Genomic DNA, 55,759 nt, shown 5'->3' with positions numbered 1-55,759 from the left:
CTGGTCGCCTTCTTCCAGGGCAATGGCCTGGGCTTGCGGGGTCAGCAGGAAAGCGGCGAGCTTTTGCGCCAGTTCCGGTTGGGTGTTTTGCGCGATGGTGCATTCGGCGACGTTGAGGACCACGGCGCCTTCCTTCGGCTGGGCATATTCGACGGGCATGCCCTTGAGTTTCAGCGCGGTCACCTGGGTCGGTGTCAACGGGAACAGCGCGGCTTCGTCGGTCTGTAGCATTTCGGATATTTTTGCCGAACTCGGGATGTACTCCAGCACGTTGCGCCCCACCGTGTTCGGCCACGCCTTGAAACCTGGCTCGACGTCGGTTTCGCTGCCGCCCTGGATCCGGTTGAACATCAAAAAGCCGTGCAGGCCGAAGGTGGACGAGGCCATCGACTGGAACACCACTTTGTCCTTGAAGCGCGGATCGGCCAAGTCCATCCATGAAGTGGGCGTGTTCCAGCCTTTTTCCTTGAACAGCCGGGTGTTGTAGGCCAGCCCCGTCACCCCGAGGCTGACGGCCACGGCCTGATCCTTGATACGCCCCTTGGCCGGGATCTGCGCCAGGGTCGGGCTGTCCTCGAGCTTGTCGCACAACCCCATGGCGATGGCGCGGTACATGATGCCGTCATCGAGGAACATCACGTGCATCTGCGGGTTGCCTTTGCTGGCCTGGACTTTCGCCAGGATGTCGGCGGAGGTACCGGGCACGATGACCACCTTGACATTGTTGGCTTTCTCGAACGCCGGCAAGACTTTGTCGGCGTAGAGCCGCTCCATGGTGCCGCCGTTCATGCCCAGGTAAAGCGTCGGCTCGGCCAACGCCTGGGTGACCGGGAGCAGGGCGCCCAGGCAAGCGGAACCCAGCGAGCAGAAACCGAACAGTGCACTGCGTTTGACGTTATTCATTGGCGCGACCTTCCTCTATCAAGCAACGGAGATGGAGTGAAACCGGGTGATGGAAAACGCATCCAACGGCGTGGTCGAAGCCCCGCTGCAGATGATCTCGGTGAGTGCCTGGCCCACCGCCGGGCCGATCTGGAAACCCGCGCCGGCAAAGCCGAACGCGTGCAATAGACCGGGCTGGGTGCTGCTGTGCCCGATCACCGGTTGGCGATCGGGCAGGTAACCTTCGGTGCCGCTCCAGGTACGAATCGCCTGGGCGCCTTCCAAAAACGGGTAGAGCTCGACGGCCTGGCGCAGGATTGCCAGCACGGCGTTCTGGCCGGGCCGGGCGCGAGCGGCATCCAGGGCAAAACCTTGGCCGCCTCCCAGCACGCAATTGCCGCGCGAGACCTGGCGGGCGTAAATACCGCCGCCTTCGACGCCGGTGCTGGCGTCCATGACCAGGGGCAAGGGTTCGGTGACCAGCATCGCCGGGTGCCCGGCGTGCATTGGCACCGCTTCGCCGAATTGCGCGGCGAACTGGCTGGCCCAGGCTCCGGCGCAGTTCAGCAGCCAGGGCGCGTGGAACGTCAGGCCCGTTGCGGTGTGTACGACAAAGCGTTGGCCGTCGTGCGCCACGGTGCTGACGGTGCATTGTTCATGAACTTGCGCACCCTGCCGGCGAGCGGCCTGGGCGAAGGCGGGGGATACCAGGCGTGGATTGGCATGGCCGTCATCTGGGCACAGAGACGCCCCCACCGCGACGGCGCCGACCCACGGAAAACGCGCGCGCAGGGCCGTGCGGTCGAGCAGTTGCAGATCCAGGCCGAAGCCTTGGCTGGCGACGGCGTAGTCGTGCAGCGCTTGCAGGTCTCCAGCGCTGCGGGCCAGCTTCAGATGACCGCTGCGCCGGTACTCGCCGTCGATCCCGATCAACTGGGGCAACTGGCGCCAGATTTCATGGGCCCGTTGCGACAGGGGTAGTTGCGACAGCGGTCGGCCCTGGCGACGCACACCGCCGTAGTTCACGCCGCTGGAATGCGAGCCGCAGAAGTCGCGCTCCAGCAACGCCACCCGGCGTCCGGCCTGGCTCAGGAACAACGCGGCCGAGGCGCCGACGATACCGCCACCAATGATCACTGCATCCACTTCGATCATGGCTCGACCTCCAGGCCGAACGGCACGGGCTTGATCGGTGCCTGGGCCCGCAAGCGGCCGATGCTGGCGACGGCGCGGCCACTTTCGCAGGCAATGATTTCCGCGGCAGCGGCGCCGCACATCCGCCCCTGGCAGCGACCCATGCCGACCCGGCAATGGGCCTTGACCCGGTTGATCTCCCAATGGCCTTCGCCCACCACCCGGCGGATGTCGCCGACGCTGACTTCTTCGCAGCGGCAGATCATCAGGTGATCGGCAGCGTCGGCGGCCCAGTGTTCAGGAAAGGCAAAGGCGCGCTCCAGGCCTTCCCGGAATCGGCCGATGCGCTCGAGGGCTTCCTCCAGTTGCGTGCAACGCTGCGGGTCGGTCGAGTAGCCGAGGTCTTCGAGCAAGGCCAGGGCTGCCCGTTCACCGGCCATTTCCGCCGCGTCGGCGCCCATGATTCCGGCGCCGTCACCGGCCAGGTAAATCCCCGGCACGCTGCTGCGTCCGGCGCGGTCCCGTTGGGGCAGCCAGGTGCGGTTGAGGGCATTCCAGGCAAACGCGCAGCCCAACAGGTCGGCCAGCTGGGTTTCGCTGCGCAAGCCATGGGCGAAGGCCACCGCGTCACAGTCGAGGGTGTGCTCGCCGCTTGCGTTGCGCCATTGCAGCGACTGCACTCGCCGTTCTCCGTCGAGACGCGTCAGGTTTGCGCCTTGATGCACGGCGATGCCACGGGCGGCCAGCCAGGCGCGGTAGTAGAGGCCCTTGGCGAGGGTGGCCGGTTGGGCCAGCAGGCCGGGCAGGGCGCGGACTTGGGCGCTGAAGGGCGAACTGTCGAGCACGGCGACCACATTGGCGCCGGCCTGGGCGTATTGATAGGCCACCAGATACAACAAGGGACCGCTGCCAGCGAACACGACCCGTTCGCCGATGGCGCAGCCCTGGAACTTCAGGGCAATCTGCGCCGCGCCCAGGCTGTAGACCCCGGGCAGGGTCCACCCCGGCACGGGCAGGATCCGGTCGGTGGCGCCGGTTGCGACGATCACGCTGGCGTACTCGAGGCGGTCGGCGCGGCCTTCATGCAGGGTATCGAGCAGGCCGGCCTCGGCGTTCCACACCAAGGTGTCGGGGCGGTAATCGAGTTGTTCGCGCAATGCGTCGAGCGTCTGGTGGATGGCGTTGGCCTTGTGCGCTTCGAAGCCATAGAGCTTGCCAGGCGAGCGCTTGAAATTGGCCGGTTGGCGCCGATAGATCTGTCCGCCACCGCGAGCGGCTTCGTCCAGCAGGACCGGGTACAGGCCATGGGCGACCAGGGTCTGCGCGGCGCGGATACCGGCCGGGCCGGCGCCGATGATGGCGATCGGTTTCATCGCCACCTCACGGGCAGGGCCGGGGGATTTGTGGGGTTGTCGGAGCCGTCATCGCGAGCAAGCTCGCTCCCACAATAGATCGGTTGTGGCGTCTGGTTTTGTGCACGCCACGGTCCCCCTGTGGGAGCGGGCTTGCTCGCGATGACGGCGGCACATCCAACGACGGTTTCGGCAGATAGACCGCTTTCGCGAGCAAGCCCGCTCCCACATTTGATTTGGGGTGATGCTTTATCTTGTGCACGCCGCAAATCCCCTGTGGGAGCGAGCTTGCTCGCGATGAGGCCATGCCTGTCGACAATGTTCATACCTGGCGCCCCGGTTCGCGGTTGATGTGCTGCCCGGCTTCCAGTAGGGTCGAGCAGGCGCGGACGCGGCGGCCGTCGCCCAGGCGCACCCAGCAGTCCTGGCAGGCGCCCATCAGGCAGAAGCCGGCCCGGGGCTCGGCGCTGAAGTCACTGCCGCGCAGGTGTTCGCTGCAGGTCAGCACGGCGGTCAGCAGCGTGTCCCCCAGCAGCCCGGTGGCGCGCTGGCCGTCGAGGATGAAGTCCAGGGCCGGGCGGTCGCCTTCGGCCAGTCGTTTCAGCAGTGCCATGACACCCTCATTGTTTGCCTACCAGGACCCGATCCAGGCCATAGACCCGGTCGAGCAGAATCATGGTCAGCGCGGTGAGCCCGATGACCAGCGCCGACACCGCCGCCATCATCGGATCGATGGATTCGGTGGCGTACACGTACATGCGCACCGGCAAGGTTTGCGTGGCCGGCGAGGTGACGAAGATCGACAGCGTGACTTCATCGAAACTGTTGATGAACGCCAGCAGCCAGCCCCCGGCCACCCCCGGCAGGATCATTGGCAAGGTGATTTGCCGGAACAGCGTGAAGCGCCCGGCCCCCAACGATTGCGCAGCCTGTTCGGCGCTGCGGTCCAGGCCGATGGCCGAGGCCAGCACCAGGCGCAGCACATACGGCGTGATCACCAGCACATGGGCGAAGATCAACCAGGCGAAACTGCCGTTCACGCCCATCAGCGCAAACAGGCGCAGCAAGGCGACCCCCAGCACCAAGTGCGGAATGATGATCGGCGACAGGAACAGGCCGTTGAAGAAATCCCGGCCCGGGAACTCGAGCCGGGTGATCGCCAGGGCCGCCGGCACCGCAATCAACGTCGCCAGGGAGGCCGCGCAGAATGCCAGGACCAGGCTGTTGTAGAACGCGTCGACAAAATCCGCGCGCTCGAACACCGCGCGAAACCAGCGCAGGGAAAACTCGGTGGTCGGCAGGCTCAGGGTGTTTTCCGGGGTGAAGGCGACGAGGCAGACCACCACCAGCGGCGCGAGCATGAAGACCACCACCAAGGCGTGGAACAGCAGCGCGAAAGGACCGTTTCTGGACATGACGAATTATCCCAATGACTTCTTGTAGCGGCCTTCGATCATCCGGTTCCACGACAGCATGATCAGCAGGTTGAGCAGCAGCAGCGCGACGGCGATGGCCGCGCCCATCGGCCAGTTCAGCTCCGACAGGTACTGGTCGTAGATCAACGTGGCGACCATCTTCAAGCGCCGTCCGCCGAGCAGGCCGGGAATCGCGAAGGAGCTGGCGGCGAGGCCGAACACAATGAGGGTGCCGGACAGCACGCCGGGCATGATTTGCGGCAGCACTACTTTGCGGATCACCGTGAACTGGCTCGCCCCCAGGGACAGCGCGGCCTGTTCGGCGGCCGGGTCGAGTTTCTGCAACGAGGTCCAGACTGGAATGATCATGAACGGCAACATCACGTGGACCAGGGCGATAACCACGGCGAACGGTGTATAGAGCAGCTTCACCGGCGCACCGCCGAAGGCTTGCAGGGCCTGGTTGACCAGGCCGTCGGCGCCGAGCAACAGGCTCCAGCCGAAGGCCCGCACCACCACCGAAATCAGCAGCGGCGTGAGAATCAGGATCAGGAAAATCGAGCGCCACGGCGCGCCCATGCGGCTGAGGATGTACGCCTCGGGCACGCCGATCAGCACGCACAAAACAGTGGTCAGGGCGCTGATCCAGAATGTGCGCAAAAAGATCTCGTAGAAGTACGGATCACCCAGCAGGCTGGTGTAGTGCGCGAGGGTGTAGGCGTCGCCGTCGATGCCCGAACTGTAGTCGAAGACATTGAACGACAGGACCACGGTCAAGCCCAAGGGAATCACCAGCAAGCCCAGGTACAAGGCCAGGGCCGGCGCGGACATCAGGTAGCCTTGCCGACCACGGCGCATCGCATCGATCAGCTTCATGCCGGTACCTCGTCCACGCTCAGCACCCGCAGCAGTGCCGGATCCCAGTCCAGGCCCACCGCCGTGCCTTCGGCCAAGGGCGCCGAGCCGTCGTTGCGGCGCACCACGCAGAGTTCACCCAGGCCGGTGGACACGCCGTACAGCCATTGGCTGCCCAGGAAGAAACGGCTGACGAGGGTGCCTTGCAGTCGCCCTGAACCGGCTTCGCACAGGTCGATTTTTTCCGGGCGCAGGCTCAGGGTCAGCTCGCCATCGGCCTGGCCGCAGGCTTGAACGACGCCCGCACTGTCCCGCATGCCGGGCAGCAGGTTGGCTTTGCCGACGAAGCTGGAAATGAACTCGGTGCGCGGGTGCTCGTAAAGGGTGTACGGCGCGTCGATCTGGGTGATGCGCCCGGCCTGCATCACCACGACCCGGTCACTGATCGACAGGGCTTCGGACTGGTCGTGGGTCACCATCAGTGTGGTGATTCCGACTTCGCGCTGGATGCGGCGAATTTCGTATTGCATCTCTTCGCGCAAGTTGGCGTCGAGGTTGGACAGCGGCTCGTCGAGCAACAGCACCGGCGGTTCGATCACCAAAGCCCGGGCCAGTGCCACGCGTTGGCGCTGACCGCCCGAGAGTTCTCGTGGGTAGCGGTCGGCGTGGCGGTCCAGGCGGACCAGTTTCAACACCCGGTCCACCCGTTGTTGCAGTTCGGCGTTGGCCACTTTGCGCATGCGCAGACCGAAGGCGACGTTGTCCCTGACGGTCATGTGGGGGAACAGCGCGTAGCTCTGGAACACCACCCCCAGACCACGGCTGGCGGGCTTGGCGTGGGTAATGTCGCGACCGTCCAGCAGGATGCGCCCGCTGCTGACTTCGACGAAGCCGGCAATCATTTGCAGGGTCGTGGTCTTGCCGCAGCCGGAAGGCCCCAGTAGCGAGACAAACTCGCCTTTTTCCACCGACAGGTTGGTGGCGACCACGGCGTCGATGTCGCCGTAGCGTTTGCCAAGTCCTTCAAGTTGCACAAAAGCCATCGCTGCGCTCCACCTGGGATTGTTATGCGTCGCCGCAAGGGCGCGCTTTTTTATGGGCAGATACGAAAGGGTGCTGCTGGGGTGCGTTGGCGCTCGACTTTGAGTCGGCTGCCGCTGTTGTTCGAATCGCCCCTGTCTGGACGAAGAGTAGGACGAAGAATAGGATGGGCTCAATGGACTATTTCACTGAGATGAACACTATTTTTGGTTTCATTCAGTGAGTAAATTTAATAACGAGAAATTACATGGTTTATTCCACTGATCGGAATACTGACAAGAGCGAAGTGGGTGTCGGAGCGGTCTCCAGGCTGTTTGCCGTGTTGCGCAGCTTGGGTGACACCGCCGAAGGCGGTGAGCGAGTGACGCAATTGGCCCAGCGCATCGGCCTGTCCCAGCCCACCACGCATCGCTTGCTGCGCAGCCTGATGGACGAGGGCATGGTCGAGCAGGATGTCCGCAGCAAACGCTATCGCCTGAGCCTGGAGTTCTTCGCCCTGGCGGCCCGTGCCGGCAATACCGGCAACCTGCGCGACCTGGTGCGCCCGGCCATGCTGCGGTTGTCGGCATCCTTGGGGGACTCGCTGTTTCTGCTCGCCCGCAGTGGTTTCGATGCCATCTGCCTGGACCGCAGCGAGGGGCCGTTTCCGATCCGCACGTTCACCGGTGACATCGGAGGCCGCGTGGCGTTGGGCGTGGGGCAGGGCAGCCTGGCGATCCTGGCGTTCCTGCCGCAAGAGGAGCGCGACACGGTGATTCAATACAACCTGCCACGGCTCAAGGATTTCCATCTGTACGACGAAGTCTTCCTGCGTTCGGAAGTGGAGAACGTGCGCGCGCTGGGCTACGCCGGGCGCAACACCGGCGTATTGCAAGGCATGGCCGGGGTGGCCGTGCCGATCCTGGACCGTGATGGCCGGGCCGTGGCCGCCTTGAGCGTGGCAACCGTGAGCGACCGGTTGGGGCCCGATCGGCTGCCGACGGTGGTGGACATGCTCAAGCGCGAGGCGGCCCTGATCGGGCCGCGGATCAACCCGTTCGACCCGTTGCTGCGCAGGCCTTCGCAGGTGTTTGGGCAGGGGTGAACACTGCCTCAAGACCACCGCTGATCCCCTTGTGGGAGCGAGCTTGCTCGCGATGGCGGTCGTTCAGTTAGCAATGATGTTGACTGACACACCGCTATCGCGAGCAAGCTCGCTCCCACAGGGATCTGCGCGGATCAGAAGTCCAATGTCTGCTTAAGTCTTTGCACCGTCGGCGTGTCACTCGGTATGACCATCGCGTAGTTGTAGCCCGGCCCGGACCAGTACTCGGCTTGCAACTCGCCGTCGCGGCGACTGCCCCGGGGCAGCAGGAAGTTTTTCGGGCCGGGCGGGCGCACGTAGAAACTGATTTTCTGACCGCTGGGGTCCTGATAGACCACCATCGCCGCCGCGCCTTGCTCGGTGCTGAGCAAACGCCCGCTGACCGGTTTGAAGCCGGCGCTGGACAGGTCGGGCAGCCGGTCGGCCTGGGTGAAGTAGCGGTCGAGCCAATCTTGCATGTGCTGCTCGTCGCCGGTCTGGTAATCGGCTGGAAGGATGCCCTGCTGGGCAATCAACCGGTACGCCTGGAGGGCATCGGCCATGGGCGCTGCGGCGCCGAGCAGGGTCATTTGCCGCGCCTGCCAGCCACCGAAGCCACCCACGCTGACCGCCAGCAACAACACCGCCGCGCTGGCCAGGTGGCGATGGGCGCGGTGTTTCAGACGCTGGCGAATCATGGCCGGGTCGAGGTCCGGGTTGGGCGGTTGTTGCAAGGTTCCGCTCAGGGCCGTGCGCAGGTGCTGCGCGTCCTGTTGCCAGGCCTGGACGCGGGCGGCGACGTCGGGCTGGTTGGCCAGGTAGGTCTCGACCAGACGCCGGTCGGCCTCGCTCAGTTGGCGATCGACGTAGGCGTGCAGGTCGCTGTCGCTGGGGGGCATGCTGATCATTTGAGTATCCGCAGGGTGGGGCGGGTGATTTCGCCATCGCTGAGTTGGCGCAGGGCCTGGCGGGCGCGGGACAGGCGGGACATCACCGTGCCGGTCGGCACGCCGAGGATGTCGGCGACTTGCTGGTAACTCAAGCCTTCCACCGACACCCACAACAACAGCGCACGCTGTTCCGTGGTGAGCTGATCGAAGGCCTGCAAAGACGACTGGGCGATCACGCTGCGTTCGGCCGAAGGGTGGGCATCGTCGCGGCCGGTGAAAAACTCCAGCATCCGCGCGTACCGGCGGGAGCGGCGATGGCCGTCGAGAAACTGCCGATACAGGATCGAAAACAGCCAGGCCCGCAGATCGCCGTCCGGGCGCTTGTCGTGCCATTTGGACAACGCCCGTTCCAGGCACATTTGCACCAAGTCGTCGGCGTTGCTCGGGTTGCGCGTCAGCGACACGGCAAAGCGCCGTAGCCTGGGGATGAGTTCGCGCAACTGTTCGTCGAGTGCATTCATGGAAGGTGGTTTCTGTAGGCAGTCACTGCGCCGGGACTGGAAAGACGATCCGCGAACGAGATTATTCCAGTGCAGGAAAAATAAATACGAGGCGTGGGAATAAACCTGCCGGGCTTTCGTCTGACGTGTCCTTTCCAACAAATGGCCTCGAGCCCTGGAGCTTTCTCATGGTTGATCCTTCACCCTCGGCGAGCCGGCCGCCCTTGAGTGGCGCCGCCCTGACACTGCGCCTGAGCGGCATTGCCGTGATTGTTGCGGCGCTGGCCGGGCTGTTTGCCTACGTCAATGGCAGCCTTGACCCACAGCGCCTGACACCGGAAGCGCTGGTCAATGTCTTGGAAAAAAACAACGGCGTTCACCCGGGCTTTCGACGCAACCACTCGAAAGGAGTCTGCGTCGCGGGTTATTTCCAAAGCTCGGGCGAGGCCAGTGCCTATTCCAGCGCCCAGGTGTTCTCGCTGCCGCAAACGCCCGTGGTTGGGCGTTTCGCCTTGCCCAGCGGCAACCCTTATGCACCGGACGGCAGTGTGCCGATTCGCAGCCTGGCGCTGCGTTTTACCCAGGCCAACGGCCAGCAATGGCGCACCGGCATGAACAGCATGCCCGTGTTTCCGGTGGGCACCCCCGAAGCCTTCTACCAACTCCAGCAAGCCCAGTCGCCGGACCCTGCCACAGGGAAACCGAATCCCGCGGCCGTACCGGCGTTCTTTGCCGCGCATCCCGAAGCCGCGCCGTTCCTGCAATGGATCAAGACCGCCAAACCGTCGGCCAGCTATGCCACCGAAACCTACAACGGCATCAACGCCTTCTATCTGGTCAACCCCGCCGGGCAGCGCCAGGCCGTGCGCTGGGGCGTGGTACCGCTGAGCCAGGACGCTGCCGATGCGACGCCACCCCAGGGCGCCGACTTTCTCGAGCAAGACTTGGCGAAGCGTCTCGCCGCCGGGCCGTTGCGCTGGCAACTGAACATCACCTTGGCCAACCCGGGGGACCCGGTGAACGACGCCAGCAAGGCCTGGCCCGCTGACCGCAAGGTACTCAACGCCGGCACGCTGGTGCTGGAGCGCACCCAGGCGCAGGACAACGGCGAATGCCGCGACATCAACTATGACCCGCTGATCCTGCCCCAAGGGATCGAAGGGTCTGACGATCCGCTGTTGGTCGCGCGTTCCGCTGCTTATGCCAGTTCCTATCTGCGCCGTACCAGCGAAGTGAGCCAATTGCCCGCCACCCAGGAGTCCCGCCCATGAGCGCCCCTCGTCACTTCGCACCGCTGGCTCGGCTGCTGCACTGGCTGATGGCATTGATGATCATCGCCATGCTGTTTATCGGCGCCGGCATGGTCGCTTCGGTGTCCGCACGTCATGAATGGCTGCTGCAGTTGCACAAACCATTGGGCATCGCGATTTTGCTGTTGGTGATCGTGCGCCTGGTGGTGCGTTTTACGACCCGCCAACCGCCGCTGCCGGCCGATCTGCCGGGCTGGCAGGTGCTGGCGGCAAACGCCTCCCATGTGCTGTTGTACGCCTTGATGCTGGTCCTGCCGCTGTTGGGCTGGGGCATGATTTCGGCGGCGGGGGATCCGGTGATGCTCGGTAACTGGCTGCAACTGCCCTCGATCCTGCCCGCCCACGCCCAGACATTCGCACTGCTGCGCAAGGCCCATGGGTACCTGGCTTACTTGTTGTTCCTGACGGTGCTGGTGCATCTGGCGGCGGCGCTGTTTCACGCGTGGGTGCGCCGGGATGAGGTGTTGGCCAGTATGTTGCGCGGCAAGGGCTGAAGTGGGTGAACGACTCAAAATACTGTGGGAGCGAGCTTGCTCGCGATGACGGCAGCACAGCCAACATCTCTGCAAGCTGACCCGCCGCTATCGCGAGCGAGCTCGCTCCCACAGGGATTCAGCGGACTTAGATGAGAGTGGGAGCAAAGCTTGCTCCCACCCAGCGTGTTCACTTTGGATAGGGTTGATCAGGTCATTGGATCAGCGCAATTCGTCAACCATGGCTTCGATGGTGCTCAACACATCCTTGCCCAGTTGCATCGAACGTTTGCCGGACCAGCCGGTGATCGGGTTCGGGTGATCGTCGTGGTCCTTGAATGGCATTTCCAGGGTCAGGGACAGGCAGTCATATTTCTGCCCGACCGCATTACAGGCCAGGGTCATGTTGGCCTGGCCCGGTTCGTCGCGGGTGTAGCCGTGAGCGGTCTGGAAGTCTTTGGTCTGGTGCTTGAGATGGCTGCGAAAGCGCTCTTCGAGTTCGGCGATGCGCGGCGTGTAGCCCGGGTTGCCTTCGCAACCGGCGGTGAAGACATGGGGGATCTTCTCATCGCCGTGAGCGTCGAGGAACAGATCGACGCCGTACTTTTCCATTTGCTGCTGTACGAAAAAGACTTCGGGGCTGATTTCCGGACTGGCGTTCTGCCAGGCGCGGTTGAGGTCCTGGCCCATGGCGTTGGTCCGCAGATGACCGTGGAACGCGCCGTCCGGGTTCATGTTCGGCACCAGGTACAGGTCGGCCTTGGCGAGTAACCGGTTCAGTTGCCCATCGTCATGCTGCTGGAGGCGTTCGATCACGCCTTCCATGAACCACTCGGCCATGTGCTCGCCGGGGTGCTGCTGGGCGATGATCCAGATTTTGCGCCGGCCTTCGGCACCGCTGCCCTTGCGCAGCAATTGAATGTCACGGCCTTCCACGCTTTTACCAACGGCCAATAGCTCGGTGCCGGCCTTGTGCTGCGCTTGTTCGATCAACCAGTCATGACGACCACGGCTGTAGGGTTCGAAGTAGGCGAACCAGGCGTGGGGTTGTTCGGCTTCCAGATGAAAGCGCAGGGCGTCGCCTTCAAACTGGGTCGGAATGCGGAACCAATTGACGTGATCGTAGGAGGCGACGGTCTGGTAGCCCGTCCAGGCCTTGTTGTAAGACGATTGACTGGCGTTGAGCAGGCGGAAGGAATGCTCCTGGCCGACGTGCAAGCCGCTGGCCTTGAAGTGGAACCACTGGAAATGGGCGCTGCGGGTATCGGGCCTGATCTTGAGCAACGACTGCAACGGGTTGCTGATGTCGACGACTTCGATGTTGCCGCTGTCGAAATTGGCGCTGATATCAAAGGAAGATTTAGCCACGGTCACGATTCCTGGAAAGGATTTTCATGGCCGTTACTTTACACGCAAGAAAGGGGAAGCCGGGACGATTTACGTCACGTAAACGAGGGGGCGTCCTCCCTGGACGCCGAGTCAGCTTAGAGAGTCTGCAATTGATTCTCAAGTGCTGGTCGTCGATAGTTTTCGCCCGTGTGGCGGGGGGGCGCTTGTAAACGGATATTCATTTGCTATCATCGCCGCCAACGAATTGGCAGCATCCCGAAAGACTTCATTAGCCTGAAGACATAAGCCGAAAAATCGGCAAAAAAAGACCCGGCAAAAAGCCGGGTCAAAAACCGTGATTAGCCTGATGAGGAGATATTCCAGAAGTCCGACCTAAGGTCTTCTGGCCTATCGACTGATCTCGCGACCAGCTGATGCAATAATAATCATTATCATTTGCAAGTCAAATGGTTTTATCGCATCGATTGGAAAAAATTTCTCGTCGTCCGCGTTCGCGACGACATTCCCAAAGGGTTAACGCTAGCGAGTAGGGTAGCCATCCAGGGATCGGTCAAGCATCACCTTGACCAGATCGATCATGTGCACCACCGAAAATGCCAGGTCACGGCTCGAACCATTTAACTGGTTGGCTGACTCATGGGCGGTCGCCGCTGCACAGCGCAGCAGATCGCACGCATGGACAAGGGCTTCTTCCGCGCTGACGCTGTGGCTGACCTCGAAAAAGCGGTGTTCTGCCTGGGCTGGCGAAACACTTGGTTTCAAGTAGTAATCGAGGGCGCGTTTGGCTGCGGGGCAATCCTGCAATGAAGAGAACGTGCCGTCGAAAGGGCTGCTGGGCTGGTCTGTATTGGGTGTGTCCATGGTGATGAAAATCTCCTTGTGAGGGGCTGAAGACCTGAATCCAGAATAGTACTTATCGTAATTGTGACGATAATTTAAATACTACAATTTGTGTTTTGCGGGTCGGAGCCACCCACGTATCGTGCCGCACATGGATAAATGGATAGAGTTGGTCAAGGCCAAGATGAAGGAGCTGCGCATCACGCAAGTGGTGCTCGCAGAGCGGTTGGGAATGTCCCAGGGCGGCGTCGGCCATTGGCTGACCAAGCGCCGGCAGCCCAGTGTCGACGACATGAACCGGGTCCTGCGGGAGCTGGGGCTGGAGTTTCTGGAAGTGGCCATGGTGATCCGCGAGCCGGACACCTCCACCGAAGAAGGCATGGCCCTGGCGCAGAAGTACAACCCGTACTTCCGTTACCCGGTCAGTGAGTGGCACGAGGTTGGCGAGGTTCGCGAAGGCGATCCCGGCGCCTACAGCCAGGCGCGCTACGAACTGACGGACTACCACGCCCGGGGCGATGCATTCTGGCTGGTGGTGGTGGGCGATGCGATGACCGCACCCAATGGGTTGAGCATTCCCGAGGGCATGTCGATCCTGGTGGATCCGGCCATCGAGGCGGTGCCCGGCAAACTGGTGGTCGCCTGCCTGCCCGGTAGCAGTGACGCGACCTTTCGCAAATTGATCGAAGAGAGCGGGCAGCGTTACCTGGTTCCGCTCAATCCGACTTACCCGAAAAACCTGTACACCGAGCAATGCCGCATCATCGGTGTGGTAGTGCAGGCCACCATCAGGTTCTGACTGGATCGGCCCTGGGAGCGGGCCGATTCCTATTCTTCGAACGCCACCAGGGCACTGCCCTCGCTGACCATGTCGCCTTCCTGGCAATACAGCGCCTTGATCATACCGGCCTTGGGCGCACGAATGCTGTGCTCCATTTTCATGGCCTCCAGTACCACCAGTTGAGCCCCGGCTTCCACCGTCTGGCCGACACTCACCAAGACCCGCACGATGCTGCCGTTCATGGGCGCGGCCAGGCCGCCTTGATGGCTGTGACTGGCTTCGGCGGCGGCCAGCGGGTCGTACAGGTCGATCCGATGCAAGTCACCTTCCCACTGCAGATACAGGCTGTCGCCCTGGCGAATGGCCCGATGGCTGCGGCGCACACCGTGATGCTCGATCGTCAGTCGCTCACCCTTGAGTTTTGCGCAATGGGCTGTGACGTCCAGCGTCAGCGCACGATCCTGACCTTCACAGCTCAGGTGCAAGGTGGTTTCCCTCGGCAACCCCAGGCGCATCCCGGTGGTGCTGGCCCATGGTGAACTGGTGTCATCGCCGCGTACGTGCGGTGCCAGGCTCAAGGCGACCCCTTGGGCGGCGGCGAACCAGAACGCGTCATCCAATTCACCGGGCTCTGGCAGTAATTGCGTCTGGTAACGTGGGATAAATCCGGTGTCCAGCTCTGCCGCCGCGAAGGCGGGATGGGCGACGATTCGGCGCAGAAAACCGATATTGGTTTTCAGCCCGCCAATGGCAAATTCATCGAGCATGCTCAATAGCCGCAGGCGCGCCTGCTCGCGGTCTTCACCCCAGGCAATCAGCTTGCCGAGCATCGGGTCGTAGAACGGCGAGATTTCATCGCCTTCTTCGACCCCGCTGTCGACCCGCCGACCCGGCCCCTCGGCCGACTCGCGATACAACGCCAGGCGCCCGGTGGCCGGCAGGAAATCGTTGACCGGGTCTTCGGCATACAGCCGCACTTCGATGGCGTGACCGAGCAACGGCACTTGCGCTTGAGTGATGGGCAATGGCTCGCCTTGAGCGACGCGGATCTGCCAGGCCACCAGATCGAGCCCGGTGATCGCCTCGGTGACCGGATGCTCGACCTGCAACCGAGTGTTCATTTCCATGAAGAAAAACTCGCCCCGGGCATCCAGCAGGAACTCCACCGTACCGGCCCCGACATAACCGATCGCCTGGGCCGCGCGCACGGCGGCTTCCCCCATCGCCCGGCGCAGTTGCGGAGTCAGGCCGGGGGCGGGGGCTTCCTCCACGACTTTCTGGTGGCGGCGTTGGATCGAGCAATCGCGCTCGTTGAGGTACAGGCAGTTGCCGTGTCGATCGGCAAATACCTGGATCTCCACATGGCGGGGCTTGAGCAGGTATTTTTCCACCAGCATCCGCGAATCGCCGAACGAGGACTGTGCTTCGCGCTGAGCCGAGGCCAGGGCTTCGGCCAGTTGGCTGACGTCCTCGACGACTTTCATGCCCTTGCCGCCACCACCGGCAGTGGCCTTGAGCAATACCGGGTAGCCGATGCGCTTGGCGGCGTCGCGAAAGGTCTCCAGGTCCTGGGCTTCGTCGTGATAACCGGGCACCAGGGGCACGCCGGCGGTTTCCATCAGCGTCTTGGCCGCCGATTTGCTGCCCATGGCGTCGATGGCCGAAGCCGGCGGACCGAGGAAGATCAGCCCGGCATTTTCAATCGCCCGGGCGAATCCGGCGTTCTCGGACAGAAAGCCATAACCGGGGTGGATGGCTTGGGCGCCGCTGGCTTTCGCTGCGGCGATCAGTTTGTCGATTTGCAGGTAACTGTCGGCGGCCTTGCTGCCGCCCAGGTCGACGCGAATGTCGGCTTCACGGCTGTGGCGGGCATCACGGTCGGTGGCGCTGTGTACGGCAACGGTGGTCAGGCCCATGGCCTTGGCGGTGCGCATGACGCGGCAGGCGATTTCGCCACGGTTGGCCACCAGCAACGTGGTGAGGGCAGGGGCGCTCATCGACGCGGCTCCTTGTTATTATTCGACTCGGCTTGCCAGTTCGGCGCACGTTTTTGCAGGAAGGCTCGCAGGCCTTCCTGGCCCTCCGGGCTGACGCGGATGCGGGCGATGGCGTTTTCGGTGTAGCGCCGCAGCGCCGGGGTAAGGGCGCCGTTGCCGACTTCACGCAGCAGTTCCTTGCTGGCGCGCATGGCGGCCGGACTGTTGAGCAGCAGGTTGTCGATCCACTGTTCGACCCGCTGGTCCAGGGTCTCGGCCGGGTAACTTTCCGACAGCAAACCGATCTCTTTCGCACGTTGCCCGTTGAAGCGTTCAGCCGTCAGGGCATAACGACGCGCCGCCCGTTCGCCGATGGCTTGCACCACGAACGGGCTGATCACCGCCGGTGCCAGGCCAATGCGCACTTCCGACAGGCAGAACTGTGCTTCATCGGCGCCAATGGCCATGTCGCAAGCACTGATCAGCCCCAGCGCGCCACCGAACGCCGCACCCTGGACGACGGCCAGCGTAGGAATTTTCAGTTTGGCGAGGTTGTACATCAGCTCTGCCAGTTCCCGGGCGTCATCGAGGTTGGTGTGGTAGTCGAGCTCGGCCGATTGCTGCATCCAGGCCAGGTCGGCGCCGGCGCTGAAATGCTTGCCGCGACCGCGGATCAGCAGGAAGCGCAGGTTGGGATCGCTGCTGACGTGGTCCAGGGCGAGGATCAGTTCGCGGATCATTTCGGCGTTGAACGCGTTGTTTTTCGACTCGCGGCTGAGCCACAGGGTGGCAACGCCCCGTGGGTCGCTGTGCAGTTCGAGGGTATTGAAATTATCCATGGGCATTCCTCGTTTACATCCGGAACACGCCGAAGCGGCTCGGTTCGATAGGCGCGTTCAGTGACGCGGACAAGGCCAGGCCCAGTACATCGCGGGTCTGGGCCGGGTCGATGACGCCGTCGTCCCACAGCCGTGCGCTGGAATAGTAGGGGTGCCCCTGTTCTTCGTACTGATCGAGGATCGGTTGCTTGATCTCGGCTTCCTGCTCGGCGCTGAAGGGATGGCCGCTGCGTTCGGCCTGTTCACGCTTGACCTGCACGAGCACGCCGGCCGCCTGCTCCGCACCCATCACGCCAATCCGCGCGTTTGGCCACATCCACAGGAATCGCGGGTCATAGGCGCGACCGCACATGCCGTAGTTGCCCGCGCCAAAGCTGCCGCCGATGATGACGGTGAATTTCGGCACTCGCGCGCAAGCCACGGCGGTGACCAGCTTGGCGCCGTGCTTGGCGATGCCGCCGGCTTCGTATTTCTGCCCGACCATGAAGCCGGTGATGTTCTGCAGGAACAGCAGCGGGATGCCGCGTTGGCAGGCCAGCTCGATGAAATGCGCACCTTTCTGCGCGGCCTCGGCGAAGAGAATGCCATTGTTGGCCAGGATCGCGACCGGGTAGCCATGCAAATGAGCGAAACCACACACCAGGGTCGTGCCGAACAGCGCCTTGAACTCATCGAACACCGAACCGTCCACCAGGCGCGCGATCACCTCCCGCACATCGAACGGCTGCTTGGCATCGGCCGACACCACACCGTACAGCTCGTCACACGAATACAGCGGGGCGATGGGCTGGCGTTGCTGCAGCTCACCGAGTTTGCGCCAGTTGAGGTTGGCCACGCTGCGTCGGGCCAGCGCCAGGGCATGTTCGTCGCTGTCGGCATAGTGATCCGCCACGCCGGAGATCTTGCAGTGCACATCGGCACCGCCCAGGTCTTCGGCACTGACCACCTCGCCGGTGGCGGCTTTCACCAACGGTGGGCCGGCGAGGAAAATCGTCGCCTGCTGGCGGACCATGATCGCCTCGTCCGCCATGGCCGGCACATAGGCACCGCCAGCGGTGCAGGAACCCATGACCACGGCGATCTGCGGGATGCCCTGGGCACTCATGTTGGCCTGGTTGAAGAAGATCCGACCGAAGTGCTCGCGGTCCGGGAACACTTCATCCTGGCGCGGCAGGTTGGCGCCGCCGGAATCCACCAGGTAAATGCACGGCAGGCGATTCTGCTGGGCAATGGTCTGGGCGCGCAGGTGTTTTTTCACCGTCAGTGGATAGTAGGAGCCACCTTTGACCGTGGCGTCGTTGGCGACAATCATGCATTCGACGCCTTCCACGCGGCCGATGCCGGCAATCACGCCGGCCGCCGGCACGTCTTCGCCATAGACTTCGTGGGCCGCCAATGGGCTGATTTCCAAAAACGGCGAGCCCGGATCCAGCAGCCGGTTGATGCGTTCACGGGGGAGCAACTTGCCCCGTGAGGTGTGCCGCTCCTGGGCCTTGAGGCCGCCGCCCTGGCGGACTTGCGCGAGCAGGGCGCGCAGGGCCTCGACGTGCCCGAGCATCGCCTCGCGGTTGGCGGTGAACTCCGGCGAACGCGGGTTGAGCTGAGTGTGCAGCGTGGCCATGGTCAGCTCCGTTAGCGGGTTTCGTTGAACAGTTCGCGGCCGATCAACATCCGACGAATCTCACTGGTGCCGGCACCGATTTCGTACAGCTTGGCGTCACGCAGCAGACGACCGGCGGGGAATTCATTGATGTAGCCATTGCCCCCCAGGATCTGGATGGCGTCGAGGGCCATTTGCGTGGCGCGTTCGGCGCTGTAGAGGATCACCCCGGCGGCGTCCTTGCGGGTGGTTTCACCGCGCTCGCAAGCCTGGGCCACCGCATACAGGTAGGCGCGGCTGGCGTTGAGCTGGGTGTATATGTCCGCGACCTTGCCCTGGATCAGCTGGAATTCGCCGATGCTCTGGCCGAACTGTTTGCGGTCATGAATGTAGGGCACGATCAGGTCCATGCAGGCCTGCATGATCCCGGTCGGGCCGCCGGACAGCACCACGCGCTCGTAGTCGAGGCCGCTCATCAGGACTTTCACGCCACCGTTGAGCGCGCCGAGGATGTTTTCTTCCGGCACTTCGACGTCATCGAAAAACAGCTCGCACGTGTTGGAGCCACGCATGCCGAGCTTGTCGAATTTGTTGCTGCGGCCGAAGCCTTTCCAGTCGCGCTCGACGATGAAGGCGGTGATGCCGTGAGGACCCTTTTCCAGGTCGGTCTTGGCATAGATCACGTAGGTGTTGGCATCGGGACCGTTGGTGATCCAGGTCTTGCTGCCGTTGAGCACGTAACGGTCGCCACGCTTGTCGGCTCGCAGTTTCATCGAAACCACGTCGGAGCCGGCGTTCGGCTCGCTCATCGCGAGGGCGCCGACGTGTTCGCCGCTGATCAGCTTGGGCAGGTACTTGGTTTTCTGTTCGTGATTGCCGTTGCGGTTGATCTGGTTCACGCAGAGGTTGGAATGGGCACCGTAGGAGAGGGCGACCGAGGCCGAGCCGCGGCTGATTTCTTCCATCGCCACCACGTGGGCCAGATAGCCCAGGCCAGCGCCGCCGTATTCTTCCGGTACGGTGATGCCCAGCAGGCCCATGTCACCGAACTTGCGCCACATGTCGGCGGGAAACAGGTTGTCGATATCGATCTGCGCCGCGCGGGGGGCCAGTTCGGCCTTGACGAAGGCCTGCACCTGGTCGCGCAACATGTCGATGGTTTCGCCGAGGGCAAAGTTCAGGGATGGGTAGCTCATGGGACACCTTTGGCTTTTTTATCGGGTGCGGAGAACGGGGAGTGGCTCTCACCTTTACGTTAACGTAAGCCTGCGGCGAGAAGCTGTCAATCGCCCTTTACGTTAACGTCAACTTGGGCCAGAGTTAGTGCCCAGAAAGGTACGTTGTTGCATCAGGTTACCGCTACACCCACTAATAAAGACAAGAGGGGGCGTTATGGATCAACCCGGTTCGCGTTCACAGCTCAGCTACACCCGTGGTTCCTCGGCCAAGGCCTTGTTGGTCCAAACCATTGGCGAGGTTTTCGACCAGACGGTGGCCCTTTATCCGGAGGGCGAGGCGTTGGTGGTTCGCCATCAATCGCTGCGCTATACCTGGCGACAACTGGCCGAGGCCGTCGATCTGCATGCCCGAGCCCTGTTGGCGCTAGGCTTGAAAACCGGTGATCGCCTCGGTGTATGGGCGCCCAATTGCGCCCAGTGGTGTATCAGCCAGTTCGCCAGTGCGAAGCTCGGTGTGATTCTGGTCAACATCAATCCGGCCTATCGCGTTTCCGAACTCGAATACGTGCTCAAACAATCCGGATGCCAATGGCTGGTGTGCGCCGGCGCGTTCAAGGCCTCGGATTATCACGCCATGCTGCAAGCGCTGGCACCGGAGCTGGCGGAGCAATCGATCGGCCATCTGCAAAGCGAGCGCCTGCCGGAGTTGCGCGGTGTGATCAGCCTCGACTCCCAGCCACCGACGGGCTTTCTGCCCTGGTCGCAACTGGCCGCCCTGGGCGCGGCGGTGACGCCTGGACAACTGGCCGAGCGCCAATCCAGCCTGCGGTTCGATCAGCCGGTGAATATCCAGTACACCTCCGGCACCACGGGCTTTCCCAAAGGCGCAACCCTCAGCCATCACAACATTCTCAACAACGGGTACATGGTTGGCGAAAGCCTGGGCCTGACGGCTGGCGACCGGCTGGTGATCCCGGTGCCGCTCTACCATTGTTTCGGCATGGTCATGGGTAACCTGGGCTGCATGACCCATGGCAGCACCATGATCTACCCCAACGATGCCTTCGACCCATTGCTGACCCTCAAGGCCGTGGCCGAGGAAAAAGCCACTGCGTTGTATGGCGTGCCCACGATGTTCATTGCCCTGCTGGACCAGCCGCAGCGGGACGACTTCGACCTGTCCAGTCTGCGCACGGGCATCATGGCCGGGGCCACCTGTCCCATCGAAGTGATGCGACGGGTCATCAACGAAATGCACATGGCCGAAGTGCAGATTGCCTACGGCATGACGGAAACCAGCCCGGTGTCGTTGCAGACCGGTCCTTCAGACGAACTGGAGCTGCGTGTAACCACCGTCGGCCGCACCCAGCCACAGCTGGAAAGCAAGATTATCGATGAGGCGGGCAATCTCGTTCCGCGTGGCGCTGTCGGCGAATTGTGTACCCGTGGCTACAGCGTGATGCTCGGCTACTGGAACAACCCCAAGGGCACCGCCGATGCCATCGACCCGGAAGGCTGGATGCACACCGGCGACTTGGCGACCATGGATGAGCAGGGCTACGTCTGCATCGTCGGGCGCAACAAGGACATGATCATCCGTGGCGGGGAGAATATTTACCCGCGTGAGCTGGAGGAGTTCTTCTTCACCCACCCGGCGGTGGCGGACGTGCAAGTGATCGGCATCCCGTGTTCACGCTATGGCGAAGAAATCGTGGCGTGGATCAAGCTCCATCCTGGCCACAGCGCCAGTGAGCAAGAGCTGCAAGACTGGTGCAAGGAGCGCATCGCTCATTTCAAGACGCCGCGTCATTTCAAATTCGTCGAAGAATTCCCCATGACAGTCACCGGCAAGGTCCAGAAATTTCGCATGCGCGAGATCAGTATCGAAGAGCTGCGCGGTAAGCAAAGCTAACCCCAATACTGTGGGAGCGAGCTTGCTCGCGATGGCGGTGGGATAGTTGACAGATAGGTTGGCTGTGTCGCCGTCATCGCGAGCAAGCTCGCTCCCACAGGGGGAAATGTGAAATCCGGGAAAGCACAAAGGGGAGCCGAAGCTCCCCTTTAATTTTGTCGTCGCGTGCTCTTTTTTATTATTGAGGGGCGGCCTGTTGTTGTTTTTGGTAGCCGTGGCCCTTTACCGCTGTTTTTGGCGATCCCCATCCGGGATCAAGAGCAAACGTATTTTTTTGAGCGCTGACCTGCTTTTTCGCCTGGCGATCCAACCGATTCGGGAGCTACCTGAAGGTAGTTTTATTGTTCTCTGCCCGGTTGCGGGTTGCTCCTGGAAGCACCCTGAAAAGCACATCTTCTCCAAAAAAATCTGTTAGCTGCGTCTCTGCCGTGTTGTTTTTGTTATGTCAGAGTCGTTTCGTCTTGTTTTTATTGGGTTTGCTGCGTTTTTTTATTCTTGTTATGCAAGAGATATAGCAGGTGGCGTGCCAACTTTTAAAAATCTATATAAATCAAATGCTTGTGATTTTTTGCTGAAAAGCCTGATCGGCCAAACCTGACAAATTGTTTCCGTGTTACTCGTTTCGCCCCTGTTACAAAGCTGGCGGTAACACCTCAGTGTGCGTTGCGGGCCTTGGCCACGCGCGAACCCGTCGGGCGGCCGAGCACATCACAAATCTGCCGGCCCGCCGCGATCAGTGCGTCCAGGTCGACACCGGTTTCGATACCCAACCCATCGAGCAGGTACAGCACGTCTTCGGTGGCGACGTTACCGCTGGCGCCCTTGGCATACGGGCAACCGCCAAGGCCGGCGATGGAGCTGTCGAACACCGCGATGCCTTCCAGCAGGCTGGCGTAGACATTGGCCATGGCCTGGCCGTAGGTATCGTGGAAGTGTCCAGCGAGTTTGTCCCGGGGCACTTCGGCGCCTACCACTTCGAAGAGCCTGCGCGTGGCGCCAGCGGTACCTGTGCCGATGGTGTCGCCCAGGGAGACCTCGTAGCAGCCCATCGCATGCAGCTCCCGGGCGACCCACGCCACTTGCTCAGGCTTGACCGCCCCTTCATAGGGGCAACCCAGCACGCAGGACACGTAGCCGCGCACACTGACACCGTGCTGTTTTGCGGCCGCCATGATCGGCGCGAAGCGCTCCAGGCTTTCCTTGATGGAGCAGTTGATGTTGCGCTGGGAAAACGCTTCGGACGCGGCGGCGAACACCGCCACCTCTTTCACGCCCGCCGCCAGCGCATCTTCAAACCCTCGCAGGTTCGGCGCCAGGGCGCCATAGGTCACACCGGGCTTGCGCTGGATCTGCGCGAACACCTCGGCGGACCCGGCCATTTGCGGCACCCACTTGGGCGAGACGAAACTGCCGACCTCTATATAGCCCAGGCCGGCGGCGCTCAGGGCATCCACCAGGCGCACCTTGTCGGCAACGCTGATGGGTTGTGCTTCGTTCTGCAGTCCGTCGCGGGGGCCGACTTCGATCAAACGTACAAAGGAGGGGAGGGACATGGGGATTGACCTGTAGTGAGTTGCCAATATGTCGAGCGCAATGATGAACCCATTGTGGGAGAGTGTTACCGGACGATTTCCTCGCCCTCGATCGTCTGCTCCAACGCCTGGATGCAGCGTTCTTCGGCGGTGTCGAGTTCCAGCTTCATCTGTTCGATGTCCAGCAATTGCTGTTCGAGCTGTTCCCGGCGCTCGGCGATTTTCGCCAGCATGCTGTGCAGCTGTTTCTGGTTGCCGCTGGAGGGGTCGTAGAGTTCGATCAACTCGCGGCACTCGGCCAGGGAAAAGCCAATGCGCTTGCCGCGCAGGATCAGCTTCAGGCTGACCTTGTCCCGCGGCGAATAAATGCGCTCCTGGCCCCGTCGCTCCGGGCTCAACAGGCCTTGTTCCTCATAGAAACGGATGGCCCGGGTGGTGATATCCAATTCGCGGGCGAGGTCGGAGATGCTGTAGGTCTGGCTGCTCATGGAAGCGCTCGAAACGAAAGGGGCTGGCGCTAAACTAAAGGCAGGTTGACGTTCGCGTCAAGCAGTGAGGTTCTGCACACAAAACCTGTGGGAGCGAGCCTGCTCGCGATGGCGTCGGATCAGTCGCCCTGGATATTGGCCGGTCTACCGCTATCGCGAGCAAGCTCGCTCCCACCGTTTCGATCCTTTAAACCTTATCGAGCTTCTTCTCATGGGCTGTCACCTGTTGGCACAGCTCGATCATCTGCTCGCGCATCCAGCGGTTGGCCGGGTCCTGGTCGGTGCTTTCGTGCCAGTAGAGATGGGTCTCCACCGGTGGCACGTCGTTGACCGGCAGCAGGAAGGCATGCAAATCGTGACGTCGTGCAAAGCGCTCGGGGACGGTCATGACCATGTCGGTCTGCTGCAGTACCTGGGAGGCCATCAGGTAATGCTGGGAACGCAGGGCGATCTTGCGCTGGATGCCCATCTTGCCGAGGGCCAGGTCGACGTAACCCAGCCCGTTGCGGCGGCTGGAAATGTGCACGTGGGTCTGGGCCAGGTAATCATCGAGGGTGAGCTTTTCCTTGCCCGCCAGCGGATGGCCCTTGCGCATGGCGCACACGTAGCGATCCTCCATCAACTTGACGTGGCGTACCTGTGGGTCGGTGTTGAGCGGCGCGTCCACGGCGAAGTCGAGGCGGCCGGCGGCCAGTTCCTTGGTGGTTTCACGACGCTTGGACAGGAAGCTCTCGATCGCCACGGTCGGTGCCAGGCGGCGCAAGCGCTGGAACAGCAGCGGCAGGATCACGCCTTCGGTGAGGTCGGTCATGCTGATGCGGTAGGTCTTGACGGCCTGCAACGGGTTGAAGATCCGGCTTTCCTGCACCGACACTCGCAGTAGCGACAAGGCATTGCGCACCGGGCCGATGATGTTCTGGGCCATGGGCGTCGGCACCATCCCTTGGGCGGTGCGCACGAAGAGCGGGTCGTTGAAGGTCTCGCGCAGACGCGCCAGGGCATTGGACACGGCTGGCTGAGTGATGCCGACGATCTGCCCGGCGCGGGTCAGGTTGGCTTCGGTGTAGATCGCATCGAAGACAATGAAAAGGTTGAGGTCGACCTTGCTCAGATTCATGGCGCTGCACTCTTGTTCTTGGGCTTGTTGTGAGGTGCCGGGTGGCGATGCGAATCAGTGAAACATATATCGGTGATGAATGTTAATACACGCCGAGAATAGGTTAGGTAAATTTTCGTAGCTGAACTAGCATCGATTTCATGACCTAAAACAACCTCTGCCAAGAAGGTGCTGCTCATGGATTTTGCCTATTCCCCCAAGGTTCAGGAACTGCGTGAACGCGTCACGGCGTTCATGGACGCCTACGTCTACCCGGCCGAAGCGGTGTTCGAACGACAAGTGGCCGAGGGCGACCGCTGGCAACCCACGGCCATCATGGAAGAGCTCAAGGCCAAGGCCAAGGCAGAAGGCCTGTGGAACCTGTTTCTGCCGGAGTCCGAGCTGGGCGCCGGACTGACCAACCTGGAATATGCGCCGCTGGCAGAGATCATGGGGCGCTCGCTGCTGGGGCCGGAGCCGTTCAACTGCTCGGCCCCGGACACCGGCAACATGGAAGTGCTGGTGCGCTACGCCAACGAAGAACAGAAGCAACGCTGGCTCGAGCCGCTGCTGCGCGGGGAGATTCGTTCGGCCTTTGCCATGACCGAGCCGGACGTGGCCTCTTCGGACGCCACCAACATGGCTGCCCGCGCCGAGCGTGACGGCGACCAGTGGGTGATCAATGGCAAGAAATGGTGGACCTCGGGCGCTTGCGACCCGCGCTGCAAGATCCTGATCTTCATGGGCCTGAGCAACCCCGATGCGCCGCGCCATGCCCAGCACTCGATGATTCTGGTCCCGGTGGACACCCCCGGGGTCAAGATCGTCCGGCCGTTGCCCGTGTTTGGCTATGACGATGCGCCTCACGGGCATGCCGAAGTGCTGTTCGACAACGTGCGGGTGCCGTACGAAAACGTCCTGCTGGGCGAAGGCCGCGGTTTTGAAATAGCCCAGGGTCGACTCGGCCCAGGCCGGATTCACCACTGCATGCGTTCCATCGGCATGGCCGAACGCGCCTTGGAATTGATGTGCAAACGTGCCGTCAGCCGCACCGCTTTCGGCCAGCCGTTGGCGCGCCTGGGCGGTAACATCGATAAGATCGCCGACTCGCGGATGGAGATCGACATGGCGCGCCTGCTGACGTTGAAGGCGGCGTACATGATGGACACGGTGGGCAATAAGGTGGCGAAAAGTGAAATCGCCCAGATCAAGGTCGTCGCGCCGAACGTGGCCTTGAAGGTTATCGATCGGGCGATCCAGATCCACGGTGGTGCCGGGGTTTCCAACGATTTCCCGCTGGCCTACATGTACGCCATGCAACGCACCCTGCGCCTGGCCGACGGCCCGGATGAAGTCCACCGCGCCGCCATCGGCAAGTTCGAGATCGGCAAGTACGTGCCCAAGGAGCTGTTGCGTAGCGGCCGCTGAAAGCCTGTTTCACCCTGGCAACGCCATCGCACTCACCACACATCCCACAGGGAATGGGGTGTTTGCCGAGATAGACGTCGCGCAGCAAACCCACTGTGGGAGCGAGCTTGCTCGCGATGGCGGCTTCCAGGACAGTGAGCCTTCTTACTCCTTGACGCTCATGTACTCCTCGGCCCAACGGATGTAGTCCTCGGGCTGGGTGTAGGTGTGGGTCAGTTCGGTGGCGCTGAGGTCCGAGGCCTGGGTGAAGATCTGCCGTTGTTCGCGAAGGCTGTCGTAGGTGGCCTTGATCGCGGCGAAGTAGGCGCCGTGGCCATCGATGGTCACGCGTACGCCCAGGTCCGCCAGGCGCTTGTCGTCGCGCAGCAGCGGATTGCCGTAGGTGACAAGCATCAACGGCACCGTCAGGTTTTCACTGATTTTTTCCAGATGATCGAAGTCCTGCACGCCCACCATGCAAATCCCGTCGGCCCCGGCACGCTCATATTGCTGGGTCCGGCTGATGATTTCCTGGACCGGCAAGATCCCGGCGTTGGTCCGGGCGATGATCGCCATTTCCGGATCGACGCGTGCCTCCAGCGCTGCCCGAATCTTGCCGACGCCTTCGGCTACACCGATCAGGTCGGTGGATTTACGTCCGAACTGGGCCGGCAGCAAGGTGTCTTCGATGGTCAGCGCCGCGACGCCGGCCCGTTCCAGTTCGATGATGGTGCGCATCACGTTCAGGGCATTGCCGTAGCCATGATCGGCGTCGGCAATGACCGGCAGCTGGGCCACGCGACCGATACGGGTAGCCTGTTCGGCAAACTCGCTGAGGGTGATCAGGGCAAAGTCCGGCGCGCCCAATACTTGCAACGACGCGACCGAGCCTCCCAGGATGCCTACTTCAAAACCCAGGTCGGCGGCGATGCGTGCCGACATCGGGTCAAACACCGAGGCGGTGTGGTAGCAGGTCTTGGAAGCCAGCAGTTGACGAAAGTTACGACGCAAATCTTGATGGGAAAGCCTGGACATATGAGTTCCACCAATGGAATGGAAAGGCTTGAGCAAAAGTGTCAACGCCGAAAGATCCAAAGGCTATCACGTGGCAAGCGCAAAGATGATGACGAATATGCATGGGCGATGTTTTCGCTGCATGGGAAAGGCCGCAAACCCGGTCAGTCTGCGGCCAGCGAAAGCGTCCGTGGTGTGTCGCTCAGTCCGAGGTTGGCACGCTCCACAGTTGCTTGAGCTCGTGGATGTTTGCAACGTTGAAGCGAGTGGGAAACCCGGGGATTGTGCAGTGGGTTTCGTTGATCAACTGCGTTGCGGTGTCGATCACCTGGGCGCCGGCTCGCAACAAGGGTGTTTCATCCCAGTCTTGCATCAGGTCATTCATGATTTTCTCCTTCTTTTTAAATGCCGGACAACGAAACGACTATCCGGTGTTGAGCAATGACACAGTGTCAGTGAATAGCGCGACTTCTTGCGTCGCCACACCCGGGTAAAGCGGTCGGTAATCCTTATCGAAACACCAGGCTTCATCGAGTTTGAGCCAATGTTGCGGATGAACGAGCAGGCTCAATGACGCCGACATTGACATCGGCGGGATCTGTCTATGGATTTCTTTGAGTGCTGGCATGTACAGCACTTGGCCGGGTGCAAGTTTTAGTCGTCGCGCTTTACCCAGGCGCGGTCTCTTATTCTTTTGCAGCGGTAGGTCGTCGAGTATCTCGCGGGTGACAGTGGTATAGCCGTCACCGCTGTAGCCGACGGCATAAATCTCGAAGTCGTGACTGTGGTTCAGGTTATAGATGAACGTTTCTTTTTCATCAGCCGTTCCTGCCGGTGCCCAGAAATTCAAGCGAAGGCTGAACGAGTCATTGCGGTGCAGAACAAACCCATAGGCGTTATAGAGGCGGCTGCGTGTATCAAAGCCGTCTCGTTGGATCGTGGCATACAGATGATCGCTCAACAAAGCGCGATTCTTGGCCAACTGTCGCAGGTCTTCGATAATCCGGGATTTATCTCGCCGCAGGTCATGGGTTTTCAATCGCTCGACAAAGGCTTCCAGTTTCATGCCGCCTGCTCGAACGGTTGGAGCAAGTTGTCCAGGCGCGAATCCTGGTGTTTTTTCAGTAATGGGATGTAGCTCAAGGCGTCCTGGGGATTGGCCCGATAGAGCATCTGGAAGGCTTTCCACGCCACGGCCGGATGATAGTGGTAGACCAGCTCCCCGGCGACGCGGCTGCGTTCGGGGTCTTGAACCGTTTCGAGCAGTTCCAGGCTTACCAGGTAGCGGGCGGCGCTGTCGTCATGGGGCAGCCAGGCGACCTTGCGTAACGAGGCACGATCGAATACACCGATGTCTGCGCTCCTGTCCGGCAGATTGACCCTGCCCATCAGCCCCGTGTTCGTTTGCGCTGGGCGGCAGTAGTCAAAGAGTGCCTGGCGGCCGTCGATCACCAGCGGGTTGTTTTTATCTATGTGTACGGTGTCGGCCTTTTCAAGCCGAGGCCCCTTGAGGGTATATCGCTGTACGTCGAAGGGTCGATCAACGGCGAACAGAATACTTTGGCCGGGTATTGAATACAGTTGCGAAGCGTCACCGATGGATATCATTGCCTTGATGCTGATATTGCCAATGTTCGTGCAATGCAACGTGATGGTGGCCGTGTGCAAGTTGGTAATATTCATGATGGCTGCACGTCGAGAACGGGCATCTGCAAATGTTGGCTGGTTGTTCAGCTCGGCAATTAATTGATTGATTTGCGCGGTCATGTCCAATGTTTTTATTTGTTCTGCGATCTCTTCAGGCGGCAGGTGCGTGGAAATCAGAGTCTTGATCATGAGCGGGTTCGGTAAAGTAGGGCGATGGGCACAAGTATGGTTTTGGGAGGGGGTGGAGGCAATTATGGAATTGTCGGGAAGTATTGCCGATGAACAATACTTGAGTTGTTAAAGAGGCAGCACGGGGCAACTCGGTAACGCTGCGCTTTTGGCAGGACGATAAGACCGGCCGCCGGGGCGGCGGTGATCGGACATTGGTGTGCGAGGCGCGAGAAAGGTTATGCCGCCACTGCCTGCTGCCCCTGGCTGAGCAGCGCCACGGCGCGCACCGTGTCACCCGGTTGCACTTGCAGGCGTTTGGCGGTGAGGCGATCGACGAGCAGGCTGTGGCCATGCAGGTGCGCGCGGGCGCTGGTGACGCGGCAGTTTTCCAGGCGCCGGTTATGGATCAGCCACACTGGCGCCCGTTCGTCCGGAGTGCCAATGGCCAGGGTCAGCGCCTGGCTGTCGCGTACGCTGCGGATTTTCGACACCGGCGCTTCGATCACCGGGCCGCCGTCGAAAATGTCGATGTAGCCCCTATGGCTGAAACCTTCGGCACTGAGGATCTTCAGGGCCGGTTCGGTGTTCGGGTGGGCCTTGCCGATCACCGCCTGGGCCTGTTTGGTGAGCAGGCAGGTGTACAGCGGCTGGCGCGGCATCAGCTCGGCGATGAACGACTTGTTGCCCATCCCGGACAACTGGTCGGCGTAGCTGAAATCCTTCTGGAAAAAATGCCGTCCCAGGCTGTCCCAGAACGGCGAACAGCCTTGTTCGTCGGCATGCCCCCTCAGCTCGGCAATGAGTTTTTCGCCGAACAGCTGGGAAAACTCGGCCACGAACAGCAGGCGCGCCAGGGACAGCAGGCGCCCGTTGTGCCCGTGACGTTGCTCGGGGTGCAGGAACAACGAGCAGATTTCCGATTGCCCGGACATCTCGTTGTTGAGAAACAGCGTAGGGATCTGCCGCTGGATTCCCAATTCCGGCGCCGAGCTGACCGTGACCCCGACCCGATAGTTGTACCAGGGCTCACGCAGCCCCACCGCCCCGGTCAGGGCGCTGATACCCACCACCTGCCGGTCATCGTCTTCGAGCACGAACAGGTAGTCGGCGTCGGCACGTTCGACTTGGCCGGCGAAGGTCCGCTGGGCCCAGCGAACGCGGTGGGCCAGGCGCTCTTCGTTGGCCGGCAGGCTGGTAAACCCCGGGCCCGCGCAACGGGCCAGGTCCAGCAAGGCAGGCAGATCGGTGATGGCCACCGGACGGACAATCATGATGCAGCTCCTTCATCGTGTCGGTCCAAACGTCGGTGCAGGCCATGGGATCGAGTGGGGTTCATAGGGCGATCACCCGGATCCGCGCGCCATCCTCGATGTCCAGGGCCGTCAGCATGGCGGGTGACAGGGCCACAGGGCCGTCGGCGCCGACGTCCAGCTCGGCGACGATGGCCCGGTAGTTGCCAAGGTGCTCGTTGCTCACCAGGTACAGGCCCCGTGCGTCAATCTGCGGGCTCTGCCTGGCCGTAGTGGTGCGACTTTGCGTGATGGAACGGATATTGGCGATACGGGCATGCAAGGTCGGCCCGCCGTCGAAGAGGTCGACGTAGCTGTTGGTCTCGAAACCCTCGCGCTCGAGGATGTCGAAGGCTTCCTGGCCATCGGGATGCACCCGGCCGATGCAGGCCTGGGCTGCGGGCGGCAGCATGGGCACGTAGATCGGGTACTGCGGCATCAGCTCGGCGAGAAAGGTCCGGCTTTGCAAGCCACACAACCGTTCGGCTTCGACGTAGGGCAGGTCGAAGAAGTGCTGGCCGATGGCGTCCCAGAAGGGCGACTGGCCGTCTTCGCTGCTGAAACCGACGATTTCGGTGATGACCGATTCGGCGAAACGCTGGGGGTGGGCGGCGATGAACAACAGCCGGGCCCGGGACAGCAGCTCTGATTCCGGCGTGCGCACCCGTTCGGCGTCGATGTGGAAGCCACGCAGCAGTGTTTGCCCGTTGAGGTCCTGGCACAGTGACAACGCGGGTACGCCGTGCTGAATGTTCAACTCCCGGGATTCGCTGGAAAACGGCCGGTTGCGCAGGCTGTAGAACGGTTCGTTGCAACCGGTGCTGGAGAGGATTTCCGAACAACCGACCAGGCGCCCGGATTCCAGGTCCTGCAAGACGAAAAAGTAATTCTCTGCCCCCGGCCCTTGCGCATCGGCTGCGAACGAGGCGCACGAGTCGAGGATTTTTTCCTCCAGCCGCCGGGTATCGTCCGGCAGTGACGTGACGCCCACCAGGCTGTCACGGGCCAGTCGTTGCAGTTGCGGCAGATCGGCTAATTGAACTGGACGTAAGGCCAGCATGGATTGCACTCCTGTTCCCAGAGAACCCGGTGACCGGCACCGGGCTTGACGATCACTGTCGATGTCCACGCGTTACAACCATGGCTGGCCGAACCCTTCGACCGCCGTTTCTCATTGACCCGCCGGATCGGGCAGGGCTGTACGACTGCCGAATTTGTTGAGCAGGCACAGATAGACCACACCCGCGGCGATCCAGATCAGGCCGAGTTTCTGCGCAGCCACGCCCATGTTGTACATGATGGCCGCGACGATCACGAAGCCGACCAGTGGGCAGATCAAGTGACGAATCAATTGGCCGGACCGCTGGCGGCGCCAGTAATGGTTGATGACGGTGATGTGCAGCAACATGAAGCCGCTCAGGGCGCCGAAGTTGACCAGGGAGGTCAGGGTGTCCACGGCGTTGATGAACAGGTAGCAGATCAGCAACGACAGCACCGCCACCAGATAGATGCTCATGTAGGGGGTGTTGTGTTTCGGATGGACCTTGGCCAGCACCTTGGGCAACTGGCCGTCCCGGGCCATGCCGAACAACAGGCGCGACACCGCTGCCTGGGAGGTGATCGCCACTGCCACGCCCCAGGCCAGGGCGGTGGCCACCGCGGTCAAGGTGGCCAGCCAACTGCCGGCCGCCAATTCGGCGATTTCATAGAAGGCGGTATCGGCGGACTTGAAGCCCATGCCGGCTGCCAGATCGGTGGCGATCCAGGTCTGCACCACGAAAATCGCCCCCATCACCAGCAAGGTCACCAAGGCGGCCTTGCCGACGCTGCGGCCCGGGTCGTCCTTGATTTCTTCGGCCAGGGTGGAAATGGCGTCGAAGCCCAGGAACGACAGTACCGCGATGGACACGGCTTGCATCAGCAGGGCGAAGTTGAAGTGTTCCGGGCTGTACAGCGGCGCCAGGGTCAGTTGGCCATGGCCGGCCCCGCCGTGCAGGGCATTCCAGGCGTAGAACAGGAAAATCCCCAGCACCACCAGCTGTGCCAGCAGGAAAAGGATGTTCATTCGTGCGGTGAACGTGATACCCCGCAGGTTGACGAAGGTCGCGCTCACCAGGAATGCCAGGATGAAACCGACCTTGGGGATGTCCGGGTACAAATGGTTCAGCGCCATGGCGGCGTAGACATAGAGCAGCGGCGGGATCAGCAGGTAGTCCAGCAGCATCAGCCAGCCAGCGATGAACCCGACGTGTGGGTTAAGGCCTCGTTGCGCATAGGAATAGACCGAACCTGCCACCGGAAAGGCCCGGGCCATGCTGCCGTAGCTCAAGGCGGTAAACAACATCGCCACCATGCCGATGATGTACGCCAGCGGCACCATGCCCGGAGCCTCGGCGTTGACGTAGCCATACACGCCGAACGGTGCGATGGGGATCATGAAAATCATCCCGTATACCACCAGGTCTGTCAGCGACAGGCCGCGTTTCAATTCCTGTTTGTAGCCAAATGCCTCAATGCTCATGAGCCGTTTTCCTTTTCAGCTGTGTGGGTTGCGCTTGCTTGCTGTCTGTCGCTGGTAACTTGCCGCTGCCGCTACAGCAGGGGCGCCAGGTAGGCGCTCCAGGTCCGTACCCCCTCGGGGCTGCGCAACTGGTCGTTGCGCACCTCGATCAGCACCGAATCCAGGCCGCGGCCATCGCCGTGCACCGGGACCGTCATGTCGGTCAGGGGGTTGATCTTGTAGGGCTGGTTGCCCGCTGCCCGCAGCGAATGCCGGCTCAGTCCGTCGACGATGCGCTGGGCGTACTCCTTGGCTTCGCCGAACAGCACGCCGGCTTCCAGGGCGCGTGGCTGGCCATAGAACACCGGGGTGAAACTGTGGATGCCCACCACGCGTACCGGCCGGTTGGCGGCCAGGCGTCGGTCGATCAGCGCCCGCAAGCGATCATGAAAGGGATGGAACAGGCACTGCTGGCGATATTCGCGCGTGGCCTCGTCCAGGTCATGGTTGCCCGGGACCTGGTAGATCTCGCTCTGGGCCGGAATGCTGTCCGGCACGTGCAACGGGCGGTTGAGGTCGATCAACAGCCGTGAGTAATTGGCCGACAGCAAGGTCGCACCGAGGGTTTCGGACAGGCGTTCGGCCAGTAGCAGTGCGCCGATGTCCCAGGCGATGTGCTCCTGGGACGCGGTTTCATCCAGGCCCAGGTCGTTGAGCGCCACGGGAATGAACCGGCTGGCGTGTTCGCACACCAGCAGCACCGGGTGGTCGGATTCCTCCCGGATCAGTCGATAGGCCGGCCTGGTGTAGAGGCCTGATTCAGCACATTCAATAGATTCGCGCATAGTGCTCGCAACGCTCGGCAGGTGAGAGCGCCTGGGTCAAGGCCTGCTCCTGGGCCTTCAAGGCGAAATAGGTGTCGACCAGCGGGCCGGGCAGGGCCTCGAGCAGCGCCCCGCTGTGGCGCAGGCAGTCCAGTGCCTGGGCCAGGGTTGTCGGCAGGGCGATAATGCCACGGGCGCGACGTTGTGTTTCATCCAGCTCATCGGGTATTTCATCGGTGACAGCGTTCAATGCCAATCGGTGCTGGATGCCCAACCGCCCGGCAATCAACAGCGCGGCCATCGCCAGATGCGGTGAGGCGGTGGCGTCCATGGCGCGAAACTCCAGGTTGTACTGGTTCGCCAGCGGCTTGCCTCCCAGGCTCACGGTCGGGCAGATGCGCAGCGCCGCTTCGCGGTTGCGCTGTCCCAGGCACGCATAGGATGCGCTCCAATGATGAGGTTGCAGGCGCGCGTAGGACAACGGCGTCGGTGCGGTCAGCGCGCACAGCGCCGGCAGATAATGAAGCACTCCTGCGGCCCAATGCTGGCCGAGGCTGGACAAGCCATTGCTGCTGGCGGCGTGATACAGCACCGGGTCTGCGCTCAGGTCTTGCAGGCTCAGGTGCAGATGCACGCCGTTGCACACGGCATTTTCCGAGGTCTTGGGGGCGAAGCTCACGTCCAGGCCCATCTGCCGGGCGATCTCGCGGGTGATTTCCCGAACGTTCACCGCCCGATCGGCGGCGGCCACGCCCAGGGTCGGGCGGCAGGTGATCTCGTATTGCTGCTTGCCGTATTCCGGCAGGAACATTTCCGGCTCGACGCCGCCGGCCCGCAGGGCACTGAGCAGCCACCCGGCGAACCCGGCCTGCTGGCGCTGGGCCTGGAGGCTGAAGGCCAGGCGATCAGGTTGCGCAGGCGTGGCAGCCAGGTTGAATTCATGCTCGAACGCGGCGAAAACCTGCAGGCCCAGTTCGCTGCGATAACGCTCCACTTCGTCCTGCAGCAGCGTGCGCGGGCAGGCGCTCCAGGGCCGGCCGTCGGTCTCCCGGATATCGCAATGGATGAAGTCCAGGGCCGGCGCCTGGGTGTCGGGGCCATTGTTGACGATCACCCGGCTGGACAGGTCCGGTACCAGTCGCAGGTCGCCATAGGCGCCCCAGGGGTTGGTCGAGGCGATGACATCCTGGGGCGTCAACGCGCTGTTGGCCGGCACCCAGCCGCAACCGGCGGTGACGTAGTGGGGCAACTCATCGCTGGGAAACGAGCGCCCGCGGGTCACGCCGATCAGGTCGGTGGTCACCAGGGTCGTGACCGGCAGCGGTGCGAGGAGGGCAGCGGCATCGAGACGGCTCATGGCTGCATCTCCTGCAAACGAGCGAGTACGGTGTCGGTGTCGGTGATCCAGCAATAGCCCTTGATCGCGTTCAGGCACGCCAGGTGCCGTTGTTCGGTATAGGTCGCACAAGCGTCTTCCACCAGCGTGACCAGGTAGCCGCGGTCGGCGGCGTCACGCACGGCCATGTCGACGCACTGGTCGGTGACGATTCCGGCGACGATCAGGTGCCGGGTCTGCAGGTTGCGCAGCACGTAATCGATGTTGGTGGAATTGAACACCCCGGAGGAGGTCTTGGGCAGCACGATTTCGTTTTCCTGCGGCGCCAGTTCGGCAATGATTTGCGCCTCGGGGCTGCCCTTGGGCAGGTGCATGTCCGACAGCTTGTGGTCCAGGGAGCGGTCGCGGCCATCGGCGGTGAGGCTTTCGATGTGAGTGTGCAACACGTTGTGCTGCGCCGCGCGCATTGCCTCGAGCAAGCGCTGCTGATTGGGAATGACCTGCTGGCGGGCCCGCTGGAGGAAATACTCGGCCTCGGGGCTGTGCAGGTGGGCATCGAATTGCGGTTCCAGCCAGGCGCATTGCATGTCCACCAACAGCAAGGCCGTGTGCTGGCGGGTGAACGGCAAATCCCGGGGCGAGCGGTGGGGGAGCGAGAACATCCTTATTTTTCCTCCAGCAGGTGCGTGTTGAATTCCGTGCGCAGGGCGTCGATGCCTTCCAGGCGTTCGGCCAGCTCGGGGCATTGCAAGGTCAGGCAGGCGATCAGGGCCTCGACCTGGGCCAGCGCCGGCACCAGGCTGTCGAAGGCCGAAGCCGATTCCACCGGGGCGCTGATGATCAGGTCGGCCAGCTCGCGCAACGGCGAAGCATAGACGTCGCTGAACAGGACGACCCGGGCGTGCCGCGCCTTGGCCGCGCTGGCCACGCGCAGGGCCTGGGCCTGGTAGCGACGGTAATCGAAAATCAACACCACGTCCTGGCGCTGTACGTCGAACAGGCGGTCAGGCAGTTGGGCGTTGTCTTCCAGGGCAAAGCAGCCGGCGCGCAGCAATCGCAAATGGTTGAGCAGGTAGTGGGCCAGGAAGCTGCTGAAGCGCCCGCCGAAACAATGCACCTGGTGGCGGCTGTCGAGCAACCACTGCACGAGAATGCGCACGTCTTCGGGTTGGGTCAGGGCCTGGGTGTCGACAAGGTTGCGTTGGCTGGCGGCCAGGTACTGGCTCCAGGTATCGCCTTGCTGCAATTTGGCCCGCGGTTGCAGCAGCGTGCGAGGGGAGCGCAGGCGATGGTCCATGTCACTGAGCAGTGCATCCTGGAATTCGGCATAACCGCCAAACCCGAGTTTTTTCACCAGCCGTACGATGGTCGGGTCGCTGACGCCGGCATGGTCTGCCAGGCGTGACATCGGACCGAGGCCGTTGCGTGGGTAGTGATCGAGCAGGGCGCGGACGACCTTGCGTTCCGACGGCGTCAACACCAGGCCGGGATCGGTGATCAGGTCTCTGAGGGGCGGCATCCGTGCTCCTTGCCTGGATGTAATGTTGAATTTCTTTCATAACTCCTGAAAACAGTATTTATGTAGCTGGTGCTACATGTCCAGTGGTTTTTACGTTCCGTTTAAAATGCTCCAAAGTCGTGCGAAAACCCTGTAGGAGTTGGTCTCGACCGGGTGGAATGAGTATGTCAGCCGTTGCATCTTGGACATGTCGGATATAACGCCTTTTTGTCTCACTTATTTGATTTCGTATAAGGTGCTGTACAACTAAACCCGGGAATATCCCCGTCCATGCGACCCGTTCGATTACCGAGAATCCAGTGTGCAAGCCACTCGCCTGACGTTGATCTGCCACGCCCGCACCATTGCCCAGAAACAGGCGCGCTTCAGCGTGGACGAAGCGCTGGACGCCGACTGGCTGAGGCGACGCGGGCAGGTCGAGCATGGCTATCGAAACGTCCGGCAACTGCTGTGTGGGCCGGAACTGCGCACTCGCCAGACGGCCGCGCTGTTCGGCGACGAGTTCCAGGTGGATCCGGCCCTGGCCGATTGCGATCTAGGACGCTGGCGCGGGTTGTCCATCGATGAATTGCTCGAGGTGGAACCGCAGGCCCTGCAAACCTGGCTTGACGATGCCGAGGCGGCCCCCCATGGCGGTGAATCCATCGCCCGGTTGTGTCGCCGTGTCGGGGATTGGCTGGTCAGCCTGGAAACCCGACCGGGGCATCTGCTGGCCGTCACCCACCCCTTCGTGATCCGCGCCGCCTTGATGACCGTCATGGGCTGCCCGGCCGCTACATTCAATCGAATCGACATTGAACCGTTGTCCACCCTGGAGTTGCGTTTCAACGGCGTATGGCGCTTGCGTACCCAGGAACCTGGCCAGGAGTCGCCGCGATGAAGAGGTTGTCAGTCATTGGCATTGGGGCCGGCGATCCGGATCACCTGACGATGCAGGCCGTGAAAGCCTTGAACCGTTTGGACGTGGTCTTCCTCATGGACAAGGGCCCGGCCAAGGACAAACTGTTGGACCTGCGGCGCGAAATCTGTCGACGCTACATCGTGGATCGCACCTGCCGTTTCGTCGAAACCTACAGCCCGGAACGCCAGCGCGGCGACCTGGGCTACAAGGACAGCGTCGAAGCGCTGAACCGTGCGAAACAGGCCACCTTCGAACGGTTGATCGATGAAGAACTGTCCGACGGGCAGCGGGGCGGTTTTCTGGTGTGGGGCGACCCGGCGTTGTACGACAGTACCGTGCGCATCCTGCAAACTATTCTCGACGGGGGCCGTTGTGCCTTCGAGTTCGAGGTGATCCCTGGCATCACCAGTGTCCAGGCCCTGGCCGCCCGGCACAAAGTGCCGTTGAACAGCATTGGTGGTTCGCTGGAAATCACCACCGGACGCCGCTTGGCGGCGGGGCAGGTGGGCGACGCGGCGAGCGTGGTGGTGATGCTCGATGCCGAGGATGCCTATCGCCAGGTGAGCGATCCCGATACGCAGATTTACTGGGGCGCCTATGTGGGGACGCCGGATGAAATCCTGATCGCCGGCCGGCTGGGGGATGTGGCCGATGACATCGAACGCACCCGCAAGGCCGCGCGAAAAGCCAACGGGTGGATCATGGATACGTATTTGTTGCGTAAGCCTCAATGATGCCGCACATCAACCTGTGGCGAGAGGAATGTGGGAGCAAGGCTTGCCCGCGATACAGGCGATGCGATCTTCCAGAAATCGAGGCGCTCATATCGCGAGCAAGCTTTGCTCCCACCTGTATTTCCTCGCCCTGACGGCGTTCGACAGCTTCATCGCCAGCAGGCTATTTACCCCCTTCCAAACCGCTCCCGGTACACCGACGGCGCCAACCCCACGACGCTGCGAAACGCCACGCGAAAGCTTTCCACCGAGCGGTAGCCACACAGTTGCGCGATAATGTCGGTGTTGTCGCCGGTGCTTTCCAGCAGCTCGCGGGCCCGGGCCAGGCGTTCGTGTTGCAGCCAGGCCTTGGGCGACATGCCGCAGGCCTGGGTGAAGTGGCGCAGGAAGGTGCGTTCGCTCATGGCCGCCTGGCTGGCCAGTTCGCGCACACCGAGGGGTTCGTGCAGGCGCTCGCGAGCCCATTGCATGACGCTCGACAGGTCGCCGCGTGGCGTACGGCTGACCGGCGAGGGAATGAACTGCGCCTGGCCGCCCGTACGTTGTGGTGACATCACTAACCGGCGCGCCACGGTGTTGGCGACCTGGAGGCCATAATCCCGTGCCACCAGGTGCAGGCAGGCATCGATGCCGGCGGCGCTACCCGCCGAAGTGATGACCTGTCCGGAGTCCACGTACAGCACATCCGGGTCGACCCGGACGGCGGGAAAACTCTCGGCCAGTTCGTCGGTGTAGCGCCAGTGAGTCGTGGCGCCCAGGCCATCGAGCAGCCCGGCGGCGGCCAGGACGAAGGCCCCGGAGCAGATCGACAGCAGACGCGCGCCACGGGCGTGGGCCCGGCGTAGTGCATCGAGCAACGCCTCGGAAGGTGGCTCGCTGCGGCTGCGCCAGCCTGGCACGACAATGGTCCGGGCGGTTTCGAGCAGTTCCATGCCGCCATCGGCCAATACCTGGAAGCCGCCCATGGCGCGCATCGGGCCGTCATCGACCGCGACGATCCGATGCTCGTACCAGGGGAAATCGAATTCCGGGCGCTCCAATCCGAAGATCTCGACGGCAACGCCGAATTCAAAGGTGCATAGGCCATCGTAGGCGAGGATCGCGACCAGACCTGGGAGAGGCTGCATTTGTCGGAAAATTCCCACAGAGTGTCTTGTACGCCACTGTAGCCGCAAGCCTGGGGGGGATAAAGTCCCTTCACGCCTTTATCTACCCTTGGAGTACACCCCCATGACTAGCCTGGTTCGCGAAGTGCCTGCCGCCCCTTCCGATATCGCCCTACAGCATTTCAGCCGTCGCCTGTCATTCGAAACGGATTGTTCCGACGTTCACGCCAGCCAACAGGCCGGCAATGTCGACTTTGTGCTGGTGGATGTACGCGGACCGCTGGCTTACGAACGCGGCCACGTACCCGGGGCGATCAACCTGCCGACCCGCACGCTCACCGCCCAGGCACTGGCCGCCTATGCCAAGACCACCCTGTTCGTGGTGTATTGCGCCGGCCCCCATTGCAATGGCGCGAACAAGGCGGCGGTGCGCCTGGCAACCTTGGGTTACCCGGTCAAGGAAATGATCGGCGGCGTCATGGGCTGGCTCGATGAAGGCTTTCGCCTGACCGGCTCGGTGGAGCGCGTGGCGGACGAGGCGATCCGCTGCGACTGCTGACTTGGTTTTTATAGTTTGTGTGCATATCCGTTGCTGCGGTAACGGCTACTTAGGGTTCCGCCCTTACGGCGGGTCACTTTTGGAAGAGCGCCAAAAGTAACCAAAAACGCTCTGCCCCACCACTCGGCACCTCGCCTAGGCTCGGTGTGCCCTCACTCCGGCATTGTTCCGTGGGCCCGCCGCGAAGGGCCATCCATGGCCCAGCGCGGCTATCCCGGCATCCATGCCGGGATGCCCACTCCACAATGCCTGCGTTCGGCCATCGTGGTTAACGGGGCGCCCCAGATCAAAATCAAACGCGAGGCGGCCTTATAGCCGGCCTGGTTCTGGGGGAATGTGTTTCCCCTGTGGGAGTGAGCTTGCTCGCGAAGGCGATTTCACTGTCGATGAGGATATTGAGCAAGCTCGCTTTTCAGGGAAGCTTTATTGCCCTTCGAGTCCGCGTTGTTCAATCACCCCAAAAACATCCGCCACATCCTGGACCATGATCCGAGCGATGTTGGTGATGGTGTTGATGTCGGTCTCGGCTGAATCGCGCAGGGTCGTACAGGCCATGAGCGTCAGGTAGTCGAGGGTGGCGTGCAGGCGTTCGCTGACGCAGGCGTGGAGTTCGGGCAATGGGGCGGTGCGGTCGATGAACAGGATGGGTTGGGTGGTGGCGATGAGGGTTAGCGGGGTAAAGCGGTTAGATGATTGATTTGTCGTCATAAGGTTGGGCTCTATCAAGGAAAATGAATTGCCACCTTGTTTGCTGCGAATCAAACGGGTGGCAGTTGCGCGCGGGTTCGCAGACCGAGGAAGAGACCAAACCCGGCAGACCCGAAGGTCTCCCACGCGCAACCGCCATAAAATGAACGCGGGCAAGTTTGCCTGAGTTTTCATTCGACGGTGCAAAGTCTCATCTGTTGTTAGGGCTGCGAAACCCTCCCCACTGACCAAAGCCAGCAGATGAGCCGAACTATAGAAGGGGATTTTTGAGGCAACAACTGACCTGTAGGACGCCCACAAACCCCGTGGCGAGGGAGCTTGCTCCCGCTCGGTGGCGCAGCCGCCGTAAACCCTGGGCATGGGATTGGTCTGACGAAAAGAGGGGGCTGCTTCGCAGCCCAGCGGGGATAAATCCCCTCGCCACAAAAGGGGGATTCCTACGAGATTTTCAGAAGGCCAGAGGAGCAATTGATTTCAGAAACGGAACGCGGAGCGTCAAAAACGTGTGGGAGCGAGCTTGCTCGCGATGACGTAGGCACAGCCAACATCATCGCAAACTGGCCCTCCGCTTTCGCGAGCAAGCTCGCTCCCACAGTTGGATCGGAGTACGACAAAAGAGACAGGTCGGCTATAAGGTCGCCTCGCTTTGGCCTTTTACCTGGGCAGAGCGTTTTTGGTTACTTTCGCCTGGGCCGGCTTCCGGCTTTTCGAAAGTGACCCGCCGTCAGGGCGGACCCCTAAGTAGCCGTTACCGCAGCAACGGATATACACAAACCAAGCTATTTTTATAACTAATTGTCGCCTCCACACAATTCCCCTCCTGGGCACCCCTCTAGACTCCCGCCCACTTCGGTTCCTCACTGACCGAACGCTGCCTACGAATCTGCCAATAATGACCCATAAAACCCCTGCACACTCAGGAGCGAAAATGAAGAAGCTAGCCATGTTCGGTGCCCTGGCACTGTCCGTGTTGTCCCTGTCGGCCATGGCCGAAGACGCCAAGCCGATCCGCCTCGGGATCGAAGCCGGTTACCCGCCTTTTTCGATGAAAACCCCCGACGGCAAGCTGGCTGGCTTCGATGTCGATATCGGCGATGCGCTGTGTGAACAGATGAAGGTCAAGTGCGTCTGGGTCGAGCAGGAGTTCGATGGCCTGATCCCTGCGCTGAAAGTGAAGAAAATCGACGCGATCCTTTCGTCCATGACCATCACCGACGACCGCAAGAAAAATGTCGATTTCACCATCAAGTACTACCACACCCCAGCGCGCTTCGTGATGAAGGAAGGCGCCAACGTCAAGGACCCGCTGACCGAACTCAAGGGCAAGAAAGTCGGTGTACTGCGCGCCAGCACCCATGACCGTTTCGCCACCGAAGTGCTGGTGCCCGCCGGTATCGACCTGGTGCGCTACAGCTCCCAACAGGAAGCCAACCTGGACATGGTCGCCGGCCGCCTCGACGCCATGCTGGCCGACTCGGTGAACCTCGACGAAGGCTTCCTGAAAACCGACGCCGGCAAAGGTTTCGCCTTCGTCGGCCCGACCTATGAAGATGCGAAATACTTCGGCGGCGGTGCCGGCATTGCGGTGCGCAAGGGTGATAAGGCCCTGGCCGATCAATTCAACGCGGCCATCACCGAAATCCGCGCCAACGGCACGTACAAGAAAGTGCAGGACAAATACTTCGCCTTTGACGTCTACGGGCATTAATCGGTAGGCGCTGCCGAAGGCTGCGATCTTTTGATCTTTCGCTTGAGATTCAAGTGTCTGGGGAAAGATCACAGCCTCGTTGCACTCGACAGCTCCTACACCTAGCCATTCGGAGATTTCATGCAACGCATCGACCATACCCTGCCATGGAGCCACCTGGGCACCGAGCGCTGGCTCAGTGTGTTTCGCTACGGCCATGGGCCGCGCAAGGCCTACATCCAGGCCAGCCTGCACGCCGATGAACTGCCGGGCATGCGCACCGCCTGGGAGCTGAAGCAGCGGCTCAACGATCTTGAGGCCCAGGGTTTGCTCAAGGGTGTGATCGAACTGGTGCCGGTGGCCAACCCCATCGGCCTGGATCAACACCTGCAAAGCGCCCACATGGGGCGTTTCGAACTGGGCAGTGGCAAGAATTTCAACCGCTCCTTCGTGGAGCTCAGTGCACCGGTGGCGCAACGCATCGGTGATCGCCTGGGAGACGACCCGGCCGCCAATATCACCTTGATCCGCCAGACCATGGCCGAGGTCCTCGACGACTTGCCGCCACCCCCTTCGCAACTCGAAGCGCTGCATCGCCTGCTGCTGCGCCATGCCTGCGACGCCGACATCACCTTGGACCTGCATTGCGATTTCGAGGCGGCGATCCATTTGTATGCCTTGCCACAGCAGTGGCCGCAGTGGCGTTCTCTGGCCGCACGCTTGAAAGCCGGTGTGGCGTTGCTGTGCGAGGATTCGGGCGGCAGTTCGTTCGATGAGTCCTGCTCCTCGCCCTGGTTGCGCCTGGCCAAGGCCTTTCCTGCGGCGGCGATTCCCGCGGCGAACCTGGCGACGACGCTGGAGTTGGGCAGCATGGGCGATACCCGGGTGGAGCAGGCCCAGGCCAATTGTGAAGCCATCCTCGGGTTTCTCGCCGAGCAGGGACTTATCGCTGGGGACTGGCCGCCCGCACCCAGCGAGTGCTGCGAAGGCTTTCCGTTCGAAGGCACGCAATACCTGTTCGCGCCGCACCATGGCGTGGTGAGTTTCCTGCGGGAGGCTGGCGAATGGGTGGAGCGGGGCGATCCGCTGTTCGAAGTGGTCGATCCGCTGAATGATCGGGTCACCACCGTGCGGGCCGGCACCAGCGGCGTGCTGTTTGCCCTGGACCGCGGGCGCTACACGCAGCCGGGGATCTGGCAGGCAAAAGTCGCTGGGCGTGAACCGATTCGTACGGGGAAATTGATCAACGACTGATAACTGCTGTCTACCTCACCGCACGCGCCTTGCCGTGCGGCTATCGAAAACGATGGAGGAAGATCGATGTTCAAAGCGCTCGCCCTGTTCTTGCTGCTGGTTTCGTTCGGGTTGCAGGCCCAACCTTCGCTGCACACGGACTTGCCGCTCAACTACCTGGCCCAAGTCGATGAGCAGGTTCGGAACCGACCGCTGGTGATCTTCCTGCACGGTTCCGGCAGTAACGAGCAGGACCTGTTCGCACTCAAGGACGAGTTGCCGCAGGATTACAACTACCTCTCGGTGCGCGCGCCCAAGAGCATGGAGCAGGACCGTTACCAATGGTTCGCCAAAAAGGGCGAGGGCGCCTACGACGGTGACCCCTCCGACCTGAAGGCCAGCGGCCAGATGCTGCTGGAGTTCATCGACAAGGCCCGGGCCAAGTATTCGACCGACGCGAGCAAGGTCTACCTGGTGGGGTTCAGCCAGGGCGCGATGATGAGCTACGAAGTGGCCTTGCGACACCCCGAAGCCGTCGGCGGCATTGCCGCGATGGGCGGGCGGGTCCTGTCGGTGCTGCAGGCGGAACTGACCCCCGACGAATCACGACGGACGCTGGCGGTGTTCATCGGCCACGGCACGGCCGACCCGATCATTCCCTACCACGATGGCACCGAGGCCAACACCTTCCTCAAGACCCTGGCGCTGGAACCGGAATTCCATGCCTACCCCGGCGTCGGCCACAGCATCAGTGCCCTGGAGGTGCAGGACCTGCGGGCCTGGCTGGAGCGGCTCAATCCCCGATCACTGTAAATCCCTGTTGGAGCGAGCTTGCTCGCGATAGGGGAGAGCCAGCTGGCATCGATGCCAGGTGTGCCGGCGCCATCGCGAGCAAGCTCGCTCCCACACTGCTCCTGCGCTGAATGCAAAGCTCACGAACATCCACAATCCCTGATGTGGGAGCGAGCTTGCTCGCGAAAGCGGTGGGTCAGCTTGAATCAATGCTGATTGTGTCGCCGCCATCGCGAGCAAGCTCGCTCCCACAATGGTCCTGCGCTGAATGCAAAGCTCACGAACATCCACAATCCCTGTGGGAGCAAGCTCTCTCGTCACAGGTTATCGAACGCCTCAAGGGCAACAGCATGACCTGTTGAATGGGAAAGTGGCCCTGACCCTCAAATCAAGGCCGTGACTTCAAATGTCCTTGACCAGCCGCAGCGCATCGTAGATAGCCGCATGGGTATTACGCGCCGACACCGCGTCGCCAATTCGGAACAGTTGGAAACGGCCCTCCGGGTTGGTCACGATATTTTGGGTTTTCCCGGCGATCAGATTGTGCTGCTCCACCGCGCCGTTATTGCTCGAGTGTGGGCGCAGTTCGAAGTACAAATCGTCCAGGGGCAGGGTGCCGTGGTTGACCACCACCTGATCGACCACGCGCTGCTTGTGCACCTGACCATAATCGCTGCCGAAGTGGGCCACCAATTGACCGTCGCGCTTCTCCACGGAGTCGACCCGATAGGTGACCGTGAAGGTGACGTTCAGGTCTTGCAGGCTGCGCATGTAAGGCACCAGGTTCATCGCCATCACCTCCGGCGCAAACGACCGGTCCGGCGTGACGATCTCCAGTTTCGCACCGCTGTTGGCGATGACCTCGGCCGCTTGTAGCGCCGCGTGGTCGCCCGCGTCGTCGAAGATCAGCACGTTCTGGCCGGGCTTGACGTCGCCGGAAATGATGTCCCAGGTCGACACCACCAGTTCATTGCCGTGCTTGAGCACCTCGGTATGGGGCAAGCCGCCCGTGGCGACGATCACCACGTCCGGCGCCTCGGCCATGACGGTCTCGGCTTCGGCCCAGGTGTTGAATTGGAACTTCACCCCCAGCCGTTCGCATTGCGCCATGCGCCAATCGATGATGCTGATCATCTCGCGCCGCCGCTCGCTCTGCGCCGTCAGGCGGATCTGCCCACCTGGCTGATCCGCCACTTCGAACACCGTGACGTCGTGGCCACGTTCGCCGGCTACCCGTGCCGCTTCCAGGCCCGCCGGGCCGGTGCCGATCACCACCACCTTGCGCTTGACCGACGCCTTGGGAATTTCGTGGGGCATGGTGGTTTCGCGGCCGGTGGCGGCGTTGTGGATGCAGTACGCGGCGCCGCCCTGATAGATGCGGTCCAGGCAATAGTTGGCACCGACGCAGGGGCGGATCTCTTCTTCACGCTTCTCGATGATCTTGCGCACGATGTGCGGATCGGTCATGTGCGCCCGGGTCATGCCGATCATGTCCACCTTGCCGGAGGCGATGGCGTGTCGCGCCGTGGCGACGTCCGGAATCTTGGCCGCATGGAACGTCGGGAAACCGGTGGCCGAGCGGATCTCGCCGGCAAAATCCAGGTGCGGCGAGTTGCGCATGCCCTGGATGGGGATCACGTCGGTGAGGCCGGCATCGGTGTCGATGTGCCCGCGCACGACGTTGAGGAAATCCACCAGCCCACTGTCCTTGAGCATGTGGGAAATCTGGAGACCGTCGCTGGCACCGAAGCCGCCGGGCAGGTCCTCATCGCCGGTGTAGCGCACCCCGAGCAGGAAGTCCTCGCCACAGCGCTGGCGAATGCCGCGTAACACATCAAAAGTGAAGCGCATCCGGTTTTCCAGCGAACCACCGTAGGGCCCGTCGAGATCGTTGGTCAACGGCGACCAGAATTGATCCATGAGGTGTCCGTAGGCCTGCAGTTCCAGGCCATCGAGACCGGCGGCCTTCATGCGTTCGGCGGCGTCCACGTAATCCTTGATGATCCGGTCGATGTCCCAGTCTTCCAGTTTTTTCGGGAAGGACCGGTGGGACGCTTCGCGGCGATGGGAAGGTGATACCACTGGCAGCCAATCAGCCTTGTCCCAGCGCGTGCGCCGGCCCAGGTGGGTCAGTTGAATCATCACTGCGGCGCCATGTTCGTGGCACTCGTCGGTGATGTCCTTCATCCATTTGACCACTTCGTCCTTGTACGCCAGCACGTTGTTGAACACCGGCGGGCTGTCGCGGGAAACGGCGGCGGAGCCCGCCGTCATGGTCAGCGCCACGCCGGCCTTGGCGCGTTCGACGTGATAGGCGCGGTACAGATCCTTCGGCATGCCGTCGACAGGATAAGCGGGCTCATGGGAGGTGGTCATGATCCGGTTTTTGAGGGTCAGGTGTTTGATCTTATAGGGCTGCAGCAGAGGATCGCTGGACATGGTGTTGCGCTCCGGGAACAGGACATCAGGCTTGGTTTGACATGACGGTATGTCGAATGTTCATGTGTGTCAACGATTGGGACACAGGTGTACATTTTCCTTGCGTGACGTAAAAACCAGGATTACCATCCAGTCGAAACAGGGGGGGCCGGCTCGTGCGGCCGGCCATCGCGCATCGATCCAAAGTGCAAGGGGGCTGTGCGAAGCGCCATGCCAGGAACCGCTTTACATCGCGTCGAATATCAGTGGCGCCATTCAACATTTGGCGGGCATGAGCGGTTCAAAGGTCATCGTTGCGATCGACCAGGACGCTGAAGCGCCGATTGCCCAGGTGGCGGATTAGATGTGGGTGGCGGATCTGTTCGAGGCCTTGCCGGCGCTCGAAAAAGCATTGTGAATGCTGACATTCATAAGTTCCGCCAAAGGGCGGAGGAGGGCCGAGCGACCTGGATACATGCAAGGTTTTCGCATAATTAGAACTTATCCATGCACACCATAAAATCCCTTGAGGAGCGTAATAGCACTCCTGCTTTGATGAGGGAACGTGAATTCTTCTGCTGCCCTGCCAATAACTATTAATACAGTACGCGGAGATGCATCATGATGACGTTTTCCAGTAAAACTTGTATCGGCTGGCTTGCCGGCCTGGCGCTGGCCGCTGGCAGCCTGATGGCCCACGCCGAGGAACCCACGCCCATCCGTATCGGTTGGGTGAATTGGTCGGATACGGAAATCGCTGTAAAGCTGGCGGATACCGCATTGCGCGACCACTTGAAGCAACCGGTCAAATTGGTGCTCGCCGACATTGGCATTCAGTTCCAGGCCTTGGCCAACGGCAATATCGACCTGATTCCGATGGTCTGGCTGCCGAACACTCACAAGGCGTTCTATGACAAATACCAGGACAAGCTCGAAGACCTCGGTGTGCTGTATGAAGGTCGGATCGGCATGGCCGTGCCAACGTCCATTCCCACCAGCGAACTCGCCACTGTCGAGGACCTCAACAAGCCTGAAGTGCGGCAAAAACTCGACGGCAAGATCCTGACCTCGGAAGTGGGCAACGGCCAATACAAACTCACGGAAAAGGCCATCAAGGAATACAAGCTCGAAGGCTACAAGATGGTCGCCTCTTCAGAATCTGGGATGTTGAGCGAGCTGGATCGCAACCTCAAACGTGACAAATGGGCATTGATCAACGCCTGGAGCCCACACTGGATGTTCGCCAAGTGGCCGCTGCGCTACCTGGATGATCCGAAGCAGATTTTCGGCGGCGCCGAGCAGATTCACGCGATTGCCCGCAAAGGCTTTAGCGCCGAACATCCCGATGTCGCCCGGTTCTTCGCCAACTTCAAGATTCCCAAGGCCGACCTTGAGAAGCTGATGGCGACCGCCCGTGACAGTTCGGCAGACAAGGTCGTTGCCGAGTACTACGCCGCCAACAAACCTCGCTTCGAGGCCATGTTTGGCAGTCAGACCGCCTCGACGACCGTCAGCCAGTAATCGCCGCCGTTGCTTGATAGGTGTTTGCAGTTCGGTGCCCTTGACGCAAAGTGAAGGGCGTCGGCTGTCAGCGATACCGTTCGGGCTACCCTTGGGACATGCCGGGACCGGCCTCCAGTACCGCTGGGATACGTTGAGCAGCCTGTCATCTTCTTCTGCGTCTGACTCAGGAATGGGGTTGAAAACGATGATCACCCGCTGCGAGCCTTTGTCGTTGGATCCGTCTGTCGCCCGCAGCGCGCAGAGGCTCCGGCGATCGCTGCATGAAATCCTCTCGAACCATTTGGGAGACGGTACCTCCGCGACGACACAGGCCTGTGCCGCCGCCCTGGGCTCGACCGAGTGGTCCCTCAAGAAGCCGCCGGCAACGCCCCGTGCGTTACCGGCAGTCCTGGCGCCCTATTTGGCCCAGGCATTCGACGCTGCGCCAAGCGTCCCCGAACACCTGGCAGGGGTATTGGAGGCGTTGAAGGCGCTGGTGCCCCATGTTCCCTGGATCCATCGTCAGGCCCAGGCCGGCCAGGACGATCGGTTCGTGGAGCGGCATCGCCATGGCATGGTCACCGGTCCAGGGGGATTGTTCGACTGTCCCGGCATGACCCTGGGGTTGGCCCTCATGGCGCCTGAAACCTGTTATCCGTTCCACCAGCATCCTCCGGCTGAGTTCTATCTGGTGTTGTCCCCAGGCGACTGGTATCGCGAGGACGTAGGCTGGTGGACGCCCGGGGCAGGGAGCATTGTCATAAACCCTCCGTCCTGCACCCATGCGATGAGATCAACCCAAGTGCCACTCCTGGCGCTGTGGGGATTGCTCCATGAGCCCTGCGCTTGAGCCGGCCACGGGCGATGCACGCCGTGGGTGATGCCCCACGGCCTCACCTTGGAATCCTCTTGTGCCTGCTTTCCATGTTGCTCTTTGCAAGCCAGGACGGGATCACCAAAGTGTTGGTCAAGGACCTTCCCGTCGCCCAGCTCGTCATGGTGCGTTACTGGGTATTCCTGGCCTTCGCTGTCGGCTATGGCCTTTATCGCGGTCACCTGGGAGCGGCGTGTCGAAGCCATCATCCTGTCCTGCAGGTCATTCGTGCCTTGCTGGGGGTGGGGGAAAGCGCGTTGTTCGGATTGGGGCTGCGTTACCTTGGCATGGCTGAGATGCACGCCCTGTATGCGGTGTTTCCGCTGATGACCCTGGCCTTGGCAGGTGCGTTCCTGGGTGAGTTCATCGGCGTCCGCCGCTGGATCGCTGCGGCCATAGGGTTCTTGGGGACGCTGGTGATCCTCCGTCCGGGAACCGGCGTCTTCGAGTTGGCGGCGCTGATTCCGCTGTTGTCTGCCCTGGGATTCGCGGTCTTCAGTGTGCTGACACGTCGGATCAGCCGGGATGATTCATTCGCCACGAACATGCTCTACATGGGCTTTTTCGGCGCCCTGGCCATCACGTTCTCTGGCTTGCCAGGGTGGGTTTCGCCGAACCCGACACAGTGGGGCCTGATCGCCGTGCTGTCGACGATCGGCATGGTGGCGCAGTTGCTACTCCTCCAGGCGCTCAAGTACGCAACGGCAGGTACGCTTCAACCGTTCAACTACACGCTGTTGGTGTTCGCCACATTCATCGGCCTGCTCGTATTCGGCGAACTGCCTGACCCATGGACTGTCGTGGGGGCGTGCATGGTGATTGCCGGTGGGCTGTATGCGATCAAGGCGAAAGGGTAGGGAATCTGTTTAATTTTATTCGATTTGGGAATAAGCATAATAGAATATATTCCTTGATCGAATTAGTTGGCATGTTAAGTTGACGCTACCGGACCGCCGGATATGTTCAATCCTATTCTATGGTACGACTATGTCCGGCGCCCGAATCTTCCAAATCAGCCTTGAGGCTCTGTCGCATGACGGAGCCCATGCAGTGATTTCTCAGTCCGGCACTCTACGCGTTAGTTCTTGTGCCGCCATTGCCGTTCCATTCGTGACCGGCAAACCTCTCCCCTGTCAGGCCAACAGTGAGGCCTGCAGTGCAATCAGCGAAGGCTTGGCATTTCTGCTCTACGCCATGTGACGCACCGCTGTCGGCGTTTCCATACCGTAACGTCAGTCAGTCATCTCCAGGTAATACCCGGTCCCGGGTGGTGCTTGAAGTGTGAGTGAGTGGGCGTCTGTTCAGCGCAGCCTATCGCGACTTACCACCATGCCCAATTATTTGGATGAAGCTCATCGAGCCGAAATCGTTAAGCTCAGCAGGACCTTGACCAGCCAGACCGAGTGGCCCACCTGGCTTTTACTGGTCGGCTTTTATCTGGCTTGGGCTCTTATCGTTTTTCATGGGCAGGCACTTGGCCAACTCATCAGCATTGTCCTGTTGGTTCCACTGGTCGTGCTCTGGATGTCGATTCAACATGAGCTTATTCACGGTCACCCAACGCGTTGGCCTGCCATAAATAAAGCCCTGGGGTTTCTGCCGTTTGCCGTGTGGTATCCCTACGACATCTACCGGGACACGCATCTCGCCCATCACAACGATGAAGTGCTGACTGTGCCCGGACAAGATCCGGAAAGTCGTTATGTCACCAGCCGTTCCTGGGTGCAATCACCCCGTTATATGAAGACCTTGTTGTGGGTGAATAAGACCTTGGGCGGGCGCTTGATCATCGGCGCGCCGTTGGCATTGATGACCCTTGCAAGTACCACGTTCGGTGGGTTGTTGCATTCAGAACGAAGCAGTTGGCGGATGTGGCTCATTCATCTCTTGAGCGTTGGGGTGTTGCTGGGATTGGTTGAACAATACAGCGCCATCAGCGCTGTGCAGTACGTATTTTTAGTTTCGCTGCCGGCCTTGTCCATTTCAATGATCAGGTCGTTTTACGAACATCGGCCGTCAACGCTGCCAGAACACCGCACGGTGATCAATGAATCTTCAGGGCTTTTGAGTTGGCTCTTTCTTAACCTCAATCTTCACTTGGTTCATCACGATCTTCCCGGTTTGCCCTGGTTTTACTTGCCCCAAGTGTACAGAGCCAGGCGTGAACAATGGATCGCGCGAAACAATGGCTATGTCATTCATGGCTACTTCCAGTTATTGCAGAGACATCTGATCAATCCCGTGGATTGTCCTCGCCATCCTGCCAGGCACTGAAAATACTCAAGCTAATCTGGGCGTCGGAAAATGATACGTTTTGAAGCCATCAAGAAAACTCATAAAGGCAGCCCGCGAATGGCCGTGAGCGATTTAACGCTTCATGTCCGAGAGGGGGAAATCTGCGTATTTGTCGGGCCAAGTGGGTGTGGCAAAACGACCATTTTGCGAATGATCAATAGATTGGACACCCAGGACAGTGGTCGCATCTGTGTCAATGGGGTGGCGACCGATGAGCTTGACGTCGTGACGCTTCGCCGTGGCATCGGTTTCATGATGCAAAGCTCAGCCTTATTTCCTCATCAAACCGTCGCGGAAAATATTGGCGCTGTTCCGCGGCTCTTGGGTTGGAGCAAGCACAAAATCGGCCAGCGGGTGAGCGAACTCATTTCCCTGGTCGGACTTCAGCCGGAATTTCTGGACAGGTACCCTAATCAACTGTCGGGCGGGCAGCAAAGTCGTGTTGCCTTGGCGAGGGCATTGGCCTCGGACCCACCGGTCGTATTGATGGACGAACCCTTTGCCGCGCTTGATCCGGTGATCCGCGAGCGACTGCAGGACGAACTGGTTGCGCTGCAGAGGCGTTTGCATAAAACCATCATCCTGGTGACCCATGACATGGAAGAGGCCATCAAGATTGGTGATCGGATTGCCATCTTCGAGGGCGAAGGAAAGCTGGCTCAGTTCGATACACCTCACAATATCCTTGCCCATCCTGCCAGCGAGTTTGTGAAGAACTTCATCGGCAAGGATCCGCTGTTGAAAAGACTGTCGCTGATGAAGGTTTCTGATCTTCCTGTGGATGAAGTCAATTGCGAATTCAAACTTCTGCTGGACGATAAGTCCAATCCGCTGAAGTGGGTCAGTGAATCGGACTTGCCTGTTCCTGAACTTACCACGGTGTCGAATAATGACTCGTTGCATCACGCACTGGTTAAAATGCTAACGGCTCCGTTCGGTGTGGTTGTTCGAGTGGACGAGGCGGGCGGTTACGAAGGTTGCCTGTCGATTACCAGCTTTCACAGCGCACTCAATGAGCGCCGCTTTGGAAGTGCACAATGATTGACTGGTCCTGGATCGTTGAAAACTGGCAGCAGATTGGCCAGCTGTTATTTGATCATATTCAGCTGGTGACCTTGGGGCTGTGTATAGGCATGTTGTTGGCGGGCGCAATGGTGCTTTTGACGTTGTGGAAGCCAGGGTTGGCGCAGCCCATGATTTACGTCAGCGGAATACTTTTTACCATTCCGTCCCTGGCACTGTTCATTTTGATAATGCCCTTTACCGGTTTGTCCAAGACGACGGCGGTGATCGGTTTGAGCCTGTATGCCTTGCTTATCGTGTTACAGAACACTTTGGCGGGCCTTGCGAGTAACCCCCCGGACGTGCTGGAAGAAGCCCGTGCGCTAGGGTACACGCGCATGCAGAGATTCCTGGGAGTTGAACTTCCCCTGGCGCTGCCTTCGTTATTGGCAGGGCTGCGAACGACCGCTGTGACATTGGTCGGGCTGGTGACGGTTACTGCGTTAATTGGTCAAGGTGGATTGGGGCAGTTGTTCATTACCGGGTTGGCTCAAAGTTTCACTACGCCTGTGGCGGTCAGTTTGGTCCTGACGGTGATGTTGGCGTTATGTTTTGATTTTCTGTTTTATTCAATCAATAAATGGCTGGTCCCTTGGGTGCGCTAATGAATAACATCGCAGATGTCTATCTCTGGTTTTCTCTTCCTGAAAACTGGTTGGGCGAAGACGGGATACTGACTCGACTGGCGGAGCATATTTATTATGTGTCTTTGAGCCTGGCTATTGCTTGTGCAATAGCGTTGCCGCTCGGCGTACTCATGGCTAACTACCGCAAAGGCGCACAGGTGGCGATCGGGCTGTTCAATATTGGGCGAGCATTGCCTTCCCTGGGTATTGTGATACTCGCAATCATGGTCATTGGCTATGAAACCAGCACGGTGATTATCGCCTTGGTCACCATGAGCATCCCGCCGATATTGACCAATACCTATGTTGGCATCGATCAGGTGGATTCGTCTCTGAAACATGCTGCCAAATCGATGGGGATGCGCAGATGGCAGATGTTTATCCAGCTGGAATTACCGTTGGCTTTTCCGTTGATCTTTTCTGGATTCCGATCAGCCCTGGTGCAACTTATTGCCACGGCCACCATCGCCGCCTATGCAGGGTTCGGCGGGCTGGGCAGGTTTCTCATTGATGGGCTGGGTCGAAATGACACCCCTCAAATCATTGGCGGCGCACTGGTGGTGTCGGCACTTGCGATTGTCAGCGAGTGGGTTTGTTCAATGATCGAAACACTCATGGTTCGAAAATGGCGAGTGGGGAATGTTGAACTGAGCGCTCCATGAGCATGGGCATTTAAAAGTGCGTATTAATTCTGCAGAGGTGCAAATCCAAATGAAAAACAAACAACGTTCGAAGACTCGTTCAGCGCACTCGGTTTCATTGTTGCTGGGGTTAGGCTTGCTGGTGGGCAGCGCATTTGCCAGTGCCCAGTCCATCACCATAGGCGGGGCCAATTTTTCCGAGCAGACGATTCTCGCGAATATCTATGCGTCAGCTTTGAAGAATGAAGGGATTGACGTCAAGACCCGGCTCAATCTCGGGAACCGCCAGATCATCGCCAAGGCGCTGGAAAACGGGGATATCGACGTTGTACCCGAGTACATAGGATCACTGTTGAGTTTTTATGACGACAAGAGCGCCCTGACCAGCCAAAAGGAGATCGTCAGCGCCTTGCAACAGAAGTTGCCGGCGGGCCTCCAGTTGCTTGAGCCTTCGGCCGCGGGCTCTATTACCGCTTGGGCCGTCACCCGGAAAACCGCAGAAAAGTACAACCTGCACACCTTGTCCGACCTGGCGCGCGTCTCAGGTGAACTCACGCTGGGTGGGCCTCCCGAAGTCACCACTGCCGCCTTAGGCCTGCCCGGGTTGAAGGCGGTCTACGGCATCAACTTCAAGAGCGTCAAATCGCTGGACATGGGCGGGCCCTTGTCGCGGCTGGCGCTGAACTCAGGTGCTATCGACGTCGCCACGGTGGTTTCCACGCAAGGCATCCTGGCAAAAGAACCTTGGGTTGTGCTTGAGGATGACAAGCACCAACAGCCCCTGCAAAACATTACGCCACTGGGACGCAAGGCGTTGCTAACCCCAGCAGTCACCCAGGTGCTCAACGAGGTCTCTGCCAAACTGACCGATGACGACCTCAAGCAACTCAATCGCCTGGTTGATATCGATCACAAGGACCCCGCAAAAGTCGCGGCGCAGTGGGTCGCTGAAAATACCGTCAAGGCGGCCAACTGAACATGAATGCGATGTGGGTAAGGTCGCGGAGGTGTTATGTCCAATAAAAGCATGATTTTGAATTTGTTCTTTTTTAATCCCCAAGGGGATCATCGTTTTTCCTGGCGCCACCCGCTGTCGCCGACCAAGGAAATATTGACGCTGGGTTACTACGTAAAACTGGTGCAGGCGGCCGAGGCGGCGAAGTTCGATGCGGTGTTTGTCGCGGATCACGTCGCGGTCTGGGACTCCGTCGCCAGTGGGTTGAGGCACTATGCCAACGCCCGCCTCGAACCGATTACGCTCTTGTCCGCATTGGCGGCTGTCACCGAACACATCGGGCTGATGGGCACCGCTTCAACGTCCTATAACGAGCCCTTCAACATTGCGCGATATTTTGCTTCGCTGGACTACCTCAGCGCAGGACGAGCCAGCTGGAATATCGTGACCTCCTGGTTGGAAGAGGAGGCTTCGAATTTCGGATTGTCAGGCGTGACGAAACACGGCGATCGTTATCGGCGGGCCGAGGAGTTCATTCATGTCGTCAAGCAACTTTGGGACTCCTGGGAGGAGGGGGCGCTTGAGTTTGACAAGGACAGCGGCGATTTTGCCGACCCGTCTAAAATTCACCCGATCCATCACAAAGGCGCACATTTCAACGTGCGAGGGCCGCTTAACGTGCCGCGTCCACCGCAAGGACATCCGGTCCTTGCCCAGGCGGGGTCTTCTGAAGCGGGCAAGGATCTGGCCGCCGCCCATGCGGACGTGCATTTCTGTTTCATCGATTCGGTCGAAGAGGGACTGGCGTACAGGGCCGATTTGAATCGCCGTCTCGAGTTGAAGGGCCGGCATTCCAGTGATCTGAAAATCATTACCGGGGTGCTTCCGGTGGTTCTGGAGGATGAGACCGAGGAGGCGCGACGTCGGCAACTGGAAGACAGCCTCATTATCGATGCCGTGGCGATTGATCTGGTCTCCAGCTACACCCGTCTTGATCTGACGGGGCTGTCGCCGGACAGCCCGCTACCTGCATTGCCGGATGAGTCTGAGTTCGATGGCATTCGAACCGAGCTGGCCCTGCTCAAGAAGTACGACACGACCTTGTCCATCCGTGAAATAGGGCGTCGGCTGGTCAAGAGCGCCAGTACCTGGCTGCTGATCGGAACGGCGGAGCATATTGCCGATAAACTTTCAGCGTTGTACGAGTCGAATGCCGTCGATGGCTACAATCTCATGTTTCCGTTTTTGCCCACTGACTTCGAAGCATTCACCCGTGGCGTGGTGCCTTTGCTGCAAGCCAGAGGGGTTTTCCGCAAGGAATATGAACCCGGGACCCTGAGGGATCGCTTGGGTTTGAAGATGCCTGCCAACCGCTTTCTGCTGTGATCAGCGTCACTCACAATCCTCTGGATGGTTTTCATATGACCAGCGATCTATCCATGTACCTCGCC

At 60.9% G+C, this 55,759-nt stretch carries 54 protein-coding genes and 1 pseudogene (2 of these 55 only partly in view); 23 read left to right on the top strand and 32 right to left on the bottom strand.

From position 1 onward, the window contains the following. From BLO80_RS03550 to BLO80_RS03520, 7 genes are all read right to left on the bottom strand, one after another. A protein-coding gene (locus tag BLO80_RS03550) for an ABC transporter substrate-binding protein (protein ID WP_072405345.1) crosses the window boundary here: on the bottom strand, positions 1 to 903 show its 5' portion. It extends 159 nt beyond the left edge of the window; only the first 903 of its 1,062 coding nucleotides appear in the window; the start codon lies at positions 901 to 903; the stop codon falls past the left edge of the window. Between the two features lie 18 nt (positions 904 to 921). Further along, the gene (locus tag BLO80_RS03545; protein ID WP_092326835.1) at positions 922 to 2,037 is read right to left on the bottom strand and encodes an NAD(P)/FAD-dependent oxidoreductase; all 1,116 of its coding nucleotides are present in this window, start codon (positions 2,035 to 2,037) and stop codon (positions 922 to 924) included. Beyond that, positions 2,034 to 3,389: an FAD/NAD(P)-dependent oxidoreductase gene (locus BLO80_RS03540; RefSeq protein ID WP_092326834.1), complete on the bottom strand. Its 1,356-nt coding sequence runs from the start codon at positions 3,387 to 3,389 to the stop codon at positions 2,034 to 2,036. The genes BLO80_RS03545 and BLO80_RS03540 overlap by 4 nt, the downstream gene beginning before the upstream one ends. Positions 3,390 to 3,690: 301 nt before the next feature. Next, positions 3,691 to 3,981 (bottom strand): (2Fe-2S)-binding protein, encoded by a 291-nt coding sequence (locus BLO80_RS03535; protein WP_092326832.1) that lies wholly within the window; start codon positions 3,979 to 3,981, stop codon positions 3,691 to 3,693. A 7-nt stretch (positions 3,982 to 3,988) separates the two neighbouring features. Next, positions 3,989 to 4,783 carry an ABC transporter permease gene (locus tag BLO80_RS03530; protein WP_072405341.1) on the bottom strand — a complete coding sequence of 265 codons (795 nt, stop codon included), beginning with the start codon at positions 4,781 to 4,783 and terminating at the stop codon, positions 3,989 to 3,991. A 6-nt stretch (positions 4,784 to 4,789) separates the two neighbouring features. Further along, entirely contained in the window at positions 4,790 to 5,659 is an 870-nt protein-coding gene (locus tag BLO80_RS03525) for an ABC transporter permease (RefSeq protein WP_092326831.1), read from the bottom strand. Continuing rightward, a complete protein-coding gene (locus tag BLO80_RS03520) occupies positions 5,656 to 6,681 on the bottom strand; it encodes an ABC transporter ATP-binding protein (RefSeq protein ID WP_092326829.1) in 1,026 nt (341 codons plus the stop codon). The genes BLO80_RS03525 and BLO80_RS03520 overlap by 4 nt, the downstream gene beginning before the upstream one ends. A gap of 245 nt (positions 6,682 to 6,926) precedes the next feature. On the opposite strand from BLO80_RS03520, the gene BLO80_RS03515 reads away from it, so the two are divergent. Further along, a complete protein-coding gene (locus BLO80_RS03515; RefSeq protein WP_092326828.1) occupies positions 6,927 to 7,763 on the top strand; it encodes an IclR family transcriptional regulator in 837 nt (278 codons plus the stop codon). A gap of 134 nt (positions 7,764 to 7,897) precedes the next feature. Here the strand turns inward: BLO80_RS03515 and BLO80_RS03510 are convergent, their stop codons facing one another. Both BLO80_RS03510 and BLO80_RS03505 read right to left on the bottom strand, forming a co-directional pair. After that, positions 7,898 to 8,650, bottom strand: a complete 753-nt coding sequence (locus BLO80_RS03510; protein WP_092326826.1) for an anti-sigma factor family protein — start codon at positions 8,648 to 8,650, stop codon at positions 7,898 to 7,900. Continuing rightward, the gene (locus tag BLO80_RS03505; protein ID WP_092197171.1) at positions 8,647 to 9,153 is read right to left on the bottom strand and encodes a sigma-70 family RNA polymerase sigma factor; all 507 of its coding nucleotides are present in this window, start codon (positions 9,151 to 9,153) and stop codon (positions 8,647 to 8,649) included. The genes BLO80_RS03510 and BLO80_RS03505 overlap by 4 nt, the downstream gene beginning before the upstream one ends. A gap of 167 nt (positions 9,154 to 9,320) precedes the next feature. Between BLO80_RS03505 and BLO80_RS03500 the strand changes: the two genes are divergently transcribed. Both BLO80_RS03500 and BLO80_RS03495 read left to right on the top strand, forming a co-directional pair. Beyond that, complete coding sequence (locus tag BLO80_RS03500) at positions 9,321 to 10,403, top strand: catalase family peroxidase (protein WP_092326825.1); 1,083 nt, start codon at positions 9,321 to 9,323, stop codon at positions 10,401 to 10,403. Continuing rightward, on the top strand, positions 10,400 to 10,936 hold the full coding sequence (locus BLO80_RS03495) for a cytochrome b (protein ID WP_092326823.1): 537 nt from the start codon (positions 10,400 to 10,402) through the stop codon (positions 10,934 to 10,936). Before BLO80_RS03500 ends, BLO80_RS03495 begins: the two co-directional genes overlap by 4 nt. Before the next feature lie 201 nt (positions 10,937 to 11,137). Here BLO80_RS03495 and BLO80_RS03490 read toward each other — a convergent pair whose 3' ends face one another. Both BLO80_RS03490 and BLO80_RS03485 read right to left on the bottom strand, forming a co-directional pair. After that, positions 11,138 to 12,289, bottom strand: a complete 1,152-nt coding sequence (locus BLO80_RS03490; protein ID WP_092326822.1) for a M14 family metallopeptidase — start codon at positions 12,287 to 12,289, stop codon at positions 11,138 to 11,140. Between the two features lie 495 nt (positions 12,290 to 12,784). Then, positions 12,785 to 13,126, bottom strand: coding sequence for a DUF6124 family protein (locus tag BLO80_RS03485; RefSeq protein WP_092326820.1), 342 nt, complete (start codon positions 13,124 to 13,126; stop codon positions 12,785 to 12,787). Positions 13,127 to 13,256: 130 nt separating this feature from the next. Here BLO80_RS03485 and BLO80_RS03480 point away from each other — a divergent pair, with 130 nt between their 5' ends. Then, positions 13,257 to 13,904, top strand: coding sequence for a LexA family protein (locus BLO80_RS03480; RefSeq protein ID WP_092326818.1), 648 nt, complete (start codon positions 13,257 to 13,259; stop codon positions 13,902 to 13,904). Between the two features lie 29 nt (positions 13,905 to 13,933). On the opposite strand, the gene BLO80_RS03475 is transcribed toward BLO80_RS03480, so the two are convergent. Genes BLO80_RS03475 through BLO80_RS03460 form a run of 4 tightly spaced genes read right to left on the bottom strand, consistent with a single transcriptional unit; the run spans position 13,934 to position 19,497 of the window. Then, positions 13,934 to 15,883 (bottom strand): acetyl/propionyl/methylcrotonyl-CoA carboxylase subunit alpha, encoded by a 1,950-nt coding sequence (locus BLO80_RS03475; RefSeq protein ID WP_092326817.1) that lies wholly within the window; start codon positions 15,881 to 15,883, stop codon positions 13,934 to 13,936. Continuing rightward, complete coding sequence (locus BLO80_RS03470) at positions 15,880 to 16,701, bottom strand: gamma-carboxygeranoyl-CoA hydratase (RefSeq protein ID WP_092326815.1); 822 nt, start codon at positions 16,699 to 16,701, stop codon at positions 15,880 to 15,882. The genes BLO80_RS03475 and BLO80_RS03470 overlap by 4 nt, the downstream gene beginning before the upstream one ends. Before the next feature lie 13 nt (positions 16,702 to 16,714). Then, the gene (locus BLO80_RS03465; RefSeq protein ID WP_092326813.1) at positions 16,715 to 18,322 is read right to left on the bottom strand and encodes a carboxyl transferase domain-containing protein; all 1,608 of its coding nucleotides are present in this window, start codon (positions 18,320 to 18,322) and stop codon (positions 16,715 to 16,717) included. A gap of 11 nt (positions 18,323 to 18,333) precedes the next feature. After that, complete coding sequence (locus BLO80_RS03460; RefSeq protein WP_092326812.1) at positions 18,334 to 19,497, bottom strand: isovaleryl-CoA dehydrogenase; 1,164 nt, start codon at positions 19,495 to 19,497, stop codon at positions 18,334 to 18,336. A gap of 196 nt (positions 19,498 to 19,693) precedes the next feature. On the opposite strand from BLO80_RS03460, the gene BLO80_RS03455 reads away from it, so the two are divergent. Then, on the top strand, positions 19,694 to 21,391 hold the full coding sequence (locus BLO80_RS03455; protein WP_092326810.1) for an AMP-binding protein: 1,698 nt from the start codon (positions 19,694 to 19,696) through the stop codon (positions 21,389 to 21,391). Between the two features lie 653 nt (positions 21,392 to 22,044). Here BLO80_RS03455 and BLO80_RS03450 read toward each other — a convergent pair. The 3 genes from BLO80_RS03450 to BLO80_RS03440 all read right to left on the bottom strand — a co-directional run bounded on the left by BLO80_RS03450 (position 22,045) and on the right by BLO80_RS03440 (position 24,528). Then, positions 22,045 to 22,944, bottom strand: coding sequence for a hydroxymethylglutaryl-CoA lyase (locus tag BLO80_RS03450; protein ID WP_092326809.1), 900 nt, complete (start codon positions 22,942 to 22,944; stop codon positions 22,045 to 22,047). A gap of 65 nt (positions 22,945 to 23,009) precedes the next feature. Further along, positions 23,010 to 23,411 (bottom strand): MerR family transcriptional regulator, encoded by a 402-nt coding sequence (locus tag BLO80_RS03445; protein WP_092326807.1) that lies wholly within the window; start codon positions 23,409 to 23,411, stop codon positions 23,010 to 23,012. 187 nt (positions 23,412 to 23,598) lie between these two features. Further along, on the bottom strand, positions 23,599 to 24,528 hold the full coding sequence (locus BLO80_RS03440; RefSeq protein ID WP_092326806.1) for a LysR family transcriptional regulator: 930 nt from the start codon (positions 24,526 to 24,528) through the stop codon (positions 23,599 to 23,601). Positions 24,529 to 24,705: 177 nt separating this feature from the next. On the opposite strand from BLO80_RS03440, the gene BLO80_RS03435 reads away from it, so the two are divergent. After that, positions 24,706 to 25,935: an acyl-CoA dehydrogenase gene (locus tag BLO80_RS03435; RefSeq protein ID WP_092175058.1), complete on the top strand. Its 1,230-nt coding sequence runs from the start codon at positions 24,706 to 24,708 to the stop codon at positions 25,933 to 25,935. Positions 25,936 to 26,079: 144 nt separating this feature from the next. On the opposite strand, the gene BLO80_RS03430 is transcribed toward BLO80_RS03435, so the two are convergent. The 11 genes from BLO80_RS03430 to BLO80_RS03380 form a co-directional block, all read right to left on the bottom strand. Continuing rightward, a complete protein-coding gene (locus BLO80_RS03430; RefSeq protein ID WP_060738292.1) occupies positions 26,080 to 26,949 on the bottom strand; it encodes an isocitrate lyase/PEP mutase family protein in 870 nt (289 codons plus the stop codon). A 181-nt stretch (positions 26,950 to 27,130) separates the two neighbouring features. Then, entirely contained in the window at positions 27,131 to 27,313 is a 183-nt protein-coding gene (locus BLO80_RS03425) for a hypothetical protein (RefSeq protein ID WP_092326804.1), read from the bottom strand. 39 nt (positions 27,314 to 27,352) lie between these two features. After that, entirely contained in the window at positions 27,353 to 27,994 is a 642-nt protein-coding gene (locus tag BLO80_RS03420) for a cupin domain-containing protein (RefSeq protein ID WP_092326802.1), read from the bottom strand. After that, complete coding sequence (locus BLO80_RS03415; RefSeq protein ID WP_256574097.1) at positions 27,991 to 28,764, bottom strand: hypothetical protein; 774 nt, start codon at positions 28,762 to 28,764, stop codon at positions 27,991 to 27,993. The genes BLO80_RS03420 and BLO80_RS03415 overlap by 4 nt, the downstream gene beginning before the upstream one ends. Before the next feature lie 218 nt (positions 28,765 to 28,982). Further along, a complete protein-coding gene (astA, locus tag BLO80_RS03410; RefSeq protein ID WP_092326801.1) occupies positions 28,983 to 30,017 on the bottom strand; it encodes an arginine N-succinyltransferase in 1,035 nt (344 codons plus the stop codon). Positions 30,018 to 30,078: 61 nt separating this feature from the next. Continuing rightward, complete coding sequence (locus tag BLO80_RS03405) at positions 30,079 to 31,095, bottom strand: arginine N-succinyltransferase (RefSeq protein ID WP_092326799.1); 1,017 nt, start codon at positions 31,093 to 31,095, stop codon at positions 30,079 to 30,081. A gap of 111 nt (positions 31,096 to 31,206) precedes the next feature. After that, positions 31,207 to 32,556, bottom strand: coding sequence for an APC family permease (locus tag BLO80_RS03400; protein ID WP_092326798.1), 1,350 nt, complete (start codon positions 32,554 to 32,556; stop codon positions 31,207 to 31,209). A gap of 71 nt (positions 32,557 to 32,627) precedes the next feature. Next, complete coding sequence (locus BLO80_RS03395; protein ID WP_092197118.1) at positions 32,628 to 33,380, bottom strand: N-formylglutamate amidohydrolase; 753 nt, start codon at positions 33,378 to 33,380, stop codon at positions 32,628 to 32,630. Beyond that, positions 33,364 to 34,716 (bottom strand): type I glutamate--ammonia ligase, encoded by a 1,353-nt coding sequence (locus tag BLO80_RS03390; RefSeq protein WP_092326796.1) that lies wholly within the window; start codon positions 34,714 to 34,716, stop codon positions 33,364 to 33,366. The genes BLO80_RS03395 and BLO80_RS03390 overlap by 17 nt, the downstream gene beginning before the upstream one ends. Beyond that, a complete protein-coding gene (locus tag BLO80_RS03385) occupies positions 34,713 to 35,357 on the bottom strand; it encodes a cysteine hydrolase family protein (RefSeq protein ID WP_092326795.1) in 645 nt (214 codons plus the stop codon). Before BLO80_RS03385 ends, BLO80_RS03390 begins: the two co-directional genes overlap by 4 nt. Before the next feature lie 2 nt (positions 35,358 to 35,359). After that, positions 35,360 to 36,214, bottom strand: a complete 855-nt coding sequence (locus tag BLO80_RS03380) for a MurR/RpiR family transcriptional regulator (protein ID WP_060738282.1) — start codon at positions 36,212 to 36,214, stop codon at positions 35,360 to 35,362. 301 nt (positions 36,215 to 36,515) lie between these two features. On the opposite strand from BLO80_RS03380, the gene BLO80_RS03375 reads away from it, so the two are divergent. Together BLO80_RS03375 and cobF are read left to right on the top strand one after the other, a co-directional pair. Beyond that, on the top strand, positions 36,516 to 37,094 hold the full coding sequence (locus BLO80_RS03375; protein ID WP_092326793.1) for a histidine phosphatase family protein: 579 nt from the start codon (positions 36,516 to 36,518) through the stop codon (positions 37,092 to 37,094). After that, a complete protein-coding gene (gene cobF, locus BLO80_RS03370; protein ID WP_092326792.1) occupies positions 37,091 to 37,849 on the top strand; it encodes a precorrin-6A synthase (deacetylating) in 759 nt (252 codons plus the stop codon). The genes BLO80_RS03375 and cobF overlap by 4 nt, the downstream gene beginning before the upstream one ends. Positions 37,850 to 38,016: 167 nt before the next feature. On the opposite strand, the gene ftrA is transcribed toward cobF, so the two are convergent. Then, entirely contained in the window at positions 38,017 to 38,976 is a 960-nt protein-coding gene (gene ftrA, locus BLO80_RS03365) for a transcriptional regulator FtrA (protein WP_092326790.1), read from the bottom strand. 103 nt (positions 38,977 to 39,079) lie between these two features. Here ftrA and BLO80_RS03360 point away from each other — a divergent pair, with 103 nt between their 5' ends. After that, complete coding sequence (locus BLO80_RS03360) at positions 39,080 to 39,514, top strand: rhodanese-like domain-containing protein (RefSeq protein WP_092326789.1); 435 nt, start codon at positions 39,080 to 39,082, stop codon at positions 39,512 to 39,514. Positions 39,515 to 39,937: 423 nt separating this feature from the next. Here the strand turns inward: BLO80_RS03360 and BLO80_RS03350 are convergent, their stop codons facing one another. After that, positions 39,938 to 40,222, bottom strand: a complete 285-nt coding sequence (locus BLO80_RS03350) for a fructose-bisphosphate aldolase (protein ID WP_092326787.1) — start codon at positions 40,220 to 40,222, stop codon at positions 39,938 to 39,940. Between the two features lie 928 nt (positions 40,223 to 41,150). Here BLO80_RS03350 and BLO80_RS03345 point away from each other — a divergent pair. The 3 genes from BLO80_RS03345 to BLO80_RS03335 all read left to right on the top strand — a co-directional run bounded on the left by BLO80_RS03345 (position 41,151) and on the right by BLO80_RS03335 (position 43,955). Continuing rightward, positions 41,151 to 41,930 (top strand): ABC transporter substrate-binding protein, encoded by a 780-nt coding sequence (locus tag BLO80_RS03345; RefSeq protein WP_092326786.1) that lies wholly within the window; start codon positions 41,151 to 41,153, stop codon positions 41,928 to 41,930. Positions 41,931 to 42,050: 120 nt separating this feature from the next. Then, positions 42,051 to 43,163 (top strand): M14 family metallopeptidase, encoded by a 1,113-nt coding sequence (locus BLO80_RS03340; protein ID WP_092326784.1) that lies wholly within the window; start codon positions 42,051 to 42,053, stop codon positions 43,161 to 43,163. Positions 43,164 to 43,229: 66 nt separating this feature from the next. Beyond that, positions 43,230 to 43,955, top strand: a complete 726-nt coding sequence (locus BLO80_RS03335; protein WP_092326783.1) for an alpha/beta hydrolase — start codon at positions 43,230 to 43,232, stop codon at positions 43,953 to 43,955. A gap of 381 nt (positions 43,956 to 44,336) precedes the next feature. Here BLO80_RS03335 and BLO80_RS03330 read toward each other — a convergent pair whose 3' ends face one another. After that, a complete protein-coding gene (locus BLO80_RS03330) occupies positions 44,337 to 46,373 on the bottom strand; it encodes an NADH:flavin oxidoreductase (protein ID WP_092326781.1) in 2,037 nt (678 codons plus the stop codon). Positions 46,374 to 46,596: 223 nt separating this feature from the next. On the opposite strand from BLO80_RS03330, the pseudogene BLO80_RS28815 reads away from it, so the two are divergent. The 11 genes and pseudogenes from BLO80_RS28815 to BLO80_RS03275 all read left to right on the top strand — a co-directional run. After that, a pseudogene (locus tag BLO80_RS28815) lies at positions 46,597 to 46,716 on the top strand (electron transfer flavoprotein subunit alpha/FixB family protein); the annotation flags it as partial. A 257-nt stretch (positions 46,717 to 46,973) separates the two neighbouring features. After that, a complete protein-coding gene (locus BLO80_RS03320) occupies positions 46,974 to 47,873 on the top strand; it encodes a glycine betaine ABC transporter substrate-binding protein (RefSeq protein ID WP_092326778.1) in 900 nt (299 codons plus the stop codon). Positions 47,874 to 48,045: 172 nt separating this feature from the next. Further along, on the top strand, positions 48,046 to 48,705 hold the full coding sequence (locus tag BLO80_RS03315) for a dimethylsulfonioproprionate lyase family protein (protein WP_092326777.1): 660 nt from the start codon (positions 48,046 to 48,048) through the stop codon (positions 48,703 to 48,705). A gap of 14 nt (positions 48,706 to 48,719) precedes the next feature. Continuing rightward, the gene (locus BLO80_RS03310; RefSeq protein WP_092326775.1) at positions 48,720 to 49,586 is read left to right on the top strand and encodes a DMT family transporter; all 867 of its coding nucleotides are present in this window, start codon (positions 48,720 to 48,722) and stop codon (positions 49,584 to 49,586) included. A 472-nt stretch (positions 49,587 to 50,058) separates the two neighbouring features. Continuing rightward, positions 50,059 to 51,003, top strand: coding sequence for a fatty acid desaturase (locus tag BLO80_RS03305; RefSeq protein WP_092326774.1), 945 nt, complete (start codon positions 50,059 to 50,061; stop codon positions 51,001 to 51,003). Positions 51,004 to 51,033: 30 nt separating this feature from the next. Next, on the top strand, positions 51,034 to 52,065 hold the full coding sequence (locus BLO80_RS03300; protein ID WP_092326772.1) for an ABC transporter ATP-binding protein: 1,032 nt from the start codon (positions 51,034 to 51,036) through the stop codon (positions 52,063 to 52,065). Beyond that, positions 52,062 to 52,691: an ABC transporter permease gene (locus BLO80_RS03295; RefSeq protein WP_092326770.1), complete on the top strand. Its 630-nt coding sequence runs from the start codon at positions 52,062 to 52,064 to the stop codon at positions 52,689 to 52,691. Before BLO80_RS03300 ends, BLO80_RS03295 begins: the two co-directional genes overlap by 4 nt. Then, the gene (locus BLO80_RS03290) at positions 52,691 to 53,374 is read left to right on the top strand and encodes an ABC transporter permease (protein WP_092326769.1); all 684 of its coding nucleotides are present in this window, start codon (positions 52,691 to 52,693) and stop codon (positions 53,372 to 53,374) included. Before BLO80_RS03295 ends, BLO80_RS03290 begins: the two co-directional genes overlap by 1 nt. A gap of 49 nt (positions 53,375 to 53,423) precedes the next feature. Continuing rightward, a complete protein-coding gene (locus tag BLO80_RS03285) occupies positions 53,424 to 54,329 on the top strand; it encodes an ABC transporter substrate-binding protein (protein WP_092326767.1) in 906 nt (301 codons plus the stop codon). A gap of 36 nt (positions 54,330 to 54,365) precedes the next feature. Beyond that, entirely contained in the window at positions 54,366 to 55,694 is a 1,329-nt protein-coding gene (locus BLO80_RS03280) for an LLM class flavin-dependent oxidoreductase (RefSeq protein ID WP_092326766.1), read from the top strand. 35 nt (positions 55,695 to 55,729) lie between these two features. Beyond that, a protein-coding gene (locus BLO80_RS03275) for a phosphate/phosphite/phosphonate ABC transporter substrate-binding protein (protein WP_092326764.1) crosses the window boundary here: on the top strand, positions 55,730 to 55,759 show its start. It continues 753 nt past the right edge of the window; the window shows 30 of its 783 coding nt (coding positions 1–30); its start codon is at positions 55,730 to 55,732; the stop codon falls past the right edge of the window.

Source organism: Pseudomonas sp. NFACC56-3 (assembly GCF_900100025.1).
Lineage (GTDB): Bacteria > Pseudomonadota > Gammaproteobacteria > Pseudomonadales > Pseudomonadaceae > Aquipseudomonas > Aquipseudomonas fluorescens_AA.
This window is presented reverse-complemented; position numbering and strand designations above follow the sequence as displayed.

Bases quoted from the DNA above. Each gene is read 5' to 3' on its own strand.
- BLO80_RS03545 (WP_092326835.1), bottom strand. From the start codon at position 2,037: ATGATCGAAGTGGATGCAGTGATCATTGGTGGCGGTATCGTCGGCGCC.
- BLO80_RS03540 (WP_092326834.1), bottom strand. From the start codon at position 3,389: ATGAAACCGATCGCCATCATCGGCGCCGGCCCGGCCGGTATCCGCGCC.
- BLO80_RS03535 (WP_092326832.1), bottom strand. From the start codon at position 3,981: ATGGCACTGCTGAAACGACTGGCCGAAGGCGACCGCCCGGCCCTGGAC.
- BLO80_RS03530 (WP_072405341.1), bottom strand. From the start codon at position 4,783: ATGTCCAGAAACGGTCCTTTCGCGCTGCTGTTCCACGCCTTGGTGGTG.
- BLO80_RS03525 (WP_092326831.1), bottom strand. From the start codon at position 5,659: ATGAAGCTGATCGATGCGATGCGCCGTGGTCGGCAAGGCTACCTGATG.
- BLO80_RS03520 (WP_092326829.1), bottom strand. From the start codon at position 6,681: ATGGCTTTTGTGCAACTTGAAGGACTTGGCAAACGCTACGGCGACATC.
- BLO80_RS03515 (WP_092326828.1), top strand. From the start codon at position 6,927: ATGGTTTATTCCACTGATCGGAATACTGACAAGAGCGAAGTGGGTGTC.
- BLO80_RS03510 (WP_092326826.1), bottom strand. From the start codon at position 8,650: ATGATCAGCATGCCCCCCAGCGACAGCGACCTGCACGCCTACGTCGAT.
- BLO80_RS03505 (WP_092197171.1), bottom strand. From the start codon at position 9,153: ATGAATGCACTCGACGAACAGTTGCGCGAACTCATCCCCAGGCTACGG.
- BLO80_RS03500 (WP_092326825.1), top strand. From the start codon at position 9,321: ATGGTTGATCCTTCACCCTCGGCGAGCCGGCCGCCCTTGAGTGGCGCC.
- BLO80_RS03495 (WP_092326823.1), top strand. From the start codon at position 10,400: ATGAGCGCCCCTCGTCACTTCGCACCGCTGGCTCGGCTGCTGCACTGG.
- BLO80_RS03485 (WP_092326820.1), bottom strand. From the start codon at position 13,126: ATGGACACACCCAATACAGACCAGCCCAGCAGCCCTTTCGACGGCACG.
- BLO80_RS03480 (WP_092326818.1), top strand. From the start codon at position 13,257: ATGGATAAATGGATAGAGTTGGTCAAGGCCAAGATGAAGGAGCTGCGC.
- BLO80_RS03475 (WP_092326817.1), bottom strand. From the start codon at position 15,883: ATGAGCGCCCCTGCCCTCACCACGTTGCTGGTGGCCAACCGTGGCGAA.
- BLO80_RS03470 (WP_092326815.1), bottom strand. From the start codon at position 16,701: ATGGATAATTTCAATACCCTCGAACTGCACAGCGACCCACGGGGCGTT.
- BLO80_RS03465 (WP_092326813.1), bottom strand. From the start codon at position 18,322: ATGGCCACGCTGCACACTCAGCTCAACCCGCGTTCGCCGGAGTTCACC.
- BLO80_RS03460 (WP_092326812.1), bottom strand. From the start codon at position 19,497: ATGAGCTACCCATCCCTGAACTTTGCCCTCGGCGAAACCATCGACATG.
- BLO80_RS03455 (WP_092326810.1), top strand. From the start codon at position 19,694: ATGGATCAACCCGGTTCGCGTTCACAGCTCAGCTACACCCGTGGTTCC.
- BLO80_RS03450 (WP_092326809.1), bottom strand. From the start codon at position 22,944: ATGTCCCTCCCCTCCTTTGTACGTTTGATCGAAGTCGGCCCCCGCGAC.
- BLO80_RS03445 (WP_092326807.1), bottom strand. From the start codon at position 23,411: ATGAGCAGCCAGACCTACAGCATCTCCGACCTCGCCCGCGAATTGGAT.
- BLO80_RS03440 (WP_092326806.1), bottom strand. From the start codon at position 24,528: ATGAATCTGAGCAAGGTCGACCTCAACCTTTTCATTGTCTTCGATGCG.
- BLO80_RS03435 (WP_092175058.1), top strand. From the start codon at position 24,706: ATGGATTTTGCCTATTCCCCCAAGGTTCAGGAACTGCGTGAACGCGTC.
- BLO80_RS03430 (WP_060738292.1), bottom strand. From the start codon at position 26,949: ATGTCCAGGCTTTCCCATCAAGATTTGCGTCGTAACTTTCGTCAACTG.
- BLO80_RS03425 (WP_092326804.1), bottom strand. From the start codon at position 27,313: ATGAATGACCTGATGCAAGACTGGGATGAAACACCCTTGTTGCGAGCC.
- BLO80_RS03420 (WP_092326802.1), bottom strand. From the start codon at position 27,994: ATGAAACTGGAAGCCTTTGTCGAGCGATTGAAAACCCATGACCTGCGG.
- BLO80_RS03415 (WP_256574097.1), bottom strand. From the start codon at position 28,764: ATGATCAAGACTCTGATTTCCACGCACCTGCCGCCTGAAGAGATCGCA.
- astA (WP_092326801.1), bottom strand. From the start codon at position 30,017: ATGATTGTCCGTCCGGTGGCCATCACCGATCTGCCTGCCTTGCTGGAC.
- BLO80_RS03405 (WP_092326799.1), bottom strand. From the start codon at position 31,095: ATGCTGGCCTTACGTCCAGTTCAATTAGCCGATCTGCCGCAACTGCAA.
- BLO80_RS03400 (WP_092326798.1), bottom strand. From the start codon at position 32,556: ATGAGCATTGAGGCATTTGGCTACAAACAGGAATTGAAACGCGGCCTG.
- BLO80_RS03395 (WP_092197118.1), bottom strand. From the start codon at position 33,380: ATGCGCGAATCTATTGAATGTGCTGAATCAGGCCTCTACACCAGGCCG.
- BLO80_RS03390 (WP_092326796.1), bottom strand. From the start codon at position 34,716: ATGAGCCGTCTCGATGCCGCTGCCCTCCTCGCACCGCTGCCGGTCACG.
- BLO80_RS03385 (WP_092326795.1), bottom strand. From the start codon at position 35,357: ATGTTCTCGCTCCCCCACCGCTCGCCCCGGGATTTGCCGTTCACCCGC.
- BLO80_RS03380 (WP_060738282.1), bottom strand. From the start codon at position 36,214: ATGCCGCCCCTCAGAGACCTGATCACCGATCCCGGCCTGGTGTTGACG.
- cobF (WP_092326792.1), top strand. From the start codon at position 37,091: ATGAAGAGGTTGTCAGTCATTGGCATTGGGGCCGGCGATCCGGATCAC.
- ftrA (WP_092326790.1), bottom strand. From the start codon at position 38,976: ATGCAGCCTCTCCCAGGTCTGGTCGCGATCCTCGCCTACGATGGCCTA.
- BLO80_RS03360 (WP_092326789.1), top strand. From the start codon at position 39,080: ATGACTAGCCTGGTTCGCGAAGTGCCTGCCGCCCCTTCCGATATCGCC.
- BLO80_RS03350 (WP_092326787.1), bottom strand. From the start codon at position 40,222: ATGACGACAAATCAATCATCTAACCGCTTTACCCCGCTAACCCTCATC.
- BLO80_RS03345 (WP_092326786.1), top strand. From the start codon at position 41,151: ATGAAGAAGCTAGCCATGTTCGGTGCCCTGGCACTGTCCGTGTTGTCC.
- BLO80_RS03340 (WP_092326784.1), top strand. From the start codon at position 42,051: ATGCAACGCATCGACCATACCCTGCCATGGAGCCACCTGGGCACCGAG.
- BLO80_RS03335 (WP_092326783.1), top strand. From the start codon at position 43,230: ATGTTCAAAGCGCTCGCCCTGTTCTTGCTGCTGGTTTCGTTCGGGTTG.
- BLO80_RS03330 (WP_092326781.1), bottom strand. From the start codon at position 46,373: ATGTCCAGCGATCCTCTGCTGCAGCCCTATAAGATCAAACACCTGACC.
- BLO80_RS03320 (WP_092326778.1), top strand. From the start codon at position 46,974: ATGATGACGTTTTCCAGTAAAACTTGTATCGGCTGGCTTGCCGGCCTG.
- BLO80_RS03315 (WP_092326777.1), top strand. From the start codon at position 48,046: ATGGGGTTGAAAACGATGATCACCCGCTGCGAGCCTTTGTCGTTGGAT.
- BLO80_RS03310 (WP_092326775.1), top strand. From the start codon at position 48,720: ATGCACGCCGTGGGTGATGCCCCACGGCCTCACCTTGGAATCCTCTTG.
- BLO80_RS03305 (WP_092326774.1), top strand. From the start codon at position 50,059: ATGCCCAATTATTTGGATGAAGCTCATCGAGCCGAAATCGTTAAGCTC.
- BLO80_RS03300 (WP_092326772.1), top strand. From the start codon at position 51,034: ATGATACGTTTTGAAGCCATCAAGAAAACTCATAAAGGCAGCCCGCGA.
- BLO80_RS03295 (WP_092326770.1), top strand. From the start codon at position 52,062: ATGATTGACTGGTCCTGGATCGTTGAAAACTGGCAGCAGATTGGCCAG.
- BLO80_RS03290 (WP_092326769.1), top strand. From the start codon at position 52,691: ATGAATAACATCGCAGATGTCTATCTCTGGTTTTCTCTTCCTGAAAAC.
- BLO80_RS03285 (WP_092326767.1), top strand. From the start codon at position 53,424: ATGAAAAACAAACAACGTTCGAAGACTCGTTCAGCGCACTCGGTTTCA.
- BLO80_RS03280 (WP_092326766.1), top strand. From the start codon at position 54,366: ATGTCCAATAAAAGCATGATTTTGAATTTGTTCTTTTTTAATCCCCAA.